Below are 55,512 nucleotides of genomic sequence, written 5' to 3'. Positions count from 1 at the left end.
GCGGCGTCGAGAAGGTCTTGTGCAGATTCATGTGGATGACATCGAAGCCCATGTCACCTGGGCGGGTCTTACCAAGAATCGCGTTGAGGTTGGCGCCGTCGTAATACAGCAAGCCGCCGGCCTCGTGCACGAGATCAGCGATCTCCTTGATGCGACGCTCGAAGACGCCCAGCGTCGACGGGTTGGTCAGCATGATGCCGGCCGTCTGCGGACCCAGGGCTTCCTTCAGCGCCTCGAAGTCGACGTCGCCATCTTCCCGCGTCGGGATTTCGCGCACATTGAAGCCGAGCATGGTGGCGGTGGCCGGATTGGTCCCGTGCGCGGCGTCCGGCACGATGATCTCGGTCCGCCCCTCGTCGCCCCGTGCCTTGTGGTAAGCGCGGATCATGGCAACGCCGGTGAATTCGCCCTGTGCACCCGCCATGGGCGTCAGCGACACGGCGTGCATGCCGGTCACGTGGCGCAGCATGTCCTGCAGCTCGTGGAGGCAGGCCAGCACGCCCTGGGAACGGCTGACCGGCGCCAGCGGGTGCCGCATCAGAAAGCCCGGCAGCATGGCCAGCGTGTTACAGGCCCGCGGGTTGTACTTCATCGTGCACGAACCCAGCGGGTAGAAGTGGGTGTCGATCGAGAAGTTCTTCTGCGACAGCCGGGTGTAGTGACGCACCGTCTGCAGCTCGCCGGTCTGCGGCAAGCGCGGCGGACGCTGGCGCACCAGGCCCTCCGGCAGCGCGTTGCCTTCCACCGCCGCCGGCCACTGCGCCTTGGCGCCACGACCGTCACGGCTGTTCTCGAAGATCAATGGTTCAGTGCTCATAGATTGCGCCCCTCCTGATCGGGGAAATGGCCCTGCGGGCCTCAGGCTGCCTTGGCTCGGGCGAGGACGTCGCCGAGCGCTTGCTTGTAGCGCGCGATATCCGCATCGGTGCGGGTCTCCGTCGCGCAGACGAGCAAGGCGTTGCCCAATTCGGGATACATACCGGAAATGTCCAGACCGCCAACGATGCCTTCATCGCTGAGACGCTCCAGTACCGGACCGACCTTGCGGTCCAGGGTCAGCACGGTTTCGTGGAAGAAGGGTGCCGACAGCGCCGCCGTGACGCCCGGCAAGTCGGTCAGCGCGTCGCGCAGCTTGCGGGTGTTGGCCATGCTTGCGTTGGCCACGCGCGCCAGGCCTTCCGGCCCCAGCAGCGACATGTAGATCGTGGCCGCAGTGACCAGCAGACCCTGATTGGTGCAGATGTTCGAGGTCGCCTTGGAGCGCCGAATGTGCTGCTCGCGCGCCTGCAGAGTCAGGGTGTAGCCCGGCTTGCCGTCCAGATCGAGGGTCCGTCCGACAATGCGGCCGGGCATCTGACGGACATACTGCTTGGAGCAGCAGAGGAAACCGAAGTACGGACCGCCCGAAGACAGCGGCGCGCCCAGCGGCTGGCCCTCGCCGACGACGATATCCGCACCCTTGCTGCCCCACTCGGACGGTGGACGGTGGACGGCCAGCAGGGTCGGATTGACTACGGCAATGACCAGCGCGCCCTGGGCGTGCGCCCAGTCGGTGAGCGCATCCACGTCTTCCAGCGCACCGAAGAAATTGGGCTGACTGATGACCACGGCGGTGGGCGCCTCGACGCCGGCGCGCTCGGCTGCGTCCACGGGCGTGACCCCGCTGTCGGCGTCAAAGTCCATCTCGTGCAGCGTGACGCCCTGGGCGTGCGTCAGATTGGCCGCGACCTGGCGGTAGTACGGGTGCAGCGCGCGCGGCAACAGCACACGGCCGCTGGCCTTGCGGCCTACGCTGCGCACCGCCATCAGCAGCGCTTCGGCCAGTGAGGAGGCACCGTCATAGAGCGAGGCATTGGAGATTTCCATGCCGGTCAGCTCGCACATCATGGTCTGGAACTCGTACAACAACTGCAGCGTGCCCTGGCTCGCCTCCGCCTGATACGGCGTGTAGGCCGAGTAGTACTCGCCGCGCGTGGTGATCTCCCAGACGGCCGCCGGAATATGGTGCTCATAGGCACCGGCACCGATGAAGTTCAAGGCGATGCCGTCCGCCGCCGCCCGCTCATGCATGACGCGGGTGATCTCCATCTCCGGAGCGGAACTCGGGATGGCATCGAGCTTCTTGCAGCGCAAGTGCTCCGGGATTTCGTCAAACAGCGCATCCACACTGGGCGCGCCAATGACGCTGAGCATCTCTTGGATATCTTTTTCAGTATGAGGAACGAAAGGCATGGGGGCCTCCGGTCAAACGGATGGACACCGGGCACGGCTGTACCCGGCGAAGCGCGAGATCGGTCTAGCCGATTTCGGCGCTGTAGGCATCGGCGTCGAGCAGCGCCTCGGCCTCCGCGGCATCGCCGCTGAGGCGGAACAGCCAGCCTTCGCCGTAGGGATCGTCATTGAGCAGCTCGGGGGCATCGGCCAATTTGTCGTTGGCGGCGACCACGGTGCCGCTGACAGGGGCGTAGACGTCCGACGCCGCCTTGACGGACTCGACCACGGCGCAGGCTTCGCTCGCCTTGAGCGCGCGGTCGACCTCGGGCACTTCCACGAAAACGAGATCGCCCAGTTCAGCCTGCGCGTGATCGGTAATGCCCACGGTCATCGTGCCGTCGGATTCGACGCGCACCCACTCGTGGGATTTGGTGTAACGCAGATCGGCGGGTACGTTGCTCATTTCAGGCTCCGGGAAAGGGAATCAACGGGAAAAGGGACTTCAGGATCGGGACGCAGTGGGAATCTCAGACGCGGGGTTCGCCGTTGCGCACGAAGGGCGGCTTGACGACACGCACCGGCATCCAACGATCGCGGATGCAAACCTCGGCCTCGCCTTCGGCATGCGATTCGATCCGCGCCAGGGCAATGGAGGTACCCATGGTCGGCGAATGGCTACCCGAAGTGGTCTCGCCAGTGGCGCCGTTGGCAAAGCGCACCGCCATGTGGCTGCGCATCACGCCCCGGCCTTCCAGCACCAGGCCGACGAGACGCCGCTGCGGCTGCGCCTTCTCGACTGCATCGCGGCCGATGAAGTCACGATCCGCGGGGTCGAGGGCAACGGTCCAGGACAGATTCGCTTCACCGGGAAAGGTGTTCTCGTCCATGTCCTGGCCATAGAGATTCATCCCGGCCTCAAGACGCAGGGTGTCGCGAGCGCCCAGTCCGCAGGGCTCGACGCCCGCCTCGAGTGCCGCGCGCCACAGTGCCGGCGCATCGTCACGCGGCAGCACGATCTCGAAACCGTCTTCTCCGGTATAACCAGTCCGGCCGATAAAGATGTCACCTGATTCGGTACAGCGGAAAGGCTTGAGTACGGTGGCCGCCTCGGCCACCGCCGTGTCGACGATCTGCGGCAGGACTTCGGCAGCCTTGGGGCCCTGCAGCGCGACAATGGTGCGGTCGTTACGCAGATCAATACGGCAGTCACCGGTGCTGTTCTCGAGCATCCAATCAATGTCGGCCATTGCCGTGGCGGCATTGAGCACCAGGCGGTAGCGGCCGACCGCGCAGCGATAGACGATGAGATCGTCCTTGACGCCGCCGCGCGCGTTCAGCATGCAGCTGTACAGCGCGCGGCCGTCCTCGAGCTTGGCAACGTCGTTGGCGAGCAGGTAGCGCAGAAAGGCTTCGGCGCCGTTCCCGCTGATATCCACGGCTCGCATATGTCCCACGTCGAACATGCCGACTGCGCGGCGAACGGCGTGATGCTCCTCGACCTGGGACCGATATTGCACCGGCATTTCCCAACCGCCGAAGTCGATCAGGCGAGCGCCACTCTCGGCGTGCAGGGGATGAAGAATTGTCTTGTGGAGATGGGGCATGCGGCAACCGTTCGATGGCGTGAATGACGACCAACCCAATTCGGCTGATCTGCACGCCCCTCTGTCCGGTTACCTGAGAGTTTGGATCCGCTACGACCCTTCCCCTTCGGTGGACGCCATGGCAGCGTCGCTCTCCAGAGTGAATTGTGGCCCTTGTCGGGCCCTTCCGCGCTCCCTGATACCTGAGCGATTGCGGGCAGCTTGCGCCTTCGGTGGCCGGTGCGAAGACCGACGCTCTCGCGCGGAAGTGTCAATTCAGGGGCGGAGCATACCGCAAGACGCCGCGAATTTCGACCCGGCGTCCGCGCCGGGCTTCGACAACAGGTACTGCCTCCCTTGATGTTTCACGGGAGCAGCGTCCCCGTGGACAGGCTCTGGACGCCTCAAACCGAGCTACCACGGCCTCCGTATCATCTGCGTCCATGAACAAGACGTTGACACAACCTAAGGCTGAGCGACTTCACGTGTTCTACGACGGGGGTTGCCCGCTCTGCAGCCGCGAGATCCGCCACTACCAGCGGCTGACCACCGAGGAGACCATCCACTGGGTGGATATCCAGCGCGATCACGCAACCCTGAATCATTTCGGCCTGCGCCGGGAAGACGCCATGCGTCGCATGCACGCCTATCGCCCCGATGGCACGTGGCTCATCGGTGTCTACGCCTTCCTCGCCATCTGGCAGCAGATTCCCCGCTACCGCTGGGCGGCACGACTGCTCTGCGCGTTGCGTCTTGACCGCCCGCTCCAGCGTCTCTATTACCGGTGGGCAGATCGTCGTTTCGAGCGCCTCTGCCACAGCGGTCGGTGCAGGCTACCCGACGCTTGACGCGTTCGTAGACGGCCGCGCATCCAAGCCAAGCGCGCGCGCCACCAGCCACTGCCGGGCGACCGCACTGCGGTTGACCAAAGCCATGCCCGCGTCGCGCAGTTCGGCGAAGCCCTGACCCGCGGGGCCGAACAGCCGATACAGGCCATCGGTCACCGCAATCATGTCTTCCACCGCAGCCCGTCGGCGGCGGCTGTAGGCCTTCAGGGCCCGCACTAGCTGAGTGGGATGCTGATCCAGCGCCGCGTGCAAGGCGGCCACGTCCCCGAGGCCAAGATTCAAGCCCTGCCCCGCCAATGGGTGCACCACGTGCGCACTGTCACCGATGAGTGCCAGACGATCACCGAAATAGCGGGCGGCCTGGCCGGCACGCAACGGAAAGGCCGCGCGGGAACTCTCGACCGCGATATCGCCGAGGACACCCTGCATCGCCCGCGTGAGCTCAGACGCAAAACCGGCGTCATCCAGCGCCAGCAGCCGCTGCGCCTCTGGCGCATCAGCCGACCAGACAATGGAAGCGCGGTGCGCATCCAGTGGCAGCAGGGCCAGCGGACCAGTGGCGAGAAAGCGCTGCCAGGCTGTACGCCGCATGCCTTCCGCACAACGCACATTGGCCACGATGCCCTGCTGGTCGTAGTCCCAGCCATGCATGTCGATGCCTGCGGCTTCGCGCAGCACCGCGCTCGCACCTTCGGCGGATACCACCAGATCGGCGGTCACCAGATCGCCGTCGGCACAATCGATCTGGACGCCCGCGTCATGGAAGTGCACGCCCTGCGCGAAGGTCGGCAGGCATTCCAGGGCGGACCCCGCGCGATCGCGCAAGGCCTTCAGCAGACTGCCATGCCCCACGATATGCCCCAGCGCCGGCAGCGACTGCGGCGCATCCGCCAGGCTGAAATGCAGCCCATCGCGTGGCAGGCTGCCCCAGACCTGCATGTCGGTATAGCGACAGGCACCCTGTGATTCCACATCCAGACCAAGCGCCGACAGCAACGCCACCGAGGCCGGCGACAGCGCGTAGTAGCGGATCTCGTCCTCGGCGGGTGTATCCGGCTGGGGCGCGCCCACGAGCAGCGTGACGCGATGGCCCGCCGCAGCCAGTTGCAGTGCGCAGGCGGTGCCAGCGATTCCGCCGCCGACGACCGCGATGGCATGACGCGCGCCGTTGTGCGCTTCCGCGTGCTTCATGCCGCCTCTGCCTGCAGCCGCGCCAGGGCCTGCAATCCGAGATTCTGGAACATCACGCTGCGGTAGAGGGCCGGGGTGATGGCCAGACCACCCAGCCCCAGGTGGCGCAGACCACTGAGCACGGGCAGTTGATTCGAGAACAGGCGCACTAGTTGATCGGTGAATCGCGCCACGGCAGCCCGATCGTCGGCACGCAATGCCGCATAGCGTTGCAGTGCCTCGCTGCTGCCCGGATCCTCGATGCCCGCGGCGACGGCGGCCGCAGTGGCACAGTCGCGCAACCCCAGATTGAAGCCCTGTGCCGCCACCGGGTGCAGCGTCTGTGCGGCATTGCCCGCCAGCAGCAGGCGCGGCGCGATGACATCGCGGGCATAGACCCGGCGCAAAGGCCAGCGCATGCGCCGCCCGGCGTTGGACAAGGCGCCCAGGCGACGCCCGAAAGCACCCTGCAGAGCCGCGCAAAAGGCTTCATTGTCGAGCGCAGCGACCGCCTCGGTATGGCCATGCGGCTGCGTCCAAACCACGGTGCAGCGCTTCTCGCCGCGCGGCAGCACCGCAAGCGGACCCAGCGGCGTGAAGCGCTCCCAGGCGCAGTCGTCATGGCCGCGCTCCACGTCCACGGTCGTGACCAGTGCGGTCTGCGCGTAGTCGTGCGCCTCGATCGGGATCGCGCAGGCCTGGCGCAATGCCGAATGCGTGCCGTCACAGGCCATCACCAGGCGTGCCTGCAGCGACTGCCCATCGTCGAGCGTGAGCCGGACGTGACGATCCTCCGCCTGATGCCGCACCACGGTGGCGCGCCGCAGGGCGCAGTCCGTGCCCTCGAGCGCGGCCAGCAAGCCGCCGTGGATGGCGCGCAACGGGGTGTTGTAGCCCAAGGCCTCCAGGCCCGCCTCTTCCGCCGTGAACCGGACCGAGCCGGCCCTGCCGGCCTCACAGATCACCGTGCTGCGGATCGGCTGGGCCTCGGCCGCGATGCGCTGCCACACACCAAGGTCGCGCAGGATTGCAATGCTCGCCGCATTGAGTCCGATGCAACGCTCATCCCAGGCCGCTTCGGCGAGCCTGGGCGCCTCGGGTTCGATCAGCACCACAGTACGCCCGGCACGCAGCTGCGCCAGTGCCGCCGATGCACCCACCAGGCCACCGCCGACAACGGCAATATCCACACGATCCGGAGCGGTCATGCGCTGCGGTCCGCCATCAAGGCCTCGATGGCCGCACGCGCCTTCGGCACCGCCTGGGTCATGACCTCCGGTGCCGCATCGGTCACCAGTACATCGTCCTCAATACGGATGCCCATGCCGCGCCATTGCGCGGCCACGCTTTCGTCGTCCGGCTGCACGTACAGTCCCGGCTCCACTGTCGTGACCATGCCGGGCTGAAGCAGACGCGGCTGATCGTCGACACGGTAGCGGCCGACATCGTGTACATCCATGCCCAGCCAGTGTCCGGTGCCGTGCATGAAGAACCGACGCTGCGCGCCCCGCTCGATCAGGCCGTCCACCGCACCCTGGAGCCAGCCCAAATCGACCATGCCCTGCGTCAGCACGCGGGTGGCGGCGGTGTGCATGGCATCCACCGTCTCACTGCTGAGCGCCTTGTCGATGGCTGCCTGCTGCGCAGCAAGGACAATGTCGTAGACCGCAGCCTGCTCGGCGCTGAAGCGCCCGTTGGCAGGAAAGGTGCGCGTGATGTCGGCGGTGTAGCCGTGGTACTCACCACCGGCGTCGATCAGCACCAGATCGCCGTCGCGCAGCGTGGCGCGGTTTTCGATGTAGTGCAGCACACAGGCGTTGGCCCCGGCACCAACGATACTGCCGTAGCCAGGCTCCATGTCGTGTCGACCGAAGACGGCGTGGATCTCCGCCTGCAATTGCCACTCCGCCAGACCGGGGGCGGCGATCTGCATCGCCTTGCAGTGCGCCGCCGCGGACACCTCGGCTGCGAAGCGCATATGGGCGAGTTCGCGCTCGTCCTTGATCAGGCGCAGCTCGTGCAGGCTGGTATCCAGACCGAGGAAAGCCTCCGGTGCCCCGGGACCGCGCCGCGACTGTTCACGCATGCGCTGCACGCACTGGGTGACGCGTTGATCCAGCTCGGGGCGGTCGCCCAACTGCATATGCACGTGGCGGCGTCCGGCCAGCAGGGCGGGCAATTGCGCCTCGAAGGCATCCAGTGTGTAGGCGGCGTCGGCGCCGAATGTACTGCAGGCACCTTCTGTTCCGTAGCGGCGGCCGTCCCAGATTTCACGCTCGGCGTCGCGCGGACGCACAAAGAGCACGAAGGCGCCATCGCGACGGCCCGGAGCGAAGACGGCGATGGCGTCGGGCTCGGGAAATCCGGTCAGATACAGGAAATCGCTGTCCTGGCGAAAGGGAAAATGCACATCCCGGTTACGCGGCTGTTCGCGGTTGGCCGGCAGGATGGCAATGCCGTCCTCACCAATGATCCGGGCCAGCGCGGAGCGACGACGCGCGAAATCCTCGCGCGTCAGTGACGGTGGGGGTGCCTTCGAGGAAACGGGTGCGTTCATAGATTTCCGCTAGTGCATGCGCGCGCCGGCCGGGCTGGGCTTGCCGCGATGCTCGACATGAATCAGCTGGACCGCCACGCGCAGGTATTCAACGAGTTCCGAATAGGCCTCTTCTTCCACTTCCGTATCGTCATCGTGTTCGACGCTTGCCTGGGTGAAGTGTGTGATATCGCTGACGGCCTCGCGCACTTCCTCGGAACGCTTGTCTAGGTCCAGCGTGCCGGCGCTCGCCAAGCCAAACAGGAAGCCATCGCACCAGGCAGCCAGAGCCTCGGTGCGCTGCTTCAGGCTGACGGACTCGTCATCGGGCAGCAGCAAGCCGAACTCCGAGGTGCCTTCCGCCAGCGCCTTGGCGACGGTATCGCGCAGGGCGGCGAGCTGTGCCACGGCCTCCTGCGCGGCTTCGGAATCCAGCGTTGGCCGCTCTTCGGCCAGAACCGTCACGGGGTCAATCTGCGAGGCATCGCGTACGCACAGCGCCCCGCAAAGGGCACCCTGAAAGCGTGACGGCTCGGCGCTCAGACCGGCCGTCTTGAGTGCGGCGGCAATGTGATCGAAATCGGGGGTGTGCGCCATGGGCATCGTGCAACCGCGTTGCTTGGTCGGGTGAATGGTAAATCGCCCATCAGGTCAAGGACGACGCATATCGGCCATATCCTACAGAGGCATGGACCCTGCGGCCTACACTCCGGCATCCCGATGTGCCGACAAGCAACGTCGCCATCCGGGCCTACGTATGCGGATTCGTGAATCACATACTGACTGTGCGGTAGCTGCGGCTTATCCCCCGCCACGCTCGCCGCCCCCAAGCAACGGAGTGAGACGCATGAATAACTGGAAACGACATCTCTGCATCGCGATTGCCGTCCTCGGGCTGAGCGCCTGCGGCGGCGGTGGCGGTGGTGGCGGCGGCAACGGATCGCCGAACAACGATGGCTCGGACGGGTCGCAGCAACCTTCCGACGGTAGCGGCAGCGCGACGGTACGCGTGGAAGGCCCGCTGGACGCGGCACAGGAGCCGGTGTCGCAGCAGGTCTTTGGCCAGATCGCCGGCGGTACGGCCGGCACCCCGCTGGAGCCAGTCGTGCTCTGCGCCGACCAGGCCATCACCTTCGGCGCCCTCGATATCGGCGACGCCGTGCTGCTCGCGCTGCAGGATGGCGCCGCAAGCGGCGATCCGCAGTCCGCCCTCGAAGACGGTTCCATGAAGATCCAGGCGGCCGCCGAGCAGTTCGCCACCGATCTGCAGAATCTGCTGACCGCACTCGCCGAGCAGCAGTGCGCCAGTGCCGGTGGCGATGACGGCGGCAACGATGACGGCAATGGCGACGGCGGCAGCGCCGACAATCCGCTGGCCGGCACCCCGCTGGAGCCGCTGGGTGCCGCACTGACCCCGGTGCTCGCGCAGTTCCCGGGCGGCGGTGGTGACGGCGGCAACGGCGAGACCGCCGACCTGCAGGCCCTTTCCGACTTCTACAGCGCGCTCAACCAGGCGCTGCAGGATGGCCTCAGCCAGGTACCGCCAGAAGCCAAGGAGGCCCCCGTCCTCGGCGGCATCTTCAGCACCCTGAGCACCACGCTGAATGATCTGGATGCCCTGCTCTTCGCCGTCTCGATCTTCGATAGCGCCGACTCCACCGCGCAGGTACAGAACACCGTCAACAACCTGCTGGACAATGTCCTCACCCAGGTCGTGCCGGTGGCCTTCATCGAAATGCAGGCCGGCATGGAAGGCGAGTTCACCAGTCAGATCGAGGGCGGTGTGGATCAGCTCACCGATCCGCTGAGCAATCTGCAGGCCCTCTTCGATCCGCTGTTCAACGATGTCTTCAGTGACGCCCTGCAACCGCTCATCGACCCCATCGGCAATCAGGTCCTGCCGGCCGTTCTCGGCCCGCTGACCGAGGCCATCGCCGGCGGTGGCGGCGGCGGCGGTGACGGTGGCCCCACCGGCACCCCGCTCGATGCCGTCCTGGCACCCCTCGCCGACCTGCTCGGCGGCAGTGGCAGCGGCACCGGCACGCCGCTGGATGGCCTGCTGTCGACCCTCACCGGCCTGCTCGGTGGTGGTGGCAGCGATCCAGCGGCGCTGATTCAGGACATCCTGGCGCAACTGCAGGATGCCGCGCCGGCCTGATAGCGTGTGTTCGTGCATCACCACAACATGGACCCGCTTCGGCGGGTCCATTGCGTTGGAACCCTGAGCGTCCACTGAACGTGTCTGGTTGATGGCAGTGGTTATTGCCAGAGGTATCGCACAACACAAGAACGATTCAGGGCAGCCCATGCCCGTTTCTGGATCGTGAGATTTGCCGGTAATAGGAGGTAGGCAACCATGATGAGATCCATCACCCCCCTCGTCTTTCTTTCCGTCACTGCACTTGGCCTGAGCGCGTGCAGCGGCGGCGGTAGCAACGCAGGCAGTGAAACGGCCGGCGACAGCGCACCCAGCGAGAACACCGCGCGTGCCGAACGCGTGGAAGGCCCGCTGGACGCGGCGCAGGAGCCGGTATCGCAGCAGGTCTTTGGCCAGATCGCCGGCGGTACGGCCGGCACCCCGCTGGAGCCAGTCGTGCTCTGCGCCGACCAGGCCATCACCTTCGGCGCCCTCGATATCGGCGACGCCGTGCTGCTCGCGCTGCAGGATGGCGCCGCAAGCGGCGATCCGCAGTCCGCCCTCGAAGACGGTTCCATGAAGATCCAGGCGGCCGCCGAGCAGTTCGCCACCGATCTGCAGAATCTGCTGACCGCACTCGCCGAGCAGCAGTGCGCCAGTGCCGGTGGCGATGACGGCGGCAACGATGACGGCAATGGCGACGGCGGCAGCGCCGACAATCCGCTGGCCGGCACCCCGCTGGAGCCGCTGGGTGCCGCACTGACCCCGGTGCTCGCGCAGTTCCCGGGCGGCGGTGGTGACGGCGGCAACGGCGAGACCGCCGACCTGCAGGCCCTTTCCGACTTCTACAGCGCGCTCAACCAGGCGCTGCAGGATGGCCTCAGCCAGGTACCGCCAGAAGCCAAGGAGGCCCCCGTCCTCGGCGGCATCTTCAGCACCCTGAGCACCACGCTGAATGATCTGGATGCCCTGCTCTTCGCCGTCTCGATCTTCGATAGCGCCGACTCCACCGCGCAGGTACAGAACACCGTCAACAACCTGCTGGACAATGTCCTCACCCAGGTCGTGCCGGTGGCCTTCATCGAAATGCAGGCCGGCATGGAAGGCGAGTTCACCAGTCAGATCGAGGGCGGTGTGGATCAGCTCACCGATCCGCTGAGCAATCTGCAGGCCCTCTTCGATCCGCTGTTCAACGATGTCTTCAGTGACGCCCTGCAACCGCTCATCGACCCCATCGGCAATCAGGTCCTGCCGGCCGTTCTCGGCCCGCTGACCGAGGCCATCGCCGGCGGTGGCGGCGGCGGCGGTGACGGTGGCCCCACCGGCACCCCGCTCGATGCCGTCCTGGCACCCCTCGCCGACCTGCTCGGCGGTAGTGGCGGCGGTGGTGGTGGCACCACGGTCGAGCTGCCGCTGATCGTGGCCACCATCGAGGTCGCCATCGGCGGCGAGAGCGACCCGGCCGCGGCCATCCAGGACATCCTGTCCCAGTTGCAGGAGGGTGCGCCCGCCTAAGCAGCCTTGCACCGCCGTACGTTGTCCATGGGCCCGCCTTCGCGGGCCCATGCTTTTTGGGCCACCTTGGAACATCGTGCGAATCGCCTGCGAAGCGCGCGCAGATCGCCGAAGATAGGGGCATGACGAGCTTGCCGCCGCTGACTGATCTGCTCCGCCAACTGATCGCCACGCCTTCCGTGTCCAGCGATCATCCGCGACACGACATGGGCAACCTGCCCGTTGTCAGCCTGATGGCCAACTGGCTGGAAGGCCTGGGCTTCTCCTGCGAGGTGCTGCCACTTCCCAGCCACCCCGAGAAAGCCAATCTGATCGCCACGCTGGGCAGCGGCCCGGGCGGACTGGTTCTGGCGGGACACACCGATACCGTGCCCTACGACGACAGCGGCTGGGACGCGGACCCCTTCACCCTCAGCGAACGCGATCAGCAGTGGTACGGGCTGGGCGTCTGCGACATGAAGGGCTTTCTGGCGCTGGCAGTGGAAGCCGCCAGCCTCTGCCAGGGCGAACGCCTGCAGGCCCCCTTGATTCTTCTGGCCACCGCGGACGAGGAATCCGGCATGGATGGCGCACGCGCACTGGTCGAAGCCGGCAAGCCGAAGGCGCGTCATGCCGTCATCGGCGAACCGACCAACCTGCGGCCGGTGCGTCTGCACAAGGGCATCTTGATGGACTCGCTGCATGTGCATGGTCACGCCGGACACTCTTCACGTCCCGATCTGGGCGCCAACGCCATTCGCGGCATGCATCAGGTGCTGGGCGCGCTCATGACGCACGAGACGGCGCTGGCACAGCACCGCTGCGGCCGCGGCTTTGCCATTGACCACCCCACCATGAATCTCGGATGCATCGAAGGCGGGGACTCGGCCAACCGCATCCCCGCGCACTGCCGGCTGGACGTGGATATGCGCTTCGGCCCCGATGACGACATCGCAGACCTGCGTGCCGGCCTGCGCGAAGCCGCGCGCAAGGGCTTGACCGAAGCCGGCTGCAGGCTGGAAGCGCAGACGCTGTTCGAAGGCATCCCCGCCTTCGAGACCGCCGCCACCACGGCCATCGTCGAGGCCTGCGAAGCCTTGACGGGCCATCGCGCCGAGGCGGTAGATTTCGCCACCGAGGGTCCCTTTCTCAATCAGCTTGGCATGGACACCGTCATCCTCGGTCCGGGCGATATCGCCGTGGCCCATCAACCCAATGAATCCCTGCCGCTGGATCGCATCGCCCCCACGCGGGAACTGCTGCGCGGTCTGATCCAGCGCTTCTGTCTCACCGCCTGACCGTGCGCTGTGATTGCGCTTTGGGCGCACACCCGTAGACTCAGGCAGCGCTCCCGACCTGGCCGCTCGCATGACACCGCTCCGTTGCACTGCCCTCCTCGCCTCCCTGTTGCTTACCGCCTGCGGCGGTAGTGGATCGCCACAGGCGGCGCAGGGGCCTCAGCTCGTGGTGCACGACCGCGCCGCCCCCGAGGGCGCGCCCAATGACAGGTCGCGCGCGGACTTCGCGGTGGCGTTGTCGCAACCCCTATCGCGGGATGTGCAACTCGTCTGGCGCACCGAAGCCGACACCGCCGAAGCGGACAGCGACTTCGAAGCCGCCGAAGGGGTGCTGACGATTCCGGCGGGCCAGACCGAGGGGCTGATTTCGGTCGCGCTGATCGGAGACGATCTTGAGGAAGACGACGAGCAATTCCGCTTACTGCTGGCCAGCAAGCAAGTCGCACTGCACCGCGATCACGCAACGGGCACCATCGCCAACGACGACAGCGCCTGCCTGCCCGCCCTGCCCGGCGCCGAGAACCCCTGGTTGGACCGACGGCCGATCAGCTTCGCGCATCGCGGCGGTGTCATCGAATTCCCCGAGAACACCCTGTTCGCCTATCACCGCGCGGAGGCCGTGGGTTCCGACGTCCTGGAAATGGATGTCTACCAGACATCCGACGGCGCTCTGGTCGTGTTGCACGATCTCACCGTCGACCGCACCACGAACGGCAGTGGCAATGTCGGTGATTTCACCCTCGCCGAGTTGAAGGCACTGGATGCGGCCTACTGGTTCGTGCCCGGCGAGGGCACGACGCGCGACGCCGCCGAGGAGGCCTACGTCTACCGCGGCATCGCCACCGGCGAGCGCGCGCCGCCGGCGGGCTTCACCGCCAACGACTTCCGCATCCCCACACTGGAGGAGGCCCTGGCGCGCTTCCCCCATGCCCTGCTCAATATCGAACTCAAACCCGATCTCGACGGCACCGGCAGCTACGAGGGGCAGATGGCGCGACTGCTGCAGGCTTACGGCCGCGACGACGATGTCATGGTCGCCTCCTTCGACGACAGCGCCTCGGCTCTGTTCGAATTGCAGAACGGCTGTGCCTCGACCGCCGTTCCGCTGGCACAGGCAGCGGCGGTGGTCCTCGCCTCCAAGGGACCGCTACCGATGCTGCCACCGCCCGGCCACCAGGCCTTTCAGGTGCCGATCGATACCAGTAGCGTGTCGCAGATTCCCGAGCAGCTCCAGATCGAGGTGGTGACAGATGACTTCATCGCCGATGCCCACAATGCCGGCCTGGCGGTGCATGTCTGGACCATCGACGACTGCCCGACCATGGTGGATCTGCTGCATCACGGCGTCGACGGCATCATGACCGACCGCCCCCTGCGCTTGGCACAGGTGCTGGCACAACCCGAGGGCGAGTGGAACTGCGACGGGGTCGACTAGCAAGCGCCCTCGCAGGGCGCGCGCGCCAGTGCGCTGCGGACCGCTAGAATCCGAGCATGGCCAAGGACGAACCCACCCTTTCCTTCGTATCGGCGCTGCGCGCCGCGGCACCCTATGTGCATGCGCATCGGGGCCGGGTCTTCGTCGTCTGCTTCGGGGGCGAAGCCGCCACCGCCGACGATTTCGACGCGCTGATCTACGACATCGCCCTGCTGCACAGCCTCGGCGTGCGCCTGGTCCTGGTCCACGGCGCGCGGCCACAGATCCACGAAGAGATCCAACGCAGTGGTTTGACGCCGCGCATCAGCGGCAATCTGCGCGTGACCGATCGCCCGACGCTGGACTGCGTCATGCGCGCGGTGGGCGCGCTGCGTACGGCCATCGAGGCACGGCTGTCCACCAGTCTGGCCAGCACCCCCATGGGCGGTGCACGGCTGCGCACGGCGGGCGGCAACTGGGTCACGGCACGCCCCGTGGGTGTGCGTGATGGCGTCGATTTCGAGCATACCGGCGAGGTGCGCCGCATCCACGCCGGCACCATGCACCAGGCACTGGATGCGCGCCAGATCGTGCTGCTGTCGCCGCTGGGTTATTCGCCCACCGGCGAGGTGTTCAATCTGCGCGCCGAGGATGTGGCAACGGCCGCGGCCGCCGCGCTGGGTGCGGACAAGCTGGTCTTCGTGACGCCGAGCGAACCCCGCCACTGGCCATTGGCCGAACACGCCGGTGACGCGGGGCAGATTCCCGCCAGCCAGGCCGCCCAGGTCCTTGCCGACAGTGGCGAAGACCTGGGCGCGCTCGATGCGGACTACATCCACTGTGCGGTGGAGGCCTGCCAGGCCGGCGTCGCTCGCGTGCACCTCATCGGCCATGCCGAGGATGGCGCCCTGCTGCGCGAGCTCTACACCCGTGACGGCGCTGGACTGTTCGTGCACGCCGACGATGCCTACGAGACCACGCGGCCTGCGACTATCGACGATATCGGTGGCATTCTCGCGCTGATCACGCCCCTGGAAAGCGCCGGCGCGCTGGTGCCGCGCTCGCGCGAGCAGCTCGAGCTCGAAATCGATCACTTCACGGTGACCACCCGCGACGGTCTGGTCATCGCCTGCGCTGCCCTGCTGCCGCTGGGGGATTCAAGCGCGGCGGAACTCGCCTGCGTGGCCGTGCACGCCGACTACCGCGGCGCCGGACGCGCCGAGGCGCTATTGCGCCAGGCCGAAGGACGCGCGCGCCGCGCCGGCATCACCGAGCTGTTCGCGCTCACCACCCATACGCCGCACTGGTTCATCGAACACGGCTTCACGCGCAGCAGTCCGGACGCCCTGCCGGTGACCCGGCGCGAGCTGTACAACTATCAACGCAATTCCCTGGTTCTGAACAAAAGGCTTTCCGCATGAGCAAGGATGCCGCCGCCACGCTGGTGGAGCGCTCGCTAGCCCACGTCTGGCACCCCTGCACGCAGATGAAGGACCACGAGTGGCTGCCGCTGGTACCGATCACGCGCGGCGAGGGTGCATGGCTCTACGGCCCCGACGACAAGCGCTATTTCGACGCCGTCAGCGCCTGGTGGACCAACCTGTTCGGACACCGCCACCCGCATATCGTGTCGCGCCTGAAGGAGCAGCTCGACACGCTCGATCACGTCATGCTCGCCGGCTTCACGCATCCGCCCGTGGTGGAGCTGTCGGAGCGCCTGGCGCGCATCACACCCGGCGATCTGTCGCGCTGCATGTATACCGACAATGGCTCAAGCGCGGTGGAAGTCGCGCTGAAGATGTCGCATCACTACTGGGTCAACAGCGGCAAGCCGGAAAAGACACGCTTCATCGCCCTCTCCGGCAGCTATCACGGCGAGACGCTCGGCGCCCTGGCGGTGAGCAGCACCGGGCTGTATCGCGATGCCTACAAGCAGCTGCTGCTCGAACCCATTGTCGTGCGCGGACCGGATTGCGGCATTCTCGAACCGGGCGGACGTCCGCCCGGCCGCTCCTGGGAGGATCACGCGCGCTTGCGCTTCAAGGAGATGGAGCGCACCCTGGAGCAATACGCCGACACTACGGCGGCCGTCATCGTGGAACCATTGATCCAGTGCGCCAGCGGCATGCGCATGTGGCCGCCGATCTACCTCAAGCTGCTCAGCGAGGCCTGCAAGCGCCATGGGGTCCATCTCATCGCGGACGAAATTGCCGTGGGCTTCTGCCGTACCGGCAAGCTGTTCGCCTGCGAGTGGGCCGATGTGACGCCCGACTTCATGTGCCTGTCCAAGGGACTCACCGGCGGCTCCCTGCCACTGGCCGTGTGCCTGACCAACGACCACATCTATCAGGCCTTCTACGACGACTACGCCAGCGGCAAGGCCTTCCTGCATTCGCACAGCTATACCGGCAACCCCATCACCTGCACCGCCGCGCTGGCCACGCTCGACATCCTGGAACAGCGCGACTGGCCGGCCCATGTACGCAACCTCGGACAGCGGCTCTACGGTGCCCTCTCCGAGCTCTCGCGCCATCCCCATGTTGCCGATATCCGCCAGCAAGGATTGGTGGTGGCGGTCGACCTTGCGCAGGACGGCCCGGCGGCAAAGCCCTATGCCGCTGGCGAGCGTCGCGGGCTACGTGTCTATCAGCACGGCCTCACCCGTGGTGCCTTGCTACGACCGCTGGGCAATACGGTCTACTTCATGCCGCCCTATGTCACCACGCCGGAAGAAATCGACTGGCTGGCCGAAGTCGCCATCGAGGGCATTCACTCCGCCACGGCCGACTGAGCCTTCGTCGCGCGCTCGGCGTCAGCCGGGCTGGCAGCGGCACTCACCTCACTGACGGCCAGGGTGACCATATCGAGGATGGCCGCGTGCAGCGGAGTCTTGTTGAGATAGCTCAACACGCCGGGCAAGGTCAGGAAGGTGTCGCCGAGACCGATGAAGGCATCGACACTGGCGGAAAAGCGGCTCGCCTCGCCGCGCACGGCATTGCTGTGCACCACCCGCCCGGTCGCGACATCCAGCACGCGCAGGTCCATGGCCAGTGACGAGGTTCCGCGACGCAGCCAGACCACGGTGAAGCTGTCGTTGCCGACGGGAATGGGCACCGGAAAGGCCGCGCCGCCCCCTGGTTCGAAGGCGGTGATGGCGGCGGCTACCACCAGGTCGGCGCCTTCCAGGCTGTCGTTGACCTGTACCGTCTCACCCTGCTGCGCGCGGCGCAGGCGTTCCTGCGTGAGTTCATCCAGCCCGTCACGCTCCAGCACGGTAAAGGCCCCGGTATTGAGCAGGCCAGTGACCAGCAGGTCACGAACCCCGGCCAGGAACTGCTCCGGCGCGGCGTGATGCTGGCCGGTGACCAGTCCCGCCTCCAGCGCGGAAAATTGCCCAACGCGGGTGTTGTCGCGGAGGCCGGCCACCACCACCCTCGGCCGCGCCTCCGCCGGCAAGGCGCTCAGCGTCTCGATGGCCTCGCGCCCGGTCTGGGTCAGTTCGATGCGCTGGGTCGCACAGGCGGACAGCCCACCCACAACGACCAGCAGCAGCGCGGCGCGCCAGTAGCGCCGGCTACTAGATCTTGGTCTCGACAATGTGGCGAACGGCGGTATCGATGGCGTTGCGCAAGGCCTGTTCCATCGGGGTCCGGTTGTAGGCACCAAGCCCGATGGGAAGGTCCCCACGTGCGAAGAAGATGCCGACCTGATTCGACTTGGAAGTCGCCTCCACCGTGGTGGCGTTGACCACGCGCCCGGTGGTGACGTCGACGATGCGCAGGTTCATCGTGATACAGGCCGTACCCGTGCCGGCAAGCAGGATCGACACCCCCTTGCAATCCGGCTCGAAGGCAACCACCGCGCCTCGGATCAAGAGCTCAGCACCCTCGAACTGCCCGACCTCGGCGGCGGTGTCGGCGCGAAATTCGGCCGAGGACTGCAGGCGTTGCTCAGCGCGCACCTCATCCAGTCGCGCCCGTTCCAGCACGATGAAGCGGCCGCTGTTGAACAGGGCGTCGGTCAGAAAGTCCGCCATGGCCGAGCCCACATCCGGGCCCGCGCGCATGTCGAAGCGGCTGACCGCGATGCGGCGCTTTTCGCCATCCACCGGCGCCTGTTGCGCTTCGGTAATGGTGGGCGCGCTGCTGGAGGAACTGACCACCTGGGCGCTCGACCCGGCGCAGCCGGCGAGCAGGAACACGAAGAGAACACTGAAAACGGCATAGATGCGGTGCATGAAGACCTTCCTGACGAGCGAGCCACTGTCGCGGGGGAACACTCGATATAGCGCGACGGCAATGAACGGTGCATGAAACCATACAGACAACAGGGGCCTGTCTTGGTGCCACGCTAGACTGCATCCATGTCTCGAATCTATCTGGCCCAGGCGCGCGAGGAAGGCGACACCGTCGCACTCGAGGATGCCGCGTTCCGTCACGTCGCCCGCGTGCTGCGCATGCGGGTGGGCGACCGGCTCACCGTATTCAACGGACAAGGCAGCGAGTTCGCCGCGCGCATCACGCAGATGGAGCGCCATGCCGCCCATGTCCAGCTCGAGGCGCGGCGCGAAGCCAACACCGAGTCACCGCTGCATAGCAGCCTGCTGCAGGCCGTGGGCAAGGGCGAGCGCATGGACTGGGCCCTGCAGAAGGCGACCGAGCTCGGCATCAGTGCCATCCAGCCCGTGTTGACGGCGCGCTGCAACGTCAAGCTGGATGCCGAGCGCTGGGCCAAGAAGCAGGCGCACTGGCAAGGTGTGCTGATTGCCGCCTGCGAGCAATCCGGGCGACTGCGCATTCCGGAGCTACGGCCCGTGGCCAAGCTCGACGACATACTCGATGCGTGTACGGCCACACTGCGCCTGGTACTGGCGCCACAATCCGGACGTGCGCCCATCGAAGCCGTCTCCACCGTCGACTCCGTCGCCCTGCTGGTCGGGCCGGAGGGCGGTCTGAACGACGAGGAAATCCGACGCGCCGAGGCGTCCGGCTTCCAGAGTTGGCAGATCGGGCCGCGCACCTTGCGCACGGAAACTGCGCCGATGGTGGCGCTCGCGCTGCTGCAGCAACGCTTCGGAGACTACGGACCGCCCTCGGATTCGGGCTCAGCCACGGTTCGCCAGAGAAACTGAGCCGCGGCCTGCAACGCACCGGTGACGGTCAGATAGGTCGTGGTGTGTCCGCGCAGCTCCATGCGGTAGAGCTCCACCTTCACGCCTTGGTCGCCGAGCGCCTGAGTCATGGCCTCCGCCTGGGCGATGGGAACTTCGGCGTCGCGCGTGCCGTGGAACAGGAAGAAGGGCGGCGCCTCCGCATGCAGGCGATGTACGGGGGAGGCCATGCGCCGGGCGGCTGCGCTGCCATTGGGCAGCAAGGCGCGTAGCCCCGGGGTGTCCTCGAAGGTGGTCAGATCCATGGGGGCGCCGCCGGCCACCACCGCGCGGATGGCGGGCAGCATGGCGTCCCTGGGCAGCCCGGGGAGCGGAGAGGGCGCGTTCTGTGCCAGCGCCAGCAGCGCGGCCAGATGCCCGCCGCTTTCAAAACCGAGCAGACCGACGCGCTGCATGTCGAGGCGGTGCGTGCGCGCGTTGCGCACCATCCATCGCATCCCCGCATGGAGGTCGGCCAGCACCTGGTCCAGACCACCCTGCGCCGCCGGCCGATGCTCGATGGCGACCACCGCGAAGCCGCGCTGGGCAAGATACTCAGCGACAAAGCGCATGTCCGTGGCGTCGCCGTCGTTCCATTCTCCGCCCGGGATCGCCACGATGGTTGGATACGGGCCAAGGGTGACGGGCGTGTAAAGGTAGGCGTGCAGTACCGGGGTACGGTCGGCCGGCGTGATGCGCTCCGGATCATGCACGCGAAAGCGCGTCTCCGGCATGGGCGTGGCCTGCGTGGGGGCATTGACGTGCTGGGCGCAGGCGCTCAGCAGTCCAGCCAGCATGAGCATCAACACCCGGTGCAGCGGCATGGCGGCGTCCCTTCCCGGCAGGAGTCTAGGCAGCATGCAGGGCATAGTCGGCGACCAGACCGATGAGCACAAGCAGTCCGAAGTAGTGACTTTCCAGGAAGGCCTGCAGGCAACGTGTGGCTTCGCGCTCACGAATCAGCCATTGCACGCGGACGGCCGCGACACTCGCCGCTATCAGACCGAGGGCGAAGGGCCAATGCAAGTCGGCGTACACGCCGACCGCAGCCAGCAGCAGCACACTCAGCGCCTGCAGCGCGGCGGTGATCACACGGTCCCAGCGGCCAAACAGGATGGCTGAGGAGCGGACACCGATGCGCAGATCCTCTTCCCGGTCCGCCATGGCGTAGTACGTGTCGTAGGCCAGCGTCCAGCAGATGCTGGCGGCCATCAGCAACCCGCACAGCCCCCAGTCGACGCTACCGGTCACCGCGGTCTGCGCCATCGGGATGCCCCAGGCAAAGGCAATGCCAAGATGCGCCTGCGGCAGATGATGGAAGCGCTTGGCGAAGGGGTAGCTGGCAGCGAGCAGCGCTGCAGGGATGGCCAGCAGCACGGTCGCGCGATTGGTCATCATCACCAACCCAAGGGCGAGCAGGCAAAGGCCGACAAAGAGGCGTAGCGCTTCCGAAGTACGCACGCGGCCGGCGGCAAGTGGGCGCTGCGCGGTACGCGCCACGTGCGGGTCGATATGGCGGTCGGCAATGTCGTTGATCACGCAGCCGGCGGAGCGCATGACCACGGTGCCAGCGACGAAGATCAACAGCAGATGCAGCGGAGGCAGCCCTTCCGCGGCCATCCACAGTGACCAGCACACCGGCCACAGCAGCAGCCAGATGCCCACCGGCTTGTGCAGCCGCATCAGCTCGACATAGGCGCGCAAGGTGTCCACGAAGCTCCTGGGGAGTGGCTGGTTCGGATGGGTGCGTGCGACGCCGACCGCGCCTCGGGGCGCAGGTCGCCCGGGTACGGACGCGTGTCGCGCCGTCAGTGTATGCGCAGCGCCGCGCCGGTTGCAGCCGACGTGGACTCAAACCTGGCCATAGCGCTGCACATCGCCCACCCACCGCGTCACCAGGGTCTGAACCAGTGTCTGCTCGGCATCGTCCGCCAGCATCGCCTCGGCCAGCGTGATCATTTCGGGTAGCAGGTCGGCATCGCGCACCGGATCCGCCACCTTCAGGCCAACCACGCCAGTCTGCCGACGACCCAGCAGCTCGCCCGGTCCACGCAGCGCCAGATCCTTTTCGGCAATGTCGAAGCCGGAATGCGTGCGTCGCATGACGTCCAAGCGCTCGCGCGCAGCCTCGCCCAGCGGCGGCTGATACATCAGAAGACACTGGCTTTCGGTGTGACCACGCCCCACCCGGCCGCGCAGCTGATGCAACTGGGACAAACCAAGGCGCTCGGCATTCTCGATCACCATGATCGAGGCGTTGGGGACGTCGACACCGACCTCGATGACGGTCGTCGCCACCAGCACCTGCAGTTCCCCCGCCTTGAAGGCGCGCATGACCGCCTGCTTGTCATTGGCCTTCATCCGGCCATGCGCCAAGCCAATGCGCACCTCGGGCAGACTGGACTGCAGCAGCTCGGCGGCCTCTTCGGCGGCCTGTGCCGCAAGCTGCTCGCTGTCCTCGATCAGGGTGCAGACCCAGTAGGCCTGCCGCCCGTGCGCCAGCGCCTCGCGCAGCCGCTCGACCACCGCCTCACGCCGGGTGTTGGAGACAGCTGCGGTGACCACCGGCGTCCGCCCCGGTGGCAGTTCGTCGATGACCGATAGATCGAGATCGGCATAGGCGGTCTGCGCCAGTGTGCGTGGGATGGGGGTCGCGGTCATCACGAGCTGATGCGGGCGGCAGTCCGCTGCTGCCTTGTCGCGCAGCGCGAGGCGCTGGCGCACGCCGAAACGGTGCTGCTCGTCGACAACGACCAGGCCGAGGGCGTGAAAGGCAGTATCGGACTGGAACAGGGCGTGCGTTCCCACCGCCACCTGCACGCGGCCGCTGGCCAGACGGGCCTGGCTGTCGGTGCGCTCGGTCTTGTTTTGCCGGCCGGTGAGCAGCACGACATCGACGCCCAGCGGCGCCAGCCAGTCCGACAATGTGCGTGCGTGCTGCTCGGCCAGCAGTTCGGTGGGCGCCATCATGGCCGACTGCCAACCGGCACGGGCGGCGGCCAGCATGGCCGCAGCCGCGACCACGGTCTTGCCGGAACCGACATCGCCCTGCACCAGCCGCAGCATGGGCTGCGCCGAGGCGAGATCCTCGCCGATCTCGTCGATGACGCGCTGCTGGGCACCGGTCAGCGCGAAGCCGAGGTGCTCGGCCAGCACGACGCGTGCCTGCCGCACCCCTTCGATGGCGGGCGCGCGAAACTGGCGGGCACGCTGCTTGACCATGCGCAGGCTGAGCTGGTGCGCCAGCAGCTCTTCCCGGGCCAGGTGACGCTGCGCCGGATGCTGTCCGGCCTCCATGGCAGCCGCCTCGTCAGCGTTGCGCGGTTGATGCAGGCATCGCAGCGCTTCCAGGGTCGGTGGCGCGGCCAGTGCGGACGGGGACTGCGTCCAGCGCGGATCCGTGTCGGCGCAGGCCAGCGCCTTGTCCACCAGCGCGCGGATACGCGCCTGCGTGATGCCCGCCGTCAACGGGTAGACCGGCGCCAATACCCCCTCGGCACGGACCGCCTCGATGGCGGGAAAGAGGCGGTACTCGGGATGCACCATTTCCCATCCCGCCGGGGTCGCCCGCGCCGTGCCGAAGACGCGGACACCCGAACCCGGCTGGAAGCCGCTCGTCTGCGCATTGCGGAAATGAAAGAAGCGCAGCAGCAGCGTGTGGCCTTCCACGTCCTCGCAGTGCACGCGCAGCTGCCGACGCGGGCCCGACCGGGTATCTGCGTCGAGCACGCGCAGCGCCACCTGCGCCGTGGCGTTGTGCCGCAGCATGGCCACGCGCTGCAGCCGGCTGCGATCCTCGTAGCGCAGCGGCAGGTGCAGCACCAGATCGGCGATGCGCTCGATGCCAAGGCCGGCCAGCTTGTCTGCCAACGCCTTGCCGACGCCTGGCAGCTCGACGACTGCGGCGTCGAGCGTGATCACGGGCGCGCGCTTAGGCGTCGAGGACCAGCACGCCCTCGGCTTCGAAGCGTGCCCCCTTGGGCAACGCCGCCACGCCGACGGCGGCGCGCGCGGGGAAGGGTTCGGGGAAGACTTCCGCCATGATCGCGTTGACGCGCTCGAAATCGCCCAGATCAGTGAGGTAGAGATTGAGCTTCGCGATCTGATCCAGACGGCCGCCAGCGGCCTTGACCACGGCGCCGAGATTGGCGAAAACACGACGGATTTCGTCGTCGATGCTGGCGTTGTCGAGCGTCATGGTGGCCGGATCGAGCGGAATCTGGCCGGACAGATAGACGGTCTGCCCACAGCGCACCGCTTGCGAGTAGCTGCCAATGGCCTTCGGCGCCTGGTCGGTGTGAATGATCTCGCGCACTGTCTCAGCGCCCATGCGGATGGCTCCCTGTGAATGATCGCGCCGAATATAGCGTGCGAGCAGGATTCAGGTCCGCCAGGCGCGGGCCACCACCGCCAGGCGGCGCACCCGCCGCAACACCTGCGCCAGGTGGGTGCGATTGCGTACCGCGATGACGAAACGGATATCCGCCGATTCGTCGTCGTGGCGGTCGCTCATCTGCACATTCTCGATCGAGGAATCCGCCGATGCGATTTCGGCAGCAATGGCTGCCAGGGCACCGCGCTCGTTGAGCGCCTTCACACGCAGCTCGGCGCCGAAGTGGCCCTCCACTTCCTCGGACCAGACCAGCGGAATCCAGTCCTGCGGAGCGGCACGCACACCGTGCATGGCTTCGCGGCACTGCGAGCGATGAATGATCAGGCCGCGTCCAGCGCTGACATGACCGCGAATTTCATCGCCGGGCAGCGGATGGCAGCACTTGCCGTAATTGAGCACCAGGCCTTCGGTGCCCTGTACCGCGAGCGCCGGTCCGTCGCGATCACCCTGCGCCGATTCGGCTTCCGACTCGGGCACGAAGTGACGCGCGACCACCGGCGCCAAGCGCTTGCCGAGGCCGATCTCGGCATAGAGCGCTTCGAGATCGTCGAGCTTGTACAGCTCCAGCACGCGCTCCACGGCCTCGCCGCGCAGCACGTTGCCCGTCAGGTCCAGGCCGCGGATGGCGCGTTCCAGTAGCCGCTTGCCGAGGCGAATGGCCTCGTCGGTGCGCTGGTTGCGCAGATAGTGGCGGATGGAGGAGCGCGCCTTGGCCGTCTTCACGAAGTTCAGCCAGGCGGCATTGGGCTGAGCATGACGGGCGGTGATGATTTCCACCGTCTGGCCGTTCTGCAACTCTGCCGACAAGGGCTCGAGCTGTTGATCGATGCGCGCCGCCACGCAGCGGTCGCCCAGTTCGGAATGCACCGCGTAGGCGAAGTCCACAGCGGTGGCGCCGCGCGGCATGCGCAGGATCTTGCCCTTGGGGGTGAAGACGTAGACCTCGTCCGGGAAGAGGTCGATCTTCACGGTCTCGAAGAAATCGACCGCCGCGGCTGAATCCTGCAACTCGAACAGCGATGACAGCCACTCGCGCGCGCGCGTTTCGGGCGCATTCTGCTGACCGCTGGCGCCCAGCTTGTACTGCCAGTGCGCGGCGATACCGCTCTCCGCGATGTGGTGCATTTCGCGGGTGCGGATCTGCACCTCGATCTTGCGCCCGTGCGGCCCCATGCAGGTGGTGTGCAGGCTCTGGTAGCCGTTGCTCTTCGGGTTGGCGATGTAGTCGTTGAACAATTCGGAAATCGGCCGGTAGATGTGGTGCACCATGCCGAGGGCGCGATAGCACTCGTCCACCTTCGAGACGATGACGCGGAAGCCGAGAATGTCCATCACCGATGGCAACTTGAGCTTCTTGCGCCGCATCTTTTCGTAGATGCTGTAGAGATTCTTCTGGCGACCGACCACCGTGGCACCGATGCCCTCGTCGCGCAGGGCACGGGCAAGCCTGCCCTCGATCTCGGCGATGGTCTTGCGCGAGTTGCCAAGCTGCTGGCGGACGGAGCGTTCGATGACGCGGTAGCGCTGCGGATAGAGGTTCTGGAAGGCGAGCTCCTCCAGTTCCACACGCAGGAAATGGATGCCGAGACGATGCGCAATGGGGGCGTAGACCTCCAGCGTTTCGCGCGCCTTGCGCCGCCGCTTCTTGTCCTCCATGGCACCCAGGGTGCGCATGTTGTGTAGCCGATCCGCGAGCTTGATCAGGATGACCCGCAGGTCCTTGGTCATCGCCATCAGCAGCTTGCGCACCGACTCCGCCTGCGCCTGCGCGCGCGAAACCCCTTCGGCGCGATCGAACTTGGAGACGCCATCGACCAGCTCGGCGACATCGTCGCCGAAATCCGCGGCCAGTTCTTCCTTGGTGACCTCCGTATCTTCGATGGCGTCGTGCAGGATGGCAGCAATGATCGTGACGTGATCCAGCCGCATCTCGGCGAGAATGCGCGCCACCGCCAGCGGATGATAGATGTAGGGTTCACCCGAACTGCGCATCTGGCCGGAATGCACCTGCTGTCCCAGCGCGTGGGCACGGCGCACTTCGTCCACCTGGTCTGCCGTCATGTAGGTTTCGAGCACACGGGCCAGTGCGTCGATACCGAAGGTGCGGGCCACGCGCTGCGCGCGCAGCGCATTGCCGATGCGGCCGATGACGGGCAGTTGCTGACGGGTCATGGCACCAGTATAGGGCGCTGGCGCAGCGCCATGACAGCGCTGTCACACGCGGTGGACCCAGCCGGCAAAGCGCACAGCGCCAGCCGTGCAATGCGCGGTTTCAGGTCGCCGAGATCGGGCTTGCGGCCCCTGCCAAAGGAGCCGTGCGGAGCGCCTGTGCGCCCATCACCCGATGGGCAAAAAAGCGTGTCTCGGGATGACGCCGGGCGCGTTCAGTACACGTGACTCATGCCCGGGCACCAGGTCGAGGGACCAGAGCTGCCGAGCGCGAGCCGCGAGACGGGGATCAGATGTCCAGCGCGTCGAGCGGATCGAGGGCTTCGAGTTCGACCTTCGGTGCCGACACGGCGGGCAGGTCCTGCTCGTCGAGCACGCCCTTGTGGATCTTGCCTTCGGCGATCTCCCGCAGCGCCACCACCGTGGACTTGTCATTGCCCCAGGTGATGTGGGCCTCGGCCCCGCGCGTCAGCTGACGCGCGCGCTTGGCAGCGACCAGCGTGAGCTCGAACTGATTGGGCAGATGGTCCAGACAATCTTCAACGGTAACGCGCGCCATGGTGCTCTCGGTGTGTCGTGAATAGACAGCCTGTCAGTTTACCCCTTCGCGCTGCCGCTGGCCAGAAGCTCCTCGATGAGTGCCGTGTGGTGGCGCTGCACGACGGCGCTGCGCGAACGCGCCGCGCGGGCGATGGCGGCAAAGTCGGCCTGGGCACGCGCCAGGTCATCGTTGATCAGCAGGTAGTCGTATTCATTGCAGTGCCGCATCTCGTCGGCCGCCGCCGCCATGCGCCGCGCGATGACTTCGTCGGCATCCTGCGCACGGGCGCGCAGGCGCGCTTCCAGCGCGTCCCGCGACGGCGGCAGAATGAAGACACCCACCGCCTCCGGCATGCAGGCCCGCACCTGGCGTGCGCCCTGCCAATCGATGTCGAGGATCACGTCGCGACCGGCGTCGAGTTCGGTCTCGGTCACCGCGCGTCCCGTGCCATAGCGTCGGCCAAATACTTCCGCGTGCTCGATGAAGGCGTGCTCGGCAATCATCTCGTCGAACTGCTCGTCGTCGACGAAGTGATAGTGCACGCCATTGATTTCACCCGGCCGCGGCGTCCGCGTGGTGTAGGACACCGACAGCGCCGCCGGGCGGTCGGTGGTTGCACTCTGTTCCACATAGTGCCGGGTCAGCGTGCTCTTGCCTCCGCCACTGGGCGCAGACACGATCAGCAGGACTCCTGGGTCGCGCTCACTCAAGATTCTGCACCTGCTCCCGCATCTGCTCGATGATGACCTTCATCTCGACCGCGGCGCGGGTGAAGCGCTGGTCCTGCGACTTGGACGACAGCGTGTTGGCCTCACGATTCAGCTCCTGCATCAGAAAGTCCAGCCGCCGGCCGACGGCTTCGTCGCGCTCGAGTACCGACCGGACCTCCTGGATGTGGCCATCGAGGCGGACCATTTCCTCGTCGACATCGGCACGCTGGGCCACCAGCGCCAGCTCCTGCTCCAGTCGGCCGGCGTCGACTTCGACACCCAGGTCGCGGCAGCGCGTACGCAGGCGCTCCATCCATTCCCCGCGCACCTCGGGCAGGCATGTGCGAACCAGCTCGACCTGCTCGACAAGGGCATTGCAACGCTCGCGCAGCGTGTCGGCCAGATGTTGGCCCTCCCGACGGCGGGCGTCCTGCAGATCCTGGAGCGCGCGCTCGAAGGCGGTCTCGGCGGCCTCGAAGAGCTGCGTCAGATCGGGCTTCTGTTCGCGAACAATGCCTGGGAAGCGCAGCACGTCCATCGGATCGGGGGTTTCCAGCGAGCCCCAGGCGCGCTCGGTACTGTCGATGGCGTGCTTGAGCTGGCTGAGACGGTCCGGATCCACTTCGATGGCACCGGCTGAAGCATCGGCCATGTAGCGCAGCTGCGCCTCGACCTTGCCGCGCGACAGATATTTGCCGGCGCGTTGCCGGAAATTGCCCTCGAGCGCGCGGAAATCATCGGGCAGACGAAAGCTGAGGTCGAGGTAACGATGATTGACCGATCGCAGTTCCCAACGAATGGTGCCGCCGTGCGCTTCCGCCTCGCCCTGGGCGAAGCCGGTCATGCTTTGCGTCATGCGCGTATCCGCGAAATGATGTGACCGCGCATTGTAACCAGCGCGGGCGACGCTGCCGCCGCCCGCGCGTAGGCGCTACTTCTTCTTTTTCTTGACCTTGCCGCGCAGGTCCTTGACGCGCTTGCTGACCTTGCCCGCCGTCTTGCGCGCCGTGGTCAGCGCGCTGTCGGCAGCCGACTTCAGTCGCTTGCGGCCCTTGGTGGGGGCAGAAGCCACCTTGTCGACGCGCTCGGCCACGGTCTTCTTGACCGCTGCCACCTTCTTGGACGCGCTCTTGGCGGCGGTATCGACCTGCTTGCTGACCGCGCTCGATACCTTGGCCACCGGGGACTTCTTGGAAGCACTCTTCTTGGCTGCGGTCTTCTTGGCCGCCGACTTCTTGACTGCCGCCTTCTTCGCGGTCGTCTTCTTGGCAGCAACCTTCTTTACTGCCGCCTTCTTGGCTGCAGTCTTCTTGGTTGCCGTCTTCTTGGCCGCTGACTTCTTGGCAGCCCCTTTCTTCGCCGCTGACTTCTTGGAAGCCTTCTTTGTCGCCGTCTTGGTGTCCGCCATGATGGCCTGCTCCTTCGTTCGCAACTGCTAACGTGCGGCAAAATGCCGCTCCCTGGACAATGCTGCTTGACTTTTTGTCAGCGCCATGAAACCACCGCGCTGAAAGGACTCTGACGCAAGATGCAGCCAAAAGCAAACCTTTGCGTGCTTTTCCGTCGCCTGATGGCAATCGCGGTCGTGACCTTGACGGCGGGCTGCTCGGCAGGACCCTCCGACAGCACGAGAGCGCAGCACACCCCGGAACTGCGCTGGACGCTGGTTGCCAGCCACCCGCACGACCCGAAGCGCTTCACGCAGGGCCTGGAATTCCGTGACGGGCGGTGGCTGGAATCCTCCGGTGGCTACGGTGAATCCTTCGTGGTGCTGGAGGGCGCAGAGGCGCCGATGGCACGCCTTGATCTGCCACCCCACCAATTCGCCGAAGGCGCCACATTCGCAGGTGATGCCATCTGGCTGCTGACCTGGCGCGCGGGACAGGCGCGTTTGCTGGACCAGGAGCTGGTGGTACAGCGCACCGTACGCTATGCCGGCGAGGGTTGGGGCCTAACCTATGACGGCGAAACGTTGATCATGAGCGATGGCTCGAATTACCTGACGCGACGCGACCCAGTGCACTTCAATGCGCTCTCCGGCATCGCCGTGCGCGACGGGGATGCGCCGGTTACCCGTCTCAACGAGCTCGAGTACGCCCATGGCCTGATCTGGGCCAATGTCTTCGGCACGCACCGCATCGCCGCAATCGCCCCGGACAGCGGCCAGGTCTGCGGCTGGCTCGTGCTGGATGCCCTGGCCGAGCGTATCGAGCGGCCGCCCGGCTGGGACACCGCCAACAATGTGCTGAACGGCATCGCAGTGGATCGCGACACCGGTCATCTGCATGTCACCGGTAAGCGCTGGCCCAAGCGTTTCGAAATTCGCGTTGAAGCACTCGACGCAATCGCTCCCTGCGCCGTGCGCTGAGGAGGCGGAACGATAGATTACCGTCTTACTTCTGTTGCGAATCCGCCTTCGCGGGTGGTAAAAGGAAGAGACACTGACAACAAGCCCTATTGGGTTGGGAATAGACGGTAATGGAATTTACCCACGAGCACGAGTCGCTGTACAAGACGACGCGCAAGTTCATCGAAGAGGAGATCAACCCCAACGTGCCTCAGTGGGAGGCCGACGGCATCTGGCCGGCCCACGAGATCCTGAAGCGCATGGGCGACCTCGGCCTGCTGGGCATCAACAAGCCGGAAGCCAATGGCGGTCTGGGACTGGACTACTCCTACGAGATCCGCTTTGCCGAGGCGCTGAGCAACTGCGCTTGCGGCAGCGTGCCGATGGCCATCGGCGTGGTGACGGACATGGCAACCCCGGCGCTGGCCCGCTTTGGTTCCAAGGCACTGCGGGATGAGTACCTGACCCCGGTCATCGCCGGTGATCAGGTCTGCTCGATTGCCGTGTCGGAGGCGGGCGCCGGATCGGACGTAGCCTCGATCAAGACGACGGCACGCAAGGACGGCGATGACTACGTCATCAACGGTTCCAAGATGTGGATCACCAATGGTACGCAGGCGGATTGGGCCTGCCTGCTAGCCAACACCAGCGAGGGCAAGCCGCATCAGAACAAGTCGCTGATCGTGGTGCCGCTGGATGCCAAGGGCGTGCAGCGCGAGACCAAGCTCGACAAGCTCGGCATGCGCGCCTCCGACACGGCGATGATCTTCCTCGACGAGGTGCGCGTCCCGCAGCGCAACCTTATCGGTCAGGAAGGCATGGGCTTCACCTACCAGATGATGCAGTTCCAGGAGGAACGTCTGTTCGGTGCGGCCTCAATGATCGAAGGCATGGAAAACCTCATCCAGGCGACCATCGATTACACCCGCCAGCGCAAGGCCTTCGACCAGAGCATCCTCGACAACCAGAGCGTGCACTTCCGCCTCGCGGAGCTGCAGACCGAAGTCGAATCGCTGCGCGCGCTGGTCTACCGCACCACCGAGCTCTACATTGGCGGCAAGGCTGGCATGGAAGAAGTCGCCAAGCTGGCCTCCATGTGCAAGCTGAAGGCGGGCCGCATCGGTCGCGAGATCACTGATAGCTGTCTGCAGTATTGGGGCGGTCAGGGCTATATGTGGGAGAGCGAGATCGCCCGCGCATACCGCGATACGCGCCTGATTTCCATCGGCGGCGGCGCCGACGAGATCATGCTCGGCATCATCTGCAAGATCATGGGCACCCTGCCCAAGAAGAAAAAGAAGGCCGAGGCGGGTACAACCGCCGAGCGCACCACCGAAGCGGCCTGAGGCCGTCATGCACCACCGCCGTCCACGGGCGGCGGTGGCTGCCATCCCACGCCTCGGCAAGACGCCGTTCATCGAGGATTCGCTAGACTCGCTGCGTCTTTGGATCGGACGTCGCATATGCGCAAGTTCCTCAAGTTTCTCGGCATCGGGCTTGCTGCCCTCGTACTGCTGCTGGCCGCCGGCCTGACCACGGCCGCCCTGCTATTCGACCCCAACGATTACCGCGAACAGATCGCACAGGCGGTGAGCGACCAGACCGGCCGTGACTTCCGCATCGAGGGCCCACTTTCGCTCAGCGTCTTCCCCTGGCTCGCGGTGGACGCCGGCGCCATGGAGCTTGCCAACGCCAAGGGCTTTGAAGGCGACGGCCCCTTCGCCCGTTTCGAGCGGGTCGCGGTCGGCATTGAATTGCTGCCCTTGTTGCTGCGCCGGGAAGTGGTGCTCGACGACGTCACCCTTGAAGGCCTTCGCCTCAACCTCGCCGTCGATGCCGAGGGCCGCAACAACTGGTCGGATCTTGCACAGGCCTCGGACAGCTCCGATCAGGCCGAGGCGCCCGCACCGGAAAGCCCGCCGCAGGGTGGGCAGATGCCCATCAAGAGCCTGGCCATCTCCGGCATTCAGATCCAGGACGCCGCGCTGACCTATCGCGACGCCGCAGCGGGCACCACCCACCGCGTGGAATCCATCGACCTGACCACTGGCCGCGTAGTCGCTGGCCAGCCCATCGACTTCGATCTCGATGCGCGCTATGTCAGCGATGCACCGGCACTCGCTGCGAGTATCGAACTGAGCAGTGTCATCGACGCGAATATCGAGACGATGGCGGTGGAAATGCGGTCGCTGGCGCTGAATCTCGCCGCCGAGGGCGACGCCGTTCCGCAGGGCGAGCAGCAGGCCAGTCTGACCGGCACCCTCGCCTACGACGGCCAGGCCGGCACGCTGCAGTTCGCCGACGGACGGCTGCAAGGCGCTGGCGTCACCGCGGACCTGAACGTGATGGGCAAGGCGTTGAACAGCGACCAACCCCGTTTCGAAGGCACCCTGAAGACCGAGACCTTCTCGCCGCGCAGCCTTGCCGAGCGTCTGGCTATCGCGCTGCCCGCCGCCAGCGACGACGAGGTACTGCGCGCAGCCAGCGCCGATCTGCGCTTCGAGGCCTCCACCAGCAGCGCCCGTATCCCGCAGATCACGCTCACGCTGGATGACACCACGGCCGAGGGCACCGCCGGCATCACCGATTTCGGGACCCAGCGCATCGTCTTCGATCTGCGCGTGGATGCCATCAACATCGACCGTTATCTACCCGAACAGGCGCAGGTCAAGGAAACCACCGGCGAGGATGCCCCCGAGCCGTCCGGTGGCGACATCAACGACATGGTCATCCCGGTGGAGGCGCTTGAAGGCCTCAACGCCAAGGGCAGCCTGCGCATTGGTGAACTGGTGGCGCAGGGCATGACCATGCGCAACGTCGCCCTCGATATCGATGCGCCGCTGGGCCAGGCCAAGGTGCAGAACCTCACGGCTGAACTCTATGGCGGCAAGATCGCGTTGCAGAGCCGGATCACCCCCGGAAAGACCCCGCGCTATGACACCCGTTTCAAGGTGGAATCGGTGCAGGGTGGCGACCTGGTATCGGACTTCATCGGCCGGGATCTCATCCAGGGTCTGGCCAATATGGAATTCGATCTGCGCTCCAGCGGGCGCACGGTGGGCGATATCCGCCGCGCTCTCGATGGCACCCTCAGCATGCGCCTCAGCGATGGCGCGGTGAAGGGATTCGACATCGCGCGCACCCTGCGCAGCGCCTATGCCCGCCTGCAGGGACAGGCCGTGGAGGCCAGCGCCGGCCCGCTGCAGACCGACTTCGCCTCCCTGGTGGCGAGTGCCCGCATCGAAGACGGCGTGCTCAAGCTGCAGAACCTGGACGGACGCAACCCCCTGTTCCGCCTGCTCGGCGACGGCACGGTCAACCTCGTCAGCGAGGAGCTGAACGTGCTGGCCCGCCCCAGCATCGTGAAGAGCCTGGAAGGCCAGGGCGGCGCCGAACTGGCGGAACTCGCAGGCATCGAGATTCCCATCCGGGTCGCAGGCGGCTGGAGCAATCCGAAGGTGCGGCTCGACTTGCAGCAGGCGCTGCAGCAGAAGGCCACCGAAGAAGTGCGCGAAAAGGTGGATGCGCGCAAGGAAGAGTTGCGCGAGAAGGCGCGCAAGGAAGAAGAGCGGCTGCAGGAGAAGCTCAACAAGGAGCTCGGTGAGGACGCTGGCAAGGCGGCGGGCGAAGTGCTGCGCGGCCTCTTCGGCGGCAGCGAGCGCAACAAGCAAAAGGCCCCTGCCTCGGGGGAGAACGAAGACAGCGCGCCGCAGGAAACGCAACAGCCTTGATCGTCGACGCCGCGTCCGGCATGCCGGCAGGCGCTCCCTTCGCCGAGCGCTTGCTCGGCTGGCATGCCCTGCACGGCAGACACGATCTGCCCTGGCAGCATCCGCGCAGCGCCTGGCGGGTCTGGGTCTCCGAGATCATGCTGCAGCAGACCCAGGTCACCACCGTCATCGGCTACTTCGACCGTTTCATGGCGCGCTTTCCGACGCCGCAGGCCCTTGCCGATGCCCCCGCCGACGAAGTCCTGGCCTTGTGGGCCGGGCTGGGCTACTACTCGCGCGCGCGCAATCTACACGCTGCCGCCCGGCAGGTGCGCGACCGGCACGGTGGAGTCATTCCCGACGACTATGAGGGCCTGATCGCCTTGCCAGGCATCGGCCCCAGCACCGCTGCCGCCATCTGCGCACAGGCCTATGGCCAGCGTCACGCCATCCTGGATGCCAACGTCAAGCGGGTACTGGCGCGCCACGCCGGAGTAGCGGGCTGGCCAGGGCAAACGCGCGTTGCGCGACAGCTGCAGCACGAGGCCGACGCCCGCCTCCCGGAGACGCGACTCGCCGACTACACCCAGGCGATCATGGATCTGGGCGCCAGTGTCTGTGTGCCACGGCGGCCGCAATGCCTGCGGTGCCCCGTGCACGAGGACTGCCAGGCGCGGATCGAAGGCAAGACTGAAACGCTGCCCACCCCACGTCCAAGGCGCGACAAGCCCGAACGCCATGCCCGACTGCTGCTCATTCGCGATCCCGCCGAGGGTCGGCTCTGGCTGGAGCGGCGACCGCCTTCGGGCATCTGGGGCGGACTGTGGGCGCCGCCGATTCTTGAAGATTTTGACGGCATGGCGCTGACGCAGCGCGGCGTCCAGCCGATGGCCTGCGAAGCGCCCGCCACCGTGTCGCACAGCTTTACCCATTTCACCTGGCATCTGGAGCCGCTCTACTGCGTTCCAGTGGCACAGCAGCCGCACGCGATCCGCGAGCACGACGGGCAGTGGCATACAATGCACGATGCCCTGCAACGGGGGCTTCCGGCACCCATCCGTCGCCTATTCGAACGCCTTGAGGAGCCCGACCCATGACCCGAACCGTACTCTGTGCCCGTCTGCAGCAGGAGGCTGAAGGCCTGGACGCGCCGCCCTATCCGGGCGCACTCGGTCAGCGCATCTATGACCATGTCTCGAAGCAGGCATGGGAGGAATGGCAGGCCCACCAGACCCGCGTCATCAACGAGTACCGCCTCTCCCTCGCCGACAAGAAATCACGCGCCTTCCTGATGGAGGAAATGGAGAAATTCTTCTTCGGTGGCGGGGAACTCACGCAGACCGGCTATGTGCCGCCGGCCAGCGACGCCGCCAAGGACCAGTAGATTCCCAGCAATGACGCGTCGACTCAGCCCTCTCGATCAGCTGCTGGCCCGCGCCGGAGACGCCCTGGCCGGGCGCAGCGCCCCGGATGCGCCGGCGCCCCGCCCCAGCCCCGCCCTGTCGCAGGAAGGCGAGGCGTCCGCCACGCTCACAGCGCCGGAACGCCATCACGCAGCCGGCCTGATGCGGGTCAACCACGCTGGCGAAGTGGCGGCGCAGGCGCTGTACCACGGTCAATCGATGCTGGCGCGGACTCCGGAGATTCGACGCCATCTCCTCCACGCCGCCGCCGAGGAGCGCGACCATCTGGAGTGGTGTGCCCAGCGCTTGCAGCAACTGGGTGAAGGCCCAAGCCGGCTACAGCCGGTGTGGTACGGCGCCTCCTTTGCGATGGGCGCGCTGGCGGCCGTGGTGGGCGACCGCTGGAGCCTGGGCTTTGTCGAGGAGACCGAGAAACAGGTGGTGCAGCACCTCAATGGCCATCTGCAGAAGCTGCCAAAGACTGATCACGCCTCGCGCGCCATCCTGGAGCAAATGCGGATCGACGAGGCGCGTCACGGTGCCGAGGCGCGTGCCGCGGGTGGGGTCGACCTGCCGCTGCCGGTGCGGCTTGCTATGCGCGGCGTCGCCCGCGTCATGACACGCACTGCCTACTGGTTCTAGTCGCGGCTCAGGGCGCAGTCTCGGCCAACCGCCACCCCTTGTCGCCGCGCACGAAGCGCATCTCCACCACGCGCGTGCTGCTCTGGCCGAACTGCGTGGTGGTCAGCTCCACATCGCAGAGATAGCCGCGACCATTGGGCGCGGGAGCACAGGCCAACTTATCAGCGCCCTCGAATTCGGGCAGCAGGCTGTCCATGCCCATGTCCGACAGGACAGCCCGCGCCTCGCTGCTGTTGCTGCTGTACGCGTGGGTCAGTGCGGCTTCGATGTCCGCGTCACTGGGCGCACCGCTGCAGCCTGCCAACGCAAGGGCTACCAACGGGAGGAACAGACGAGAGAAGCAGTGCGGCACCAGGAACTCCGGAAAGCGGGATATTGCGGAAAGCTAAACTCCGCGCATGAAAAACACCAGCCGCCACGCCTGCGCCTCGTCGCTGACGACCCTTATCGCCATTTCCCTGGGGGCCTGCAGCACGATGCCACCACGGGCAGCCGACGTCAGCGAGGCAGTGCAGGCCCAGCATTGGCGCTGTGGCGAGATGCTGCTGGAGAGCCAAAATGTCGATGAGGCGCTCATCCTGCGCCTGCCCGGTGGCGATCATCGCCTGACGCCGGAGGCCGCCGCCTCCGGCGCACGCTATAGCAATGCTGACGGTGTGCGCTTCTGGAGCAAGGGGAGCGACGAAGCCCTGCTGTGGCGGGATGCTGAAGCGGCACCGCTGGACTGCCGACCCAGCGAACAACGCTCCCCCTGGCTACAGGCGCAGAGCGAGGGCGTGCGACTGCGCGCGACCGGCAACGAGCCCGGCTGGCTGTTGGAAGCGCACGCCGATGGCAGCCTTGTTCTGTGGCTGGATTACGGGCAGCGCCGGCTGTCACTGGCGACCGAGCAGCCCCTCACCGGGCCCGGCCTGTACACCGCAAAGAGTGGTGCCAGCGATAGAGAGCTCACCATCGAGGTCATGAAGAGGGCATGCACCGACAGCATGAGCGGCACGCGCTTTCCGCTGCAGCTCCGGGTGCTGCGCGAGGATGCATCGCCGCTGGAGGGCTGCGGGCGGGCCTACGCAGCCGCCCGCAACGCAGGCGCCTAGCGCGAGATATTGCGCCCGTAGAAGATTTCCATGATCTCGTGGTTGACCCGGCCGCGAATGCGTTTGGCTTCGCGCGGCGGCAATTCGCGCACGCCCTCGCCGAAGAGATAGGTTTCCAGGTCCAGATCCTTCAGCCGCATCTTGGTGTGGAACATGTACTCCTGGTACACGTTCACGTCGACCATGTCGTAGCGGTCCTTGATGTCCTTCGAGATGAAGTTCTGGATCGAATCGATGTTGTGGTCGATGAAGTGCTTGGAACCGCGCACGTTGCGCGTGAAGCCGCGCACCCGGTAGTCCATGATGACGATGTCGGAATCGAAGCTGTTGATCAGGAAGTTCAGCGCCTTCAGCGGCGAGATCTTGCCGCAGGTCGAGACATCAATATCCGCACGGAAGGTCGAGATGCCGTTGTCCGGATGCATCTCGGGGTAGGTATGCACCGTGATGTGGGACTTGTCGAGGTGCCCGACCACCGATTCCTTCTCGACCTTGGACTTCGGATGGCCGCTTTCGAGATGCCCCTCCGAAATCAGCATGGTGACCGAGGCACCCTGTGGCTCGTAGTTCTCGCGTGCGATGTTCAGAATCTGCGCGCCGATCATATTCGAGACCTGGGTCAGGATATCGGTCAGGCGCTCGGCGTTGTAGGCCTCGTCGATGTATTCGATGTACTCCTGCTGATGCTCGGCGGAACGGGCATAGCAGATGTCATAGATGTTGAAACTCAACGACTTCGTGAGATTGTTGAAGCCGTGCAGCTTGAGGCGGGGATTGCGGACCGTCTTCTTGGCCAAGGTCAGCGTCTCCGGAACAGTGGTGGGCTGCGACACCGCGGCGACACTGCCGCGGGGCCGCATTATGGAACAGTCTGTTGACGAACGTGGGTCCGTCGCGGACCACGTTAGGGGGCTGCGGGTTCCTCGATATCGACGCTGTGCGTGATGCGTGCCGAGGCGCCCAGCATGATCGAAGCCGAACAGTATTTCTCGGCCGACAACTGCACCGCGCGCTCGACCTGGCTTGCCTTCAGCCCGGAGCCAATGACGGTGAAATGCAGGGCGATGTCGGTGAACACCTTGGGGTCCGTGTCGGCGCGCGTTCCCTTGACGCGTACCTTGCAGTCCACCACCGGCGCCCTGCCCTTGCGCAGGATGTGCAGCACATCCACGGCCGAACAGGCGCCCACCGAGAGCAGCATCAGTTCCATCGGACGCGCACCGGTATTGCGGCCGCCGATATCCTCCGGACCATCGATGACAATGGCATGACCACTGCCGGTCTCTCCGACGAACTGCGCGCCACTGGTATGGGAAAGCGTGACTTCCATGCCGGCTCCTGATGAGACGATCAGGCGATCAGTTGCTGCAGCGCCGCGCCGGGATCCGGCGCGCGCATCAGCGATTCGCCCACAAGAAAACGATGCACGCCGGCGGCGCGCATGCGCTGCACGTCGGCGGCCGAGAGGATGCCGCTCTCGGTCACCACCGAGCGACCCTCGTCCAGACGCGGCAGCAGATCGAGCGTGGTCTCGAGACGGGTGTCGAAGGTCTTGAGGTCGCGATTGTTGATCCCCAGCAACCATCCCGGCCGCAGTTCAGCCTGCAGCACGCTGTCGAGTTCCTCGGCGCTGTGGACCTCAACCAGGACATCCATGCCGCAGGCATGCGCCACGGCATCAAGCTCGCGCAGCTGCTGCTGCGACAAGGCGGCCGCGATGAGCAGGATGCAGTCGGCCGCCATGGCGCGCGCCTCGAGCACCTGCTTGGGATCGATGAGGAAATCCTTGCGCAGCACCGGCAGCGAGCAGGCGGCACGTGCGGCCTGCAGCACGTCCGCACTGCCGCCAAAGAAGTCGCGATCGGTCAATACCGACAGCGCCGATGCGCCGCCCTCGGCGTAGCGCTGCGCCAGCCAGGCGCCATCGAAATCCTCGCGGATCAGCCCCTTGCTGGGGCTGGCCCGCTTGATCTCCGCGATGACGGCAGCGTCGCCACGCTGCACCCGGTCGTCCAGCGCCGCCACGAAGCCGCGGGGCACATCGCCCTCAGCCGCCAGCTCCTCCAGATCGCAATCGGAATAGCGCTGATGAAGGGCACGCACTTCCTCGGCCTTGCGGTCGAGAATCTGAGTCAGGATATCGCTCATGCTGCGGACAGTTTCTGGGTGATAGCCACGAATTCAGACAGCTTCTGCGCCGCCGCCCCGGAGCGCAGGCTCTCGCGCGCCGCCTCGATGCCATCCGCGATGCGGTCGACGATGCCGGCGGCATAGAGCGCGGCGCCGGCGTTGAGCAGCACGATGTCGCGCGCCGGCCCCGCTTGATCGGCGAGCACCCCTTCAATGATGGCGCGCGACGCCTCCGGTCCATCGACCACCAACTGCCGGCTCGACACCATGGACAGACCGAAGTCCTCGGGATGAATCTCGTACTCCTGCACGGCCCCGTCGCGCACTTCGGCGCAGTAGGTCGCACCGCCCAGCGTGATCTCGTCGAGCCCGTCGCGGCCCCACACCACGAGTGCCCGCTGCAGGCCGAGCTCGGCCAGTACGCGCGCCAGAATGCCGACGAGATCCGGATGGAACACCCCCATCAGGCAGTGCTGGGCATCGGCCGGATTGGTCAGCGGGCCAAGAATGTTGAAGATGGTACGCACGCCCATTTCCTTGCGTACCGGCGCCACTTCCTTCATCGCCGGGTGATGGATGGGCGCGAACATGAAGCCGATGCCGCAAGCCTCAATGGATTGCGCCACCTGGTCGGGCTGCAACTCGATCTGCACACCGAGCGCCGAAAGGACATCCGCAGCCCCGGAGGCGCTGGATACCGAGCGGTTGCCGTGCTTTGCCACCTTGGCGCCGGCTCCTGCCGCCACGAACATGGAAGCGGTGGAGATGTTGAAGGTATGCGCGCCGTCGCCCCCGGTACCGACGATGTCCAGGAAGTGCGAGCGATCGGCAAGCGGCACCGGACGGGCAAACTCGCGCATGACGCGGGCCGCGGCGGTGATTTCGTCCACGGTCTCTTTCTTCACACGCAGCCCGGTCAGGATGGCTGCGGTCAATACCGGAGATACCTCACCCCCCATGATGCTGCGCATCAGCGCAACCATCTCGTCGTGGAAGATTTCCCGGTGGTCGATGACGCGTGCCAGCGCCTGTTGCGGAGTGAAATTCGTCATATCACGACATGCGGTGGATGGAGGTTCCGCCGGGGCAGCGGGAGAAAACGAAGGCCATCGCCATCCCGCCCGGCAGTGAAGCAGGCCCCAGCATCGCAACGCGATTGCCGCTCATTCGACGGCTTCCGCCACGCGGTAGTCGAGGAAGGTACGCAGCATGGCGTGGCCGTGTTCGGAGAGGATGGATTCCGGATGGAACTGCACGCCTTCGATCGGCAGGCTGCGATGACGAAAGCCCATGATCTCGTCGACTTCCCCGGCAGCGGTTTCGGTCCAGGCGGTCAGTTCCAGGCAATCGGGAAGGCCTTCCTTGGCAACGATCAAGGAATGATAGCGAGTGGCGGTCAACGGACTTGCCAAACCGGCGAAGACCCCCTCACCGGTATGGTGAATGGCCGAGGTCTTGCCGTGCATGACTTCGCGTGCGCGCACCACGCTGCCGCCAAAGGCCTGACCAATGGCCTGATGCCCCAGGCAGACGCCGAAGATTGGAATGCGACCAGCGGCGCGGGCAATCAGTTCGAGACAGACCCCGGCCTCATTGGGCGTGCAGGGCCCCGGCGAGAGCAGGATGTGGTCCGGCGCGCGCGCCAGCATGTCATCCACGCTCATGGCGTCATTGCGCACCACATCGACGGCCGCACCGATCTCGCCCAGATACTGCACGAGGTTGTAGGTGAAGGAATCGTAGTTGTCGACAACAAGGACCATGACGGCACCGAACTGGGGACGCGGGTACGCGCGCGAGGGCGCAATGGTAGCAAGCCTGCCAGCATCCCAAGCTTGCATCGCCGCCGCGGGCGGCGCATCGTGCAGTGATCACTGATGCCGTAGCGATGCCGTGACCCGTTCCGCTGCCCTGCAACGCCTGGAAGCCCCCTATCGCGCCACGCGCTACCGGGTCTTTCTGCCCACGGCCACCGACGAGGTGCGCATCGGCCAGACGGCACCTGCCGTTGACGACTGGCTGGCGCTGCATGGCAGCCGGCAGGCGGCCATCGTCACCGCCTGCAATCCGCGCAGTCTGCCTCTCGGATGCGCTGCCAATCGCCGCCTCCAGGCTGCATTGCTGCATCTGCTCCACGCCATGCCGCATCCGATGCTGCCGGCCTGCAATACCGCGACCACGGGCGCCTGGCCCGATGAACACAGCCTCATCGTGGCCGATCTCACCCGCGGCGAAGCGCGCCGGCTAGGTGCCCGCTTTCACCAGAATGCGGTGGTCTGGATCGATCGCGGCCGGCCCGCGCAGCTGCTCTGGATCATCCGCTGATCGCGAAGCGGGCGCGCACGCATCGCGCTCAGGGCGCCGGAATCGTGTCGACCACGGGCAACACCACATGCGAGGGATGGTCGGCGTCGCTGTAGACGGTCAACAGGCCAGCCACACCGCGCACGAGATCCGGAAGCGGCGGCAGGCCGTGCGGCAGGTCGCTGGCGCCCACGCTGACCCGAAGTGCATGCCCCTGCTTGATGACGAAGCTGGAGGGGAAGACCTCGACATTCAGGGCAACGATCTCGCCCGGTGACAGCGGCTGACGGGCCGCCTCGGTAAAGACGTGCCAGGGCTGAATGGATTGACCGTCCAGCAGCCGCGCCCGACTGTCATCCACCGCGCGCATCGATGCCGTCAGGATGCCATTGGTGATCTCCTGCGAGCGCCCGTCGGGATAGACATCCGTGATGCGGACCACCACGCCCGCCTCGAGTGCCGTGGTCGATACCCAGACGTTGGCCTGGATGGGGCCGTTGATATAGAGATCGCGCTCCAGCGGGGCCGTTGTGTAGGTCGTTTCCAGCAGCTCGGTGATGCGGTTGTCGGTGGCACAGGGCAGCGGCAACAAGCCGATGACGCCTGCGGTCCACTGGCTCGCACTCATTGAGCACAGCCCGTTGAGCGGCTGCTGCAGCACGAGATTGCTCGCCTCCCCGGCCTGTGCAGGCTCCGCGGACAGGCTCTGATCGCCGCGCAGGTGCAGTGTCATCGCGCGTGCCTCGGGATGCGGCCAGTCGGCTTCGATGACATAGCGCTCTTCCCCGTACAGGTACTGGGTCACGTCCGGCTGCTGCTCGGCGCCATTCGCCATGCCCTTGAGGTAGCGGTCGAACCACTGCAGTGCGATGGCATCCAGACTGGGCACGCCATCCGCCGGCAGGCCACCGCCGAAGGAGCCTTCCAGGTGGGTCCAGGGACCAATCAGTAGCTTGGCCTCGGTGTGGTCCTTCAAGGCTTCGTACAACAGCGGTGTGCCGCGCTGGAACAAATCATTGAGGCCGCCGACGAGGAAGGTCGGCACCTGCACCCGGTCCGCCACTTCCAGTGGCGAGCGCGCGCGCCAGAAGGGTCCGTCATAGACCTTGTCAGTGCCCAGCAGCGCTTCGCTGACGGTGCCTGCGGAGAAGGCCAACAGCGACTGCGTGACATGGTCGAGCAGCACGTTGACTCCGCCCAGTGGATTCTCCTGCAGGGCCGCCACCGGCAGTGCACCCAATCCGTTGACCAGCCCCACCCAGAGCGGAATGAAGCCGGCGTTGATCTGACCACCCGTGAAGACGATATCGCGGTAGGCATCGCCCATCGGCACGATGGGGAACATGGCCTTCAGGGACGGATGCTGGTGCTTGGCCGCGAAGAACTGCGTGATGCCCATGTAGGACGGGCCCCAGGTGCCGACCCGGCCGGCGCTCCAGGGCTGACTGTCGATCCATTGCAGTACTTCCAGGAAGTCGGCCTGTGCCACTTCCCCGAAGGACTCCCACTTGCCACCGGAGCTGCCGGTCCCGCGTTCATCGACGAAGACATGCACGTAGCCGCGTTGCACGAAGAAGTCGGTACTGGGAAGCACGTCCCCGATCAGCCGGCTGTTGTAGCCATTGATGGTCAGGATCACCGGCAGCGGTGCTGCCACCACCGCGCCCTCGGCATCGGTTGGGCGCACGATGCGCGCCGCAATCTGCACGCCGTCACGCATGGCGATAAAGGCATCCTCGGCGGTGGTCGCCGGGTACTCCACCGCCCGCTCATAGTTCTGCCAGCGCGTCGCGGCCGTCGTCGGACGCTCGCCCGATGCGTTGGGTCCCGATCCGGACGAAGGGGTGCTGCTGTCCGAGCAGCCGGCGATGCCCAGTGCCAACAGTGCGGACAGGGCCAGCGCAGGAATGGTGTGCTTCATGTGGTCTCCCCCAGGACGGCCACGGTGGCCGTGACGCCAACCAGGCGCGGTGCGTTGATCAGCGGGTAAGGATAGCAAGCCCGGTGACGCAGGCAGAGGCTGCGGCCACGCCCTCAGCTGAGGTCGAGTCGATCTTCGTATCCGAAGCGCTCGAAATCCTCCCGGAAAAGCGTGCGCACCTGTTCGACCTGACGTGGGGTGTAATAGCGACGCGCCTTCTCGCTGGCACCGGTGTAGTTCTGATAGATCGAACGTGGCGCGTAGCCCTCGGCAGGCTCGCGCAGGCGCGCGTAGACCTGTTGCATGTCGTCATCGAAGCGCTCGACGCGCCCGAAGAAGTCATAGCGCTCCGGGGGGATCAGCAACAGCGCGGATTGCGGCGCCCAGTGCGCATTGCGGTACAGGCCGCCGCGCTCAAGGTAATCCATGAAGTCCGGAAAGTTGGTCTCGTAGCCGTCGATCTTGCCCTTGCGCTCGATCTTGTCGAGATAGGCCGACAGGGTGCGCGCAAAGGGGTTGCGCACTATCGCGAACTTGAACAGCGATTCGAAGTCGTCCAGCTCGGTCTGCGACAGGCTGGAGGGCGGGCGGAACATTTCTTTCGCCGGTTTGGATGGAACGTGCTCGCCGGTCTTGAGCGAAGCCAGACCGCTGATCACCGAGGAGTTCGCCGCCTTCGGGATGCGGTTGCAGAACACGCCCAGCGTGAAGTCGATGCAGCCGCGATCATTGGCACTGCGGATCGAGGTGGGATGACGAAAGGGGTAGCGCCGATAGAAAGGAAACAGCACGCTGCTCCATCGCGTTATCAGCAGGCGTCTCGCGGGCTTGGCCACTCCTTCTCCTTCTCTTGCAGGGTGCCGAAAGGGCACGACAGCGCGGCCGACCACGTCGCGAAAACGAAGACCGCATCGGACTCGTGGCGGCGGTACGACTGCACCATCCGGTCGAAGACACTGACGCCGGGAGAGCAAGCCAGTACGCTCACCCTTGGCATTCAACCGATGGAGGACGCCCATGCCCGCCAACCACAGTTTCATCCGCCCCGATGGCAACACCGCCCCCGCTTATTATGTCGAACCCGAGGCGGGCGGCAACGCGCCCGGCGTCGTCGTCATCCAGGAATGGTGGGGCATCAACGACCAGATCGAGCGCGTCGCCAACCGTCTGGCCGAGGCAGGTTATCGCGCGCTGGTGCCGGACCTCTACCGCGGCGCGCGCGCACTGGATGCCGCCGAGGCCGAACACAAGATGACCGGCCTGGACTTTGGCGACGCCGCGCATCAGGACGTGCGCGGCGCCATTCAGCACCTCAAGCAGGACAGCGCCAAGGTTGCCACCATGGGCTTCTGCATGGGAGGCGTGCTGTCGATCCTGGGCGCGATCCACGCCCCGGAGCTGGACGCCGCGGTGGCCTGGTACGGCATTCCTCCTGCCGAGGCCGGAGACCCTTCGACCATACGGATCCCTCTGCTTGCGCACTACGGCAACCAGGATCAGATGTTCCCGCCCGAAGCCGTGGACGCACTGGAAGCCAAGCTGCAGGCGGGGGGCGTGGATTACACCGTCTACCGCTACGACGCGCCCCACGCCTTCGGCAACGAGGACTGGGACTACTACGACGCCGAGGCGGCCCAACTGGCCTGGGATCGCAGTCTCGACTTCCTGGGCAGACATCTGCGCTAGGTTGCCGTCACGGTGCCGGGCCCATGCCGTGGCCCGGCACACCGAGACCGCTGCATCGAAGGTGCGGGCAGGCACGTAGTAAGAACATGACGCGCCTACTATCAACGCTCAGCCTGCTCGTCGCACTTGCGATGGGCCTCAGCGCCGCCCCACCGGCCCGTGCCGCGCCGGACGTGGCCATCGACTGGCAGAGCTGGTCGCCTGCGCTCTTCGAGCGCGCCCGCCGGAACGAGCGGTTCGTCTTTCTGTATCTGGAGGCGGTGTGGTGTCACTGGTGCCATGTCATGCAGCAGAAGACCTTCACCGACGCCAAGGTGCAGGCACTGCTCGATCGCCATTACGTCGTGAGCCGCGTCGACCATGATGCCCACCCGGCCTTGGCCAACCGCTACCGTGACTGGGGTTGGCCGGCGTTGATCTTCTTCGGTCCGGATGGCGCCGAGATCGTCAAGCGAGCGGGCTATATCGCGCCAGAGCCGTTCGCGCGGCTGCTCAAGGCCATTGTCGACGACCCAAGCCCGGAGGCCGACGGCGTCGCCGCGCCACAGCCCGAAGACACCGATCCTGCGCTGCTGTCCGATTCGCTGCGCGCCACCCTTCGCAGCCGCCACCGCGACGCCCACGACGATCAGCGGGGCGGCCTGGACACGGTACAGAAGTTCATGGACCGGGACAGCGTCGAGTACGCGATGGTGCGTGCCGCTGCCGGCGATGCGCGCGAGGCAGTACGCGCCCGGCGTACCCTCGATGCCGCCCTGGCGCTGATCGATCCGGTGTGGGGTGGCGCCTACCAGTACTCAACGGGGGGCAACTGGCAGAACCCGCACTACGAGAAGATCATGCGCACCCAAGCCGGCATGCTGCGTATCTACGCCCGCGCCTACGCTCAGTTCGAAGATCCAGCGTATCTGGATGCGGCACGTGCTATCCGGGGTTACCTGCTTTCCTTCCTGCGCGACCCGGCATCGGGTGCCTTCTACGTCAGTCAGGATGCGGACCTGGTCCCCGGCCAGAAGGCCCACGACTACTTTGCCCTGGATGATCAGGCTCGCCGCGCACGCGGCATGCCAGCCATCGACAAGAGCCGCTATGCCTTGCACAACGGAATGGCCATCCATGCCTTGGTGCACGATTACGCCTTTACCGGTGAGCAAGCCGCACTCGATGCGGCGCTTGGCGCGGCACGCTGGGTGGTCGCCGAACGCGGCCTGCCGGAAGGCGGCTTTCGACACGACGTCGAATCCAGCCGTGGGCCCTTCCTCGGCGACAGCCTGCACATGGGCCGCGCCCTGCTGGCGCTGTACGAAGCGACCGGCGCGCGAGAGTGGCTAATGCGCAGCGCGGCCGCGGCCGATTTCGTGATGGCCCACTTCCGGCGCGAAGGCAGCGGATTTCGCGGCGCTGTTGCCGATGGCACGCCCGTCGCCGCCATTCCGGATATCGACGAAAACATCGCCGCCGCGCGCTGGCTCAACCGGCTCCACCACTTCACCGCAGACCCCGATCACGCGGATGGTGCCCGCCATGCCATGCGCTTCCTGGCCGCCGATGCAACCGCCCTGTCGCGCATCACCGACGCAGGCATCCTGCTCGCCGACCAGGAAATCCGCAGCGCACCGCTGCATCTCACCGTGGTCGGTCCAAAGGGCGATGCAACCACCCGCGCATTGCTGAAGACGGCGTTGGCGACTCCGCGCAGCTATCGGCGCATTGAGTTGTGGAATCCCGCCATGGGCAAGCTGCCCAATCACGACGTGAGCTACCCGAACTTCGAGCGTCCGGCGGGCTACGTCTGCAATGACGGGCGCTGCTCGGCGCCGAGCTTCAACGGCGAACAGTACGCGCAGCAGATCCGGCGACTGGCGGACCCCGCTGAATAATCCGCGACGCGTCCACCCACGCTAGAGCACCGAGCGGGCAATGATCTCCTTCATGATTTCCGAAGTGCCGCCATAGATGCGCTGCACGCGGGCATCGACGAAGTGACGGGAGATCGGGTATTCGCGCATGTAGCCGTAGCCACCGAAGAGCTGCAGACAGCCATCGGCCACGCGGCACTGCATCTCGGTCGTGGTGTACTTGGCCATGGCCGCGTCGGCCACATCGAAATCGCCGGCATCGAAGCGTGCCTTGCAGTCTTCGAGGTAGGCACGGTGCACGACCACGTCGGATTTCATGCGTGCGATTTCGAAGCGCGTATTCTGCTGCGCGGACAACGGCTTGCCGAAGGCGTGGCGCTCTCGCACATAATCGATGGTCAGCGCCAGCGCGCCTTCGGCCGCCGCAACCGCCGAGGCCGCCAGGATCAGCCGCTCGCGCGGCAACTCGTCCATCAGGTGCCCGAAGCCGTTGCCGGCACGCCCGAGCACGGCCGAGGCCGGTACCCGCACATCGGAGAAGAAAAGCTCCGAAGTGTCTGCCGCGTGCTGACCGATCTTTTCGAGATTGCGGCCGCGCGAGAATCCCTCCATGGCCGCATCGATCAGAAACAGGGCCGTGCCCTTCGAGCCCGCGTTGGGGTCGGTCTTGGTAAAGGTGACGATGACATCAGCGTGTTGGCCATTGGTGATGAAGGTCTTCTGGCCATTGATGCGGTAGCCATCCCCATCGGCATCGGCCCGGGTGCGGGCGCCCTGCAGGTCAGAGCCGGCACCGGGCTCGGTCATGGCAATGGCGCCGATGGCCTCGCCGGCTGCCATCTTGGGCAGGTAGTGCGCCTTCTGCGCTTCGGTACCGAGATGGGCGATATACGGAGCGGCGATATCCGAGTGCACGGACACGTTGCTCGCCAGAGCACCGAATCCGGCGCGTGCGAGTTCCTCGACGACGACGCAGGAGAAGCTGAAGGGCGCACCCGAACCACCGTATTCCTCCGGCATGTCGACGCACAACAGGCCAGCCTCGCCAAGCTGCTGCCATACCTGACGCGGCATGATCTCGTCGGCTTCCCACTGTTCGTAGTGGGGTGCGATCTCGCTCTGCAGAAAGCGACGGACGTTGTCGCGAAACAGTTCCAACTCGTTATCCATGTTCTTCGTGCTCCTCTTGTACCGGGTCAGCGGCGTGGCCGGGAGCGGAAGATAGCAGGCGGCGGCGCCGCCCGCCTTGCAGCGGACCGACGCGCGCTGCGCACCTTTACAGCGAGGAGTCCTTGACCATGCCCTCGTAGTGCACGCTGGCGGGGCGACTGGGTGCATTGCCGGCTCGAGGCCGGCCTTCATCCATGCGCACCACTGGCGACCGTGCGGGCGTAGCTTGTTCGCCCTTGCTCCGCGCGGCAATGGCCGTCCCTGCCTCGACCAGCGGGTTGCGCAGGCGTGTTGTGCGGGCAATCCGCTCCAGTTCACCCGAGGCGAGCGGTGTCTCCGCCGCCAGCGCGTAGAGTCGATGGCCGGCGCGCCAATAGACAATTTCGTGGCCATCCTGGACACGCCGATGCAGCTCCGGTGGCTGGGCGTGCGCTTCCTCGGTCACGAAAAGCCGCAAGGCACGCCCCCGAGCGTCTTCATAACGGGCCTCCGTGGTTGCATGGGCACCGGCTGTCACGCTGCGCTGGTCCTGCAGCGAGAAGCCCAGGCGGTCGAGATCGGGCAATGCCGTCCGAAGCTGCGCACTCGACGCCGCGCTGTGTGGCTGTGCCACGTCCTCGAGGGAGGCAGCGCCATCCGTCGACAGCGCTGCCACCGCGCCGGCAAAACGATCAAGCCGCGCATCCTCGTTGGCCTGCGGAAAGGCGACCATACGGAGCACCGCAGCCAGGGCCAGCACAGTGCAGGCCGCGACCGCAAACCGACGCTGCCGCGCGTGCACGGCCGCGCGCTGTGCACGCAATGTCCCCGGCTGCAGCCGATCCGGCACCGCTTCCGCCATGACGCCACCGAAGTACGAACGTATGGCCGCGTTCTGCTGCTGCCAGGCCTGCACCTGCATGGCAGCCGTCGGATGCGCGCGCAGATGGTCACGGATGCGGGCAGCGCGCACGCTGTCCGGCGCAATGCGACCATCCGCCAGCGCCATCAGATCGCGCTCCTGGACTGCTTCGGCCTCGGCTGTCTGCGATGTATCGTCGTACTGACTCATTTCACCCTCCTCAGCGTCGGCGCAGGGGTCTCGGTGTCGGAAGGGGCGCGCTCCTCGAGGGCACGCAGTTGTTCGCGACCGCGCGACAACCGGGAACGCAGGGTGCCGACCGGGATATCAAGCACCCAGGCCGCCTCTTCGTAACTCAGGTCGTCAATGGCAAGCAGGACGATGGCCTCGCGTTGGGCCGCGGGCAGTGACTGCAGTCGCCGTACCGTATCGCGCACCTCAAGCTGCGCCGGTCCCGCGTTGCCGGCCTGCCCCGGATCCACCACCGATTCCAGCGGCATGGCCGCATCGTGGTGGCGTCCGTCGCGGCGACGGTTCAGATAGAGCCGATGCAGCATGCGAAACAGCCAGCTGCGCAGACGCGCTGTGCCGCGCCAGAGCCGCCACTTGCGCATAGCGCGCTCCAGACAGTCCTGCACGAGATCGTCGGCTTCGGCCGGATGCGCCGCCAGCGTGCGCGCATAACGGCGCAGATGCGGAATCTCCGCTGCCAGCAACCAATCGAATTCTTCGCGTGAGGCCACGAGCCTCCCCTTGCCGTATTGAGGCGATATCTCAACAAACACACAAAAAATCTGCTGGTTCCATGGAACCCGTCCCGGCTGACCCGTGTGCTTGGGTCGTGGTCATTCACCACGAACACTTGAATCTTCAGGAGTACCGCAATGAAGCAACGCAACGCCAGCCGCTTTATCGCCCCCGCTGCCCTCGCCATCGCCTTGGGCGCATCCGGCGGCGCCCTCGCGCAGCAGAGCGGCGCGCAGGCACAGCAGGGCGCGGCGACTGCCCCGCAGGCCCAGGAACTTGAGGTCACCGATGCGCAGATCGCGAGCTTCGCCGAAGCCCAGGCGCAGGTGGCGGAGATCGGGAAGACCTATACCCCGAAGATGAAGGAGGCCGAGTCGAAGCAGGCCATGCAGGAGACACGCCGTGAGGCGCAGCAGGAGATGGTTGCCGCGGTGAAGTCCTCGGGCCTGAGCGTGCAGAAGTACAACCAGATTGCACGCGCAGCCCAGAATGATGAAGCGCTGCGCTCGCGCATCCAGTCGGCGCAGTAAGGCGTCTTGCGCGGCGGGGCACCCCGACGTGCCCCGCCGCTCTCGGGCCGGCATGGGGACGGCCTGACCCAACCGTGTATCAGATCACCCTGCAGCGCCTGTAGACCGACCGCGACCAGGCAGCGGCGCGCGGATTGCGCCTCAGAGGGCGGTCGCTTCGCCTACCGCACGCAGCATGGCGCGCGCCTTGTTCATGGTTTCCACCCATTCCGTATGCGGGTCCGAGTCGGCCACCACACCGGCGCCGCTCTGTACATGCACCTGGCCGTCGTGGATCACGGCAGTGCGAATGGCAATGGCCATGTCGAGGTTGCCACCGCCTCCGATGTAGCCGACCGCGCCACCATAGATGCCACGCCGTACGGGCTCGACTTCCTCGATGATCTCCATGGCGCGTACTTTCGGGGCTCCGGACAGGGTGCCCGTGGGAAAAGCCGCCATCAGCGCATCCAGCGGATGGGTGTCCGGCGGCAGGCGTCCCACCACATTGGACACGATGTGCATGACGTGACTGTAGCGCTCGATGAGCATGCGCTCGGTCAGTTGCACGCTGCCGGTCTCGCAGACGCGGCCGACATCGTTGCGGCCGAGGTCGATCAGCATCAGATGCTCGGCCAGCTCCTTTGGATCGGCGAGCAGTTCCTCGGCCAGGCGCCGGTCCTCCTCTTCGGTGGCGCCACGCGGACGCGTGCCGGCAATCGGACGCACATGCATGTCGCCGTCCTCGACGCGGACCAGAATTTCGGGGCTGCTGCCCACGACGTGGTGGTCTTCGAGATTCAGGCAATACAGATAGGGCGACGGATTCAACCGCCGGATGGCTCGGTAGAGGTCCAACGGCGGGTGCGTGAAGGGCGCGGACAGGCGCTGGGACGGCACCACCTGCATGACATCGCCAGCGCGGATGTATTCGCGGATGCGCTCAACCACCGCGCAGAAATCGGCCTGGCTCATGCCGGAGGTGAATTCGGGGATGGGTGCATCCTCGATCGCCATGCGATAGTCCGCTGCCACCGGCTCGGACAGTCGTGCCTGCCAGCCATCGAGGCGGGCTTCGGCTGCCTGCGCATCGGCGTCATCGCCGCTGCGGCAATGCGTCACCAGATAGAGCAGCCCCCGCAGATTGTCGAAGATGACCAGATCCTCGCTCTTCATGAGCAAGGCTTCGGGCAGGCCCAGTGGGTCTGGATTGGCGCAGGCCACGCGTGGCTCTGCATAGCGGATGCAGTCATAGCCGATGTAGCCGACCCAGCCGCCGTCGAAGCGCGGCAGTCGCGGATCGCGCTCGATCGGCGTCTCCGCCACCGCATCGCGCAGCCACGCCATGGGCGCCTCGGGCGTCAGCGATTCCACCACCACGCCGTCGATGGAGCGCGTGATGGTCCCCTCCTTCAGCCGCAACACCTCGCGCGCGGGCAGCCCGATGAAGGAGTAACGCCCCCAGCGCTCGCCGCCGTGCATGGACTCGAACAGATAGGTGAAGGGACTGTTGGCCAGCTTGCGGTAGACGCCGACCGGCGTATCGAGGTCTGCGGGCAGCGCGCGCACGACACTCTTGCGGGTCGCCTCCACCATCAGACGCTGTGCACGCTGGCGATGGCCGCGCGCATGTCCGAGATCACCTTGGCGTAGTCGCTGGCACCAAAGATGGCCGACCCGGCGACAAAGGTATCGGCGCCGGCAGCGGCGATCTCGGCGATATTGTCCACCTTGATCCCGCCGTCGATCTCGAGCCGGATCTCCCGCCCCGAATCCTCGATGCGGCGGCGCGCGGCACGGAGCTTGTCCAGCGCCGAGGGAATGAAGCGCTGCCCGCCGAAGCCCGGGTTCACCGACATCAGCAGGATCATGTCGACCTTGTCCATGACCCAGTCCAGCACATCCAGCGGCGTAGCGGGATTGAAGACCAGTCCGGCCTGACAGCCGGCGTCGCGAATCGCGGCCAGGCTGCGATCGACATGACGCGTGGCTTCGGGATGGAAGGTGATGATGCTGGCACCGGCGCGCGCGAACTCCTGCGCGATGGCATCGACCGGCTCGACCATCAGATGGACATCGATGGGCGCGGTGACACCGTAGTCGCGCAATGCCTGGCAGATCACCGGGCCGAAGGTGAGATTCGGCACATAGTGATTGTCCATGACATCGAAGTGGATCATGTCGGCGCCGGCGGCGAGGACGGCATCGACTTCAGCGCCGAGCCGCGCCATGTCGGCCGACAGGATGCTGGGGGCGATACGAGGAGGGAGAGGGGAGGCGTTCATGGGCGCGAATTGTGCCTGCATCGCCGGCGCGAGGGCCACTCATGGCGCCGAGAAAGGCACAATGCGGACCCTTTCGAGTGGTTTGGGAGTTCCTTGCATGTCCGAAGCCCCCGCAGCGCTCTCCGAGTCGCGCATCACGAGTCTGCCCCTGGTACACCAGGGCAAGGTTCGCGACGTCTACGCCTGGGATGACGACCATCTGTTGATCGTGACCACGGATCGGCTGTCGGCCTTCGACGTGATCCTGCCTCAGCCGATCCCGGGCAAAGGTGCGGTGCTGACGCGGATGAGCACTTTCTGGATGCAGCGCTTCGGCGATGTCGTGCCGAACCATCTCACCGACCTCGATCCGGCCGACAAGCTGACGGCGAAGGAAGCCACCCGCGTGGCTGGCCGTGCGCAGGTCGTGCGGCGACTGAATGCGCTACCCATCGAGGCGGTGGTGCGTGGCTTCCTCGCCGGCAGTGGATGGAAGGAGTATCAGCGCGCGGGCACCGTCTGCGGGGTGGCCTTGCCGTCTTCGCTGCGCCAGGCGGAGAAGCTGCCGGAGCCGATCTTCACGCCCGCCACCAAGGCCGAACAAGGCGCGCACGACGAGAACATCTCCTTTGCCGCCGCAGCCGAGCGGGTTGGTACTGCCGTGGCAGAGCGCGCACGCGACCTCAGCATCTGGCTATACAAGCAGGCTGCGGGCTATGCGCTGGAGCGCGGCATCATCATCGCCGACACGAAATTCGAGTTCGGGCTGGACGGCAAGGGCCAGATCGTTCTCATCGACGAGGTGCTGACACCGGACTCCTCCCGCTTCTGGCCGAAGGCGGACTATCGCATCGGGGTCAGCCCGCCTTCCTTCGACAAGCAATACGTCCGCGACTACCTGGAAGGGATCGACTGGGATCAGACCCCGCCTGGACCCGATCTTCCCGATGAGGTCGTGCGCAATACCGCAGCGCGCTACGCGGAGGCGGAACGGCGCCTGATGCCCCTTTCAGCCGGTTAAGACCGAGGGATACGGGCATCGAAAGGGCGCGCTATGCTAGGTGGAAGAGACCAGCCCGCCAGTGAAGACCTTGGGGAGCAGGAGACCAGCATGCAGATCCGCATCGAAATCGACGTCAAACCGGAAGAACTGCGCCGCTTTCTCGGTTTACCGGATGTCGCTGGATTGCAGGAGGACATTCTGGCCTACCTGCGCGACAAGGTCGGCGACGCCAGCGATACATTCAGCGATACCTTCCACCCCGGCGACTTCGTGCGGCAGAACATCAGTTCGCTGCGCAAGAACAAGGCGTGGCGCAAGCTGATGGATGGTGTCGAGGCCGTGGAAGCCGAAGAGCGCGAGGAGCGCCGTCGGCAGCGGGCGGCGGCCAGCAAAGGCTCGACCCGCAAGGGCGGAACGCGCAGCGGTGACGATAGCGAGTCTTAGCCATCCCCGAATCGTGCTGTGATCGCCCACAAAAAAGGGGCGCGCCCATGGGCGCGCCCCTTGCCACGTTCCACGCCGCGGCCCGAAGGCCGCCGGCGCGAGCGTCGCGCTTAGGAGCTGGCCTTGGTGGCCGCGCTCTTCTTGGCAGCCGTCGACTTGCTCGCGGTCTTGCGGGCACTGGAAGCCTTGCGCGCCGTCTTCTTGGCGGCTGGCTTGGCAACCTTTTTCTTGCCGTTGATGCTGGCCAGCGCGTCCTCATAGGCCTTGCGCAGGACTTCCGCCAGCTCGGTGCCGGCCTTGGTGGTCAGGTCCACCGAAGCGCTGAAGGCATCGATGACGACCGTGCGGCCCGCCGGCAGATAGTCGGCCGGGTTGGCGGCGACAGCCTTGAGGCCATCGTTGCGGACCTTGATAAAGCTGGTGCGGCCACTCTCGACCAGTTCACGCGCGGCGCTGGACTGCTTCTCGAAGATGGTCTGCATCGTGGGCACCACGATGCCGTTCGCCTTCTTGACCGTCTGCACGGACAACTCGGCGACGTTCTGGGCGCGATTGCTAACATCTTCGACGCGGGTCTTGACGTCGTTTACAACCGTTTCAAAGTTCATGGTTACCACTCCTGCGATGTGCGCAAATGACTAACAATTTCCGAAGAGGCTTGGACCGCCTCTGTTGCGGTGCAACATTTTGTGCGTCGCACAATATGCAAGGCATGCGTTTTTGTCAAGCGTCCTTGACGGTGCACTCGTGCGCCTGACACTGGGCGAGCGCGTCACCGCACTGCAGACCTGGCTGTGGGACGGCGCACACGAACATCGCGTGCACCGTGTGCTGGCCACGGTGACGCGCTACGTCGTCATGCTGATCCGCGATTTCGCGCGCGGCGACCTGTCACTGCGGGCCATGAGCCTGGTGTACACCACCCTGCTGTCGCTGGTTCCGATGTTGGCTCTGGCCTTTTCGCTGTTCAAGGCCATGGGCGTACACAACGCGCTCAAGCCCGCGCTGGAGCAGTTCCTGGCACCGCTGGGTGAGCGCGCCGACGAAGTCACCGAAAACGTCATCGGCTTCGTCGAGAACATCCAGGTGGGCGTGCTGGGTTCCTTGGGTATCGGCCTGCTGCTGTTCGCCGCGGTGTCGCTGATCCAGAAGGTGGAGGCCAGCTTCAACTGGATCTGGCGAATCCATCAGCCGCGCACCTTCGCGGTCCGCTTCAGCCAGTACCTGTCAGTACTGATCATCGGTCCCTTTGCGGTTTTTCTGTCCGTGGGCATCACGGCCTCCGTGCTCAACAGCGCGGTGGTGCAGACCATTGCCAGCGTGGAGCCCTTCGGCACGCTGGTCTACCTGCTGGCCCGATTGACGCCCTATCTGATCATCATCGGCGTCTTCACCTTCCTCTACAGCTTCATTCCCAATACCCGCGTACCGCTGCACGCAGCCTTCGGCGGCGGCCTCTTCGCGGGTGTGCTGTGGCAGTCGGCGAGCATGGGATTCGCTTCCTTCGTCGCCTCCTCGGGCAATTACAACGCGGTCTACTCCAGTTTCGCGATTCTCATCTTCCTGCTGATCTGGCTGTACGTGGGCTGGTTGATCCTGCTGCTCGGCTGTCAGCTGAGCTTCTATCTCGGTCACCCCGAGAATGTGCAGCGCCACGGCCGCGAAAAAGGGGCGCCGCCGCGCCTGATTGAACGCATCGGTCTTGCCGTCGCCGCCGAAACGGTGCGGCGCCATCAGCAGGGGCATCCGGCGGCAACGCGCAATGAACTGGCCCGCACGCTG

General features: G+C 66.0%; 55 protein-coding genes and 2 riboswitches (2 of these 57 only partly in view). Of the genes, 22 read left to right on the top strand and 33 right to left on the bottom strand.

Going from position 1 to position 55,512, the window contains the following annotated elements; all coding sequences use genetic code 11:
• The 4 genes from gcvPB to gcvT all read right to left on the bottom strand — a co-directional run.
• Nucleotides 1-817, bottom strand: partial view of an aminomethyl-transferring glycine dehydrogenase subunit GcvPB gene (gene gcvPB / locus ACOOFO_RS04800; protein ID WP_420428518.1) — the 5' portion only. 656 nt of this gene lie to the left of the window's left edge; 817 of the gene's 1,473 nt are visible here — the first part of the coding sequence; its start codon is at nucleotides 815-817; the stop codon falls past the left edge of the window.
• Nucleotides 818-858: 41 nt separating this feature from the next.
• Nucleotides 859-2,232 carry an aminomethyl-transferring glycine dehydrogenase subunit GcvPA gene (gene gcvPA, locus ACOOFO_RS04795; RefSeq protein WP_420428517.1) on the bottom strand — a complete coding sequence of 458 codons (1,374 nt, stop codon included), beginning with the start codon at nucleotides 2,230-2,232 and terminating at the stop codon, nucleotides 859-861.
• 64 nt (nucleotides 2,233-2,296) lie between these two features.
• A complete protein-coding gene (gene gcvH / locus ACOOFO_RS04790; protein WP_420428516.1) occupies nucleotides 2,297-2,677 on the bottom strand; it encodes a glycine cleavage system protein GcvH in 381 nt (126 codons plus the stop codon).
• A 64-nt stretch (nucleotides 2,678-2,741) separates the two neighbouring features.
• Entirely contained in the window at nucleotides 2,742-3,818 is a 1,077-nt protein-coding gene (gene gcvT / locus ACOOFO_RS04785) for a glycine cleavage system aminomethyltransferase GcvT (RefSeq protein WP_420428515.1), read from the bottom strand.
• 51 nt (nucleotides 3,819-3,869) lie between these two features.
• A riboswitch (glycine riboswitch) is annotated at nucleotides 3,870-3,966 on the bottom strand.
• Nucleotides 3,967-3,977: 11 nt separating this feature from the next.
• A riboswitch (glycine riboswitch) is annotated at nucleotides 3,978-4,070 on the bottom strand.
• A gap of 170 nt (nucleotides 4,071-4,240) precedes the next feature.
• On the opposite strand from gcvT, the gene ACOOFO_RS04780 reads away from it, so the two are divergent.
• Nucleotides 4,241-4,645, top strand: coding sequence for a thiol-disulfide oxidoreductase DCC family protein (locus tag ACOOFO_RS04780; protein ID WP_420428514.1), 405 nt, complete (start codon nucleotides 4,241-4,243; stop codon nucleotides 4,643-4,645).
• Here the strand turns inward: ACOOFO_RS04780 and ACOOFO_RS04775 are convergent.
• From ACOOFO_RS04775 to ACOOFO_RS04760, 4 genes are read right to left on the bottom strand one after another with little or no spacing between them, the layout of a single operon-like run.
• Nucleotides 4,631-5,836, bottom strand: coding sequence for an FAD-dependent oxidoreductase (locus tag ACOOFO_RS04775; protein WP_420428513.1), 1,206 nt, complete (start codon nucleotides 5,834-5,836; stop codon nucleotides 4,631-4,633). The two genes, ACOOFO_RS04780 and ACOOFO_RS04775, sit on opposite strands and share 15 nt — an antisense overlap.
• Nucleotides 5,833-7,023: an FAD-dependent monooxygenase gene (locus ACOOFO_RS04770; RefSeq protein WP_420428512.1), complete on the bottom strand. Its 1,191-nt coding sequence runs from the start codon at nucleotides 7,021-7,023 to the stop codon at nucleotides 5,833-5,835. Before ACOOFO_RS04770 ends, ACOOFO_RS04775 begins: the two co-directional genes overlap by 4 nt.
• Nucleotides 7,020-8,372: an aminopeptidase P N-terminal domain-containing protein gene (locus tag ACOOFO_RS04765; RefSeq protein WP_420428511.1), complete on the bottom strand. Its 1,353-nt coding sequence runs from the start codon at nucleotides 8,370-8,372 to the stop codon at nucleotides 7,020-7,022. The genes ACOOFO_RS04770 and ACOOFO_RS04765 overlap by 4 nt, the downstream gene beginning before the upstream one ends.
• A gap of 9 nt (nucleotides 8,373-8,381) precedes the next feature.
• Nucleotides 8,382-8,948, bottom strand: a complete 567-nt coding sequence (locus ACOOFO_RS04760) for a UPF0149 family protein (protein ID WP_420428510.1) — start codon at nucleotides 8,946-8,948, stop codon at nucleotides 8,382-8,384.
• A 250-nt stretch (nucleotides 8,949-9,198) separates the two neighbouring features.
• On the opposite strand from ACOOFO_RS04760, the gene ACOOFO_RS04755 reads away from it, so the two are divergent.
• From ACOOFO_RS04755 to bioA, 6 genes are all read left to right on the top strand, one after another.
• Nucleotides 9,199-10,509 (top strand): hypothetical protein, encoded by a 1,311-nt coding sequence (locus ACOOFO_RS04755; protein ID WP_420428509.1) that lies wholly within the window; start codon nucleotides 9,199-9,201, stop codon nucleotides 10,507-10,509.
• A 198-nt stretch (nucleotides 10,510-10,707) separates the two neighbouring features.
• The gene (locus ACOOFO_RS04750; protein WP_420428508.1) at nucleotides 10,708-12,003 is read left to right on the top strand and encodes a hypothetical protein; all 1,296 of its coding nucleotides are present in this window, start codon (nucleotides 10,708-10,710) and stop codon (nucleotides 12,001-12,003) included.
• 122 nt (nucleotides 12,004-12,125) lie between these two features.
• Nucleotides 12,126-13,280, top strand: a complete 1,155-nt coding sequence (gene argE / locus ACOOFO_RS04745) for an acetylornithine deacetylase (RefSeq protein WP_420428507.1) — start codon at nucleotides 12,126-12,128, stop codon at nucleotides 13,278-13,280.
• A 70-nt stretch (nucleotides 13,281-13,350) separates the two neighbouring features.
• Entirely contained in the window at nucleotides 13,351-14,715 is a 1,365-nt protein-coding gene (locus tag ACOOFO_RS04740; protein ID WP_420428506.1) for a glycerophosphodiester phosphodiesterase family protein, read from the top strand.
• A 56-nt stretch (nucleotides 14,716-14,771) separates the two neighbouring features.
• Nucleotides 14,772-16,115, top strand: coding sequence for an amino-acid N-acetyltransferase (gene argA, locus ACOOFO_RS04735; RefSeq protein WP_420428505.1), 1,344 nt, complete (start codon nucleotides 14,772-14,774; stop codon nucleotides 16,113-16,115).
• Complete coding sequence (gene bioA / locus ACOOFO_RS04730) at nucleotides 16,112-17,485, top strand: adenosylmethionine--8-amino-7-oxononanoate transaminase (protein WP_420428504.1); 1,374 nt, start codon at nucleotides 16,112-16,114, stop codon at nucleotides 17,483-17,485. Before argA ends, bioA begins: the two co-directional genes overlap by 4 nt.
• Here bioA and ACOOFO_RS04725 read toward each other — a convergent pair.
• Both ACOOFO_RS04725 and ACOOFO_RS04720 read right to left on the bottom strand, forming a co-directional pair.
• Nucleotides 17,464-18,291 (bottom strand): CsgG/HfaB family protein, encoded by an 828-nt coding sequence (locus ACOOFO_RS04725; protein WP_420428503.1) that lies wholly within the window; start codon nucleotides 18,289-18,291, stop codon nucleotides 17,464-17,466. The two genes, bioA and ACOOFO_RS04725, sit on opposite strands and share 22 nt — an antisense overlap.
• Entirely contained in the window at nucleotides 18,272-18,931 is a 660-nt protein-coding gene (locus ACOOFO_RS04720) for a CsgG/HfaB family protein (protein WP_420428502.1), read from the bottom strand. The genes ACOOFO_RS04725 and ACOOFO_RS04720 overlap by 20 nt, the downstream gene beginning before the upstream one ends.
• Nucleotides 18,932-19,057: 126 nt before the next feature.
• On the opposite strand from ACOOFO_RS04720, the gene ACOOFO_RS04715 reads away from it, so the two are divergent.
• Nucleotides 19,058-19,825, top strand: coding sequence for a 16S rRNA (uracil(1498)-N(3))-methyltransferase (locus ACOOFO_RS04715; protein ID WP_420428501.1), 768 nt, complete (start codon nucleotides 19,058-19,060; stop codon nucleotides 19,823-19,825).
• Here the strand turns inward: ACOOFO_RS04715 and ACOOFO_RS04710 are convergent.
• From ACOOFO_RS04710 to ACOOFO_RS04670, 9 genes are all read right to left on the bottom strand, one after another.
• On the bottom strand, nucleotides 19,774-20,667 hold the full coding sequence (locus tag ACOOFO_RS04710; protein ID WP_420428500.1) for an alpha/beta hydrolase family protein: 894 nt from the start codon (nucleotides 20,665-20,667) through the stop codon (nucleotides 19,774-19,776). The two genes, ACOOFO_RS04715 and ACOOFO_RS04710, sit on opposite strands and share 52 nt — an antisense overlap.
• Nucleotides 20,668-20,692: 25 nt before the next feature.
• A complete protein-coding gene (gene ubiA / locus ACOOFO_RS04705) occupies nucleotides 20,693-21,556 on the bottom strand; it encodes a 4-hydroxybenzoate octaprenyltransferase (RefSeq protein ID WP_420428499.1) in 864 nt (287 codons plus the stop codon).
• 138 nt (nucleotides 21,557-21,694) lie between these two features.
• Nucleotides 21,695-23,764: an ATP-dependent DNA helicase RecG gene (gene recG, locus ACOOFO_RS04700; RefSeq protein WP_420428498.1), complete on the bottom strand. Its 2,070-nt coding sequence runs from the start codon at nucleotides 23,762-23,764 to the stop codon at nucleotides 21,695-21,697.
• 10 nt (nucleotides 23,765-23,774) lie between these two features.
• Nucleotides 23,775-24,173, bottom strand: coding sequence for a RidA family protein (locus ACOOFO_RS04695; protein ID WP_420428497.1), 399 nt, complete (start codon nucleotides 24,171-24,173; stop codon nucleotides 23,775-23,777).
• Between the two features lie 51 nt (nucleotides 24,174-24,224).
• Complete coding sequence (locus ACOOFO_RS04690; protein WP_420428496.1) at nucleotides 24,225-26,408, bottom strand: RelA/SpoT family protein; 2,184 nt, start codon at nucleotides 26,406-26,408, stop codon at nucleotides 24,225-24,227.
• Nucleotides 26,409-26,694: 286 nt separating this feature from the next.
• Entirely contained in the window at nucleotides 26,695-26,964 is a 270-nt protein-coding gene (gene rpoZ, locus ACOOFO_RS04685; protein ID WP_223056868.1) for a DNA-directed RNA polymerase subunit omega, read from the bottom strand.
• Nucleotides 26,965-27,002: 38 nt separating this feature from the next.
• Nucleotides 27,003-27,656 (bottom strand): guanylate kinase, encoded by a 654-nt coding sequence (gmk, locus tag ACOOFO_RS04680; RefSeq protein WP_420428495.1) that lies wholly within the window; start codon nucleotides 27,654-27,656, stop codon nucleotides 27,003-27,005.
• Nucleotides 27,649-28,512, bottom strand: a complete 864-nt coding sequence (locus ACOOFO_RS04675; protein ID WP_420428494.1) for a YicC/YloC family endoribonuclease — start codon at nucleotides 28,510-28,512, stop codon at nucleotides 27,649-27,651. Before ACOOFO_RS04675 ends, gmk begins: the two co-directional genes overlap by 8 nt.
• Before the next feature lie 75 nt (nucleotides 28,513-28,587).
• Nucleotides 28,588-29,064: a hypothetical protein gene (locus tag ACOOFO_RS04670; RefSeq protein WP_420428493.1), complete on the bottom strand. Its 477-nt coding sequence runs from the start codon at nucleotides 29,062-29,064 to the stop codon at nucleotides 28,588-28,590.
• 144 nt (nucleotides 29,065-29,208) lie between these two features.
• Between ACOOFO_RS04670 and ACOOFO_RS04665 the strand changes: the two genes are divergently transcribed.
• The 6 genes from ACOOFO_RS04665 (at nucleotide 29,209) to coq7 (ending at nucleotide 35,758) form a co-directional block, all read left to right on the top strand.
• Nucleotides 29,209-30,024 carry a glutaminyl-peptide cyclotransferase gene (locus ACOOFO_RS04665; RefSeq protein ID WP_420428492.1) on the top strand — a complete coding sequence of 272 codons (816 nt, stop codon included), beginning with the start codon at nucleotides 29,209-29,211 and terminating at the stop codon, nucleotides 30,022-30,024.
• 110 nt (nucleotides 30,025-30,134) lie between these two features.
• Entirely contained in the window at nucleotides 30,135-31,349 is a 1,215-nt protein-coding gene (locus tag ACOOFO_RS04660) for an acyl-CoA dehydrogenase family protein (protein ID WP_420428491.1), read from the top strand.
• A gap of 117 nt (nucleotides 31,350-31,466) precedes the next feature.
• Nucleotides 31,467-33,734 (top strand): AsmA family protein, encoded by a 2,268-nt coding sequence (locus tag ACOOFO_RS04655; protein ID WP_420428490.1) that lies wholly within the window; start codon nucleotides 31,467-31,469, stop codon nucleotides 33,732-33,734.
• A 20-nt stretch (nucleotides 33,735-33,754) separates the two neighbouring features.
• The gene (mutY, locus tag ACOOFO_RS04650) at nucleotides 33,755-34,810 is read left to right on the top strand and encodes an A/G-specific adenine glycosylase (RefSeq protein WP_420429644.1); all 1,056 of its coding nucleotides are present in this window, start codon (nucleotides 33,755-33,757) and stop codon (nucleotides 34,808-34,810) included.
• A complete protein-coding gene (locus ACOOFO_RS04645) occupies nucleotides 34,807-35,097 on the top strand; it encodes an oxidative damage protection protein (RefSeq protein WP_420428489.1) in 291 nt (96 codons plus the stop codon). The genes mutY and ACOOFO_RS04645 overlap by 4 nt, the downstream gene beginning before the upstream one ends.
• 10 nt (nucleotides 35,098-35,107) lie before the next feature.
• Nucleotides 35,108-35,758, top strand: coding sequence for a 2-polyprenyl-3-methyl-6-methoxy-1,4-benzoquinone monooxygenase (gene coq7 / locus ACOOFO_RS04640; RefSeq protein ID WP_420428488.1), 651 nt, complete (start codon nucleotides 35,108-35,110; stop codon nucleotides 35,756-35,758).
• Between the two features lie 7 nt (nucleotides 35,759-35,765).
• On the opposite strand, the gene ACOOFO_RS04635 is transcribed toward coq7, so the two are convergent.
• Complete coding sequence (locus tag ACOOFO_RS04635; RefSeq protein ID WP_420428487.1) at nucleotides 35,766-36,110, bottom strand: hypothetical protein; 345 nt, start codon at nucleotides 36,108-36,110, stop codon at nucleotides 35,766-35,768.
• Between the two features lie 46 nt (nucleotides 36,111-36,156).
• Between ACOOFO_RS04635 and ACOOFO_RS04630 the strand changes: the two genes are divergently transcribed.
• The gene (locus tag ACOOFO_RS04630; RefSeq protein WP_420428486.1) at nucleotides 36,157-36,852 is read left to right on the top strand and encodes an MliC family protein; all 696 of its coding nucleotides are present in this window, start codon (nucleotides 36,157-36,159) and stop codon (nucleotides 36,850-36,852) included.
• Here the strand turns inward: ACOOFO_RS04630 and speD are convergent.
• From speD to ACOOFO_RS04605, 5 genes are all read right to left on the bottom strand, one after another.
• Nucleotides 36,849-37,649, bottom strand: a complete 801-nt coding sequence (gene speD, locus ACOOFO_RS04625) for an adenosylmethionine decarboxylase (protein WP_223056880.1) — start codon at nucleotides 37,647-37,649, stop codon at nucleotides 36,849-36,851. The genes ACOOFO_RS04630 and speD overlap by 4 nt on opposite strands.
• 107 nt (nucleotides 37,650-37,756) lie before the next feature.
• Nucleotides 37,757-38,182, bottom strand: coding sequence for an OsmC family protein (locus ACOOFO_RS04620; RefSeq protein ID WP_223056881.1), 426 nt, complete (start codon nucleotides 38,180-38,182; stop codon nucleotides 37,757-37,759).
• 20 nt (nucleotides 38,183-38,202) lie between these two features.
• The gene (gene trpC / locus ACOOFO_RS04615; protein WP_420428485.1) at nucleotides 38,203-39,000 is read right to left on the bottom strand and encodes an indole-3-glycerol phosphate synthase TrpC; all 798 of its coding nucleotides are present in this window, start codon (nucleotides 38,998-39,000) and stop codon (nucleotides 38,203-38,205) included.
• Nucleotides 38,997-40,034, bottom strand: coding sequence for an anthranilate phosphoribosyltransferase (gene trpD / locus ACOOFO_RS04610; protein WP_420428484.1), 1,038 nt, complete (start codon nucleotides 40,032-40,034; stop codon nucleotides 38,997-38,999). The genes trpC and trpD overlap by 4 nt, the downstream gene beginning before the upstream one ends.
• 111 nt (nucleotides 40,035-40,145) lie before the next feature.
• Nucleotides 40,146-40,745 carry an anthranilate synthase component II gene (locus ACOOFO_RS04605; protein ID WP_420428483.1) on the bottom strand — a complete coding sequence of 200 codons (600 nt, stop codon included), beginning with the start codon at nucleotides 40,743-40,745 and terminating at the stop codon, nucleotides 40,146-40,148.
• 130 nt (nucleotides 40,746-40,875) lie between these two features.
• Here ACOOFO_RS04605 and ACOOFO_RS04600 point away from each other — a divergent pair, with 130 nt between their 5' ends.
• Nucleotides 40,876-41,307: a DUF3293 domain-containing protein gene (locus ACOOFO_RS04600; protein ID WP_420428482.1), complete on the top strand. Its 432-nt coding sequence runs from the start codon at nucleotides 40,876-40,878 to the stop codon at nucleotides 41,305-41,307.
• A gap of 28 nt (nucleotides 41,308-41,335) precedes the next feature.
• On the opposite strand, the gene ACOOFO_RS04595 is transcribed toward ACOOFO_RS04600, so the two are convergent.
• Nucleotides 41,336-43,207, bottom strand: coding sequence for a CocE/NonD family hydrolase (locus ACOOFO_RS04595; RefSeq protein WP_420428481.1), 1,872 nt, complete (start codon nucleotides 43,205-43,207; stop codon nucleotides 41,336-41,338).
• A 113-nt stretch (nucleotides 43,208-43,320) separates the two neighbouring features.
• Nucleotides 43,321-43,998 (bottom strand): sulfotransferase family protein, encoded by a 678-nt coding sequence (locus ACOOFO_RS04590; RefSeq protein ID WP_420428480.1) that lies wholly within the window; start codon nucleotides 43,996-43,998, stop codon nucleotides 43,321-43,323.
• A 226-nt stretch (nucleotides 43,999-44,224) separates the two neighbouring features.
• On the opposite strand from ACOOFO_RS04590, the gene ACOOFO_RS04585 reads away from it, so the two are divergent.
• Nucleotides 44,225-44,893: a dienelactone hydrolase family protein gene (locus ACOOFO_RS04585; protein WP_420428479.1), complete on the top strand. Its 669-nt coding sequence runs from the start codon at nucleotides 44,225-44,227 to the stop codon at nucleotides 44,891-44,893.
• 86 nt (nucleotides 44,894-44,979) lie between these two features.
• Complete coding sequence (locus tag ACOOFO_RS04580) at nucleotides 44,980-46,773, top strand: DUF255 domain-containing protein (protein ID WP_420428478.1); 1,794 nt, start codon at nucleotides 44,980-44,982, stop codon at nucleotides 46,771-46,773.
• 21 nt (nucleotides 46,774-46,794) lie between these two features.
• On the opposite strand, the gene ACOOFO_RS04575 is transcribed toward ACOOFO_RS04580, so the two are convergent.
• The 3 genes from ACOOFO_RS04575 to ACOOFO_RS04565 all read right to left on the bottom strand — a co-directional run bounded on the left by ACOOFO_RS04575 (nucleotide 46,795) and on the right by ACOOFO_RS04565 (nucleotide 49,506).
• Entirely contained in the window at nucleotides 46,795-47,922 is a 1,128-nt protein-coding gene (locus ACOOFO_RS04575) for an acyl-CoA dehydrogenase family protein (protein WP_420428477.1), read from the bottom strand.
• A gap of 106 nt (nucleotides 47,923-48,028) precedes the next feature.
• Entirely contained in the window at nucleotides 48,029-48,973 is a 945-nt protein-coding gene (locus ACOOFO_RS04570; RefSeq protein WP_420428476.1) for an anti-sigma factor family protein, read from the bottom strand.
• Complete coding sequence (locus ACOOFO_RS04565; protein ID WP_420428475.1) at nucleotides 48,970-49,506, bottom strand: RNA polymerase sigma factor; 537 nt, start codon at nucleotides 49,504-49,506, stop codon at nucleotides 48,970-48,972. The genes ACOOFO_RS04570 and ACOOFO_RS04565 overlap by 4 nt, the downstream gene beginning before the upstream one ends.
• Before the next feature lie 141 nt (nucleotides 49,507-49,647).
• Between ACOOFO_RS04565 and ACOOFO_RS04560 the strand changes: the two genes are divergently transcribed.
• On the top strand, nucleotides 49,648-50,040 hold the full coding sequence (locus ACOOFO_RS04560) for a DUF4168 domain-containing protein (protein WP_420428474.1): 393 nt from the start codon (nucleotides 49,648-49,650) through the stop codon (nucleotides 50,038-50,040).
• A 141-nt stretch (nucleotides 50,041-50,181) separates the two neighbouring features.
• Here the strand turns inward: ACOOFO_RS04560 and trpE are convergent, their stop codons facing one another.
• Together trpE and rpe are read right to left on the bottom strand one after the other, a co-directional pair.
• Entirely contained in the window at nucleotides 50,182-51,615 is a 1,434-nt protein-coding gene (gene trpE, locus ACOOFO_RS04555) for an anthranilate synthase component I (RefSeq protein WP_420428473.1), read from the bottom strand.
• The gene (gene rpe / locus ACOOFO_RS04550) at nucleotides 51,615-52,304 is read right to left on the bottom strand and encodes a ribulose-phosphate 3-epimerase (protein ID WP_420428472.1); all 690 of its coding nucleotides are present in this window, start codon (nucleotides 52,302-52,304) and stop codon (nucleotides 51,615-51,617) included. Before rpe ends, trpE begins: the two co-directional genes overlap by 1 nt.
• A 97-nt stretch (nucleotides 52,305-52,401) precedes the next feature.
• Here rpe and ACOOFO_RS04545 point away from each other — a divergent pair, with 97 nt between their 5' ends.
• Complete coding sequence (locus ACOOFO_RS04545) at nucleotides 52,402-53,304, top strand: phosphoribosylaminoimidazolesuccinocarboxamide synthase (RefSeq protein ID WP_420428471.1); 903 nt, start codon at nucleotides 52,402-52,404, stop codon at nucleotides 53,302-53,304.
• A gap of 90 nt (nucleotides 53,305-53,394) precedes the next feature.
• Nucleotides 53,395-53,730, top strand: a complete 336-nt coding sequence (locus tag ACOOFO_RS04540) for a DUF6489 family protein (RefSeq protein WP_420428470.1) — start codon at nucleotides 53,395-53,397, stop codon at nucleotides 53,728-53,730.
• Between the two features lie 110 nt (nucleotides 53,731-53,840).
• Here ACOOFO_RS04540 and ACOOFO_RS04535 read toward each other — a convergent pair whose 3' ends face one another.
• On the bottom strand, nucleotides 53,841-54,338 hold the full coding sequence (locus ACOOFO_RS04535; protein WP_420428469.1) for a hypothetical protein: 498 nt from the start codon (nucleotides 54,336-54,338) through the stop codon (nucleotides 53,841-53,843).
• Between the two features lie 139 nt (nucleotides 54,339-54,477).
• Between ACOOFO_RS04535 and ACOOFO_RS04530 the strand changes: the two genes are divergently transcribed.
• A protein-coding gene (locus ACOOFO_RS04530; protein WP_420428468.1) for a YihY/virulence factor BrkB family protein crosses the window boundary here: on the top strand, nucleotides 54,478-55,512 show its 5' portion. It continues 303 nt past the right edge of the window; 1,035 of the gene's 1,338 nt are visible here — the first part of the coding sequence; the start codon lies at nucleotides 54,478-54,480; its stop codon lies off the right edge, out of view.

The sequence above is a fragment of the Algiphilus sp. genome (genome assembly GCF_965216485.1).
Classification (GTDB): Bacteria; Pseudomonadota; Gammaproteobacteria; order Nevskiales; family Nevskiaceae; genus Algiphilus.
Note: the sequence above shows the minus strand (reverse complement) of the source record. Positions and strands in the feature narration are given on the sequence as shown.

Bases quoted from the DNA above. Each gene is read 5' to 3' on its own strand.
- gcvPA (WP_420428517.1), bottom strand. From the start codon at position 2,232: ATGCCTTTCGTTCCTCATACTGAAAAAGATATCCAAGAGATGCTCAGC.
- gcvH (WP_420428516.1), bottom strand. From the start codon at position 2,677: ATGAGCAACGTACCCGCCGATCTGCGTTACACCAAATCCCACGAGTGG.
- gcvT (WP_420428515.1), bottom strand. From the start codon at position 3,818: ATGCCCCATCTCCACAAGACAATTCTTCATCCCCTGCACGCCGAGAGT.
- ACOOFO_RS04780 (WP_420428514.1), top strand. From the start codon at position 4,241: ATGAACAAGACGTTGACACAACCTAAGGCTGAGCGACTTCACGTGTTC.
- ACOOFO_RS04775 (WP_420428513.1), bottom strand. From the start codon at position 5,836: ATGAAGCACGCGGAAGCGCACAACGGCGCGCGTCATGCCATCGCGGTC.
- ACOOFO_RS04770 (WP_420428512.1), bottom strand. From the start codon at position 7,023: ATGACCGCTCCGGATCGTGTGGATATTGCCGTTGTCGGCGGTGGCCTG.
- ACOOFO_RS04765 (WP_420428511.1), bottom strand. From the start codon at position 8,372: ATGAACGCACCCGTTTCCTCGAAGGCACCCCCACCGTCACTGACGCGC.
- ACOOFO_RS04760 (WP_420428510.1), bottom strand. From the start codon at position 8,948: ATGGCGCACACCCCCGATTTCGATCACATTGCCGCCGCACTCAAGACG.
- ACOOFO_RS04755 (WP_420428509.1), top strand. From the start codon at position 9,199: ATGAATAACTGGAAACGACATCTCTGCATCGCGATTGCCGTCCTCGGG.
- ACOOFO_RS04750 (WP_420428508.1), top strand. From the start codon at position 10,708: ATGATGAGATCCATCACCCCCCTCGTCTTTCTTTCCGTCACTGCACTT.
- argE (WP_420428507.1), top strand. From the start codon at position 12,126: ATGACGAGCTTGCCGCCGCTGACTGATCTGCTCCGCCAACTGATCGCC.
- ACOOFO_RS04740 (WP_420428506.1), top strand. From the start codon at position 13,351: ATGACACCGCTCCGTTGCACTGCCCTCCTCGCCTCCCTGTTGCTTACC.
- argA (WP_420428505.1), top strand. From the start codon at position 14,772: ATGGCCAAGGACGAACCCACCCTTTCCTTCGTATCGGCGCTGCGCGCC.
- bioA (WP_420428504.1), top strand. From the start codon at position 16,112: ATGAGCAAGGATGCCGCCGCCACGCTGGTGGAGCGCTCGCTAGCCCAC.
- ACOOFO_RS04720 (WP_420428502.1), bottom strand. From the start codon at position 18,931: ATGCACCGCATCTATGCCGTTTTCAGTGTTCTCTTCGTGTTCCTGCTC.
- ACOOFO_RS04715 (WP_420428501.1), top strand. From the start codon at position 19,058: ATGTCTCGAATCTATCTGGCCCAGGCGCGCGAGGAAGGCGACACCGTC.
- ACOOFO_RS04710 (WP_420428500.1), bottom strand. From the start codon at position 20,667: ATGCCGCTGCACCGGGTGTTGATGCTCATGCTGGCTGGACTGCTGAGC.
- ACOOFO_RS04695 (WP_420428497.1), bottom strand. From the start codon at position 24,173: ATGGGCGCTGAGACAGTGCGCGAGATCATTCACACCGACCAGGCGCCG.
- ACOOFO_RS04690 (WP_420428496.1), bottom strand. From the start codon at position 26,408: ATGACCCGTCAGCAACTGCCCGTCATCGGCCGCATCGGCAATGCGCTG.
- rpoZ (WP_223056868.1), bottom strand. From the start codon at position 26,964: ATGGCGCGCGTTACCGTTGAAGATTGTCTGGACCATCTGCCCAATCAG.
- ACOOFO_RS04675 (WP_420428494.1), bottom strand. From the start codon at position 28,512: ATGACGCAAAGCATGACCGGCTTCGCCCAGGGCGAGGCGGAAGCGCAC.
- ACOOFO_RS04670 (WP_420428493.1), bottom strand. From the start codon at position 29,064: ATGGCGGACACCAAGACGGCGACAAAGAAGGCTTCCAAGAAGTCAGCG.
- ACOOFO_RS04660 (WP_420428491.1), top strand. From the start codon at position 30,135: ATGGAATTTACCCACGAGCACGAGTCGCTGTACAAGACGACGCGCAAG.
- ACOOFO_RS04655 (WP_420428490.1), top strand. From the start codon at position 31,467: ATGCGCAAGTTCCTCAAGTTTCTCGGCATCGGGCTTGCTGCCCTCGTA.
- mutY (WP_420429644.1), top strand. From the start codon at position 33,755: ATGCCGGCAGGCGCTCCCTTCGCCGAGCGCTTGCTCGGCTGGCATGCC.
- ACOOFO_RS04645 (WP_420428489.1), top strand. From the start codon at position 34,807: ATGACCCGAACCGTACTCTGTGCCCGTCTGCAGCAGGAGGCTGAAGGC.
- coq7 (WP_420428488.1), top strand. From the start codon at position 35,108: ATGACGCGTCGACTCAGCCCTCTCGATCAGCTGCTGGCCCGCGCCGGA.
- ACOOFO_RS04630 (WP_420428486.1), top strand. From the start codon at position 36,157: ATGAAAAACACCAGCCGCCACGCCTGCGCCTCGTCGCTGACGACCCTT.
- ACOOFO_RS04620 (WP_223056881.1), bottom strand. From the start codon at position 38,182: ATGGAAGTCACGCTTTCCCATACCAGTGGCGCGCAGTTCGTCGGAGAG.
- trpC (WP_420428485.1), bottom strand. From the start codon at position 39,000: ATGAGCGATATCCTGACTCAGATTCTCGACCGCAAGGCCGAGGAAGTG.
- trpD (WP_420428484.1), bottom strand. From the start codon at position 40,034: ATGACGAATTTCACTCCGCAACAGGCGCTGGCACGCGTCATCGACCAC.
- ACOOFO_RS04605 (WP_420428483.1), bottom strand. From the start codon at position 40,745: ATGGTCCTTGTTGTCGACAACTACGATTCCTTCACCTACAACCTCGTG.
- ACOOFO_RS04595 (WP_420428481.1), bottom strand. From the start codon at position 43,207: ATGAAGCACACCATTCCTGCGCTGGCCCTGTCCGCACTGTTGGCACTG.
- ACOOFO_RS04585 (WP_420428479.1), top strand. From the start codon at position 44,225: ATGCCCGCCAACCACAGTTTCATCCGCCCCGATGGCAACACCGCCCCC.
- ACOOFO_RS04580 (WP_420428478.1), top strand. From the start codon at position 44,980: ATGACGCGCCTACTATCAACGCTCAGCCTGCTCGTCGCACTTGCGATG.
- ACOOFO_RS04575 (WP_420428477.1), bottom strand. From the start codon at position 47,922: ATGGATAACGAGTTGGAACTGTTTCGCGACAACGTCCGTCGCTTTCTG.
- ACOOFO_RS04570 (WP_420428476.1), bottom strand. From the start codon at position 48,973: ATGAGTCAGTACGACGATACATCGCAGACAGCCGAGGCCGAAGCAGTC.
- ACOOFO_RS04560 (WP_420428474.1), top strand. From the start codon at position 49,648: ATGAAGCAACGCAACGCCAGCCGCTTTATCGCCCCCGCTGCCCTCGCC.
- trpE (WP_420428473.1), bottom strand. From the start codon at position 51,615: ATGGTGGAGGCGACCCGCAAGAGTGTCGTGCGCGCGCTGCCCGCAGAC.
- rpe (WP_420428472.1), bottom strand. From the start codon at position 52,304: ATGAACGCCTCCCCTCTCCCTCCTCGTATCGCCCCCAGCATCCTGTCG.
- ACOOFO_RS04545 (WP_420428471.1), top strand. From the start codon at position 52,402: ATGTCCGAAGCCCCCGCAGCGCTCTCCGAGTCGCGCATCACGAGTCTG.
- ACOOFO_RS04540 (WP_420428470.1), top strand. From the start codon at position 53,395: ATGCAGATCCGCATCGAAATCGACGTCAAACCGGAAGAACTGCGCCGC.
- ACOOFO_RS04535 (WP_420428469.1), bottom strand. From the start codon at position 54,338: ATGAACTTTGAAACGGTTGTAAACGACGTCAAGACCCGCGTCGAAGAT.